Genomic DNA, 51,897 nt, shown 5'->3' with positions numbered 1-51,897 from the left:
AAGCGCCGCGATGTGGCGGGCGTGACGGCAGAGTTTGGCGTGCCACCCACGCTGATGGTGGACTACCAGGCCCTGGTGGGCGACACCGTGGACAACGTGCCCGGCGTGACCAAGGTAGGGCCCAAGACGGCTGCCAAGTGGCTGGAAGAATACGGCTCGCTCGACAACCTGATTGCCAATGCCCACGCCATCAAGGGCGTGGCAGGCAACAACCTGCGCGAGGCGATTGCCAGCGGCCAACTGGCGTTGAGCCGCCAGCTCGTCACCATGAAGACCGACTGCGCGCTGGCCGACTACATCCCCGGCCTGCCTGGGTTTGATGACATCACGCTCGACGCGCCAGACAACGCCGGCCTGCTGCCGTTTTACGAACAATACGGCTTCAAGGGCCTGGCCGCTGCCATCAAGGGTGCAGCCGCCCCAGCGGCTACAGCCCCCACCGTCGCCATGCCCGGCCAGAGCGGCGATCTGTTTGCCGACCACTCCGCCAGCACCGTGGCCGAAGAAGCCCAGCACCGCACCGTGGTGTACGACACCATCCTGAACTGGGCGGACTTTGACCAGTGGCTGGAGCGCCTGCACAAAGCCCCACTCGCGGCCATCGACACCGAGACCGACTCCCTCGACGAAATGCGTGCGCAAATCGTCGGCATCTCTTTCAGCGTACAGCCCGGCGAGGCCGCCTACATCCCCCTGCGCCACGAAGGCCCCGACGCGCCCGCGCAACTGCCGCTGGATGATGTGCTCGCCCGCCTCAAGCCCTGGTTGGAAAACCCCAAGCACCATAAGCTGGGTCAGCACATCAAGTACGACCGCCATGTGTTTGCCAACCACGGCATCGAGGTGCAGGGCTACGCGCACGACACCATGCTGCAAAGCTACGTGCTGGAAGTGCACAAGCCCCACAACCTGACCAGCCTGGCCGAGCGCCACACGGGCCGCAAAGGCATCACCTACGAAGACCTGTGCGGCAAAGGCGCGCACCAGATCCCGTTTGCCCAGGTGCCGGTGGACAAGGCCGCCGCCTACTCGTGCGAAGACTCCGACCAGACCCTGGACGTGCACAACGCCCTGTGGCCGCTGCTGCAGGCGGATGACAAGCTGCGCTTCATCTACGAGCTGGAGATTGCGAGCAGCGAGGCCCTGTACCGCATCGAACGCAACGGCGTGCTGATCGACGCGCCCACCCTGGCCGCCCAAAGCCACGAGCTGGGCCAGCGCATCTTGCAGCTCGAAACCGAGGCGTATGAGATTGCGGGCCAGCCCTTCAACCTGAGCAGCCCCAAGCAACTGGGCGAAATCTTCTTCGACAAGCTGGGCATGCCCGTGGTGAAGAAGACCGCCACCGGTGCCCGCAGCACCGACGAAGAAGTGCTGGAAAAGCTGGCCGAGGACTACCCCCTGCCTGCCAAGCTGCTGGAGCACCGGGGCCTCGTCAAGCTCAAAGGCACCTACACCGACAAGCTGGCGCAACTGGCCCTGCCACGCACCGGCCGCGTGCACACGCACTACGCGCAGGCTGTGGCCGTCACGGGCCGCTTGTCCAGCAACGACCCCAACCTGCAGAACATCCCCATCCGCACCCCCGAAGGCCGCCGCGTGCGCGAAGCCTTTGTGGCCCCCGCAGGCCGGGTGATTGCGAGTGCCGACTACTCGCAGATCGAGCTGCGCATCATGGCCCACCTGAGTGGCGACCACTCGCTGCTGCACGCCTTCCACGCAGGGCTGGACGTGCACCGCGCTACCGCTGCCGAAGTGTTTGGGGTGGAGGTGGATCAGGTCACCAGCGAGCAACGCCGCTATGCCAAGGTCATCAACTTTGGCCTCATCTACGGCATGAGCAGCTTTGGCCTGGCCAAGAATTTAGGCATCGAGACCAAGGCCGCAGCCGCCTACATCGACAAATACTTTCAGCGCTACCCCGGCGTGAAGCACTACATGGACGAGACCAAGGCTTCAGCCAAATCCATGGGCTATGTGGAGACTGTGTTCGGCCGACGCCTGTACCTGCCCGAAATCAACTCCCCCAACGGCCCCCGCCGCGCCGGCGCCGAGCGCGCTGCCATCAACGCGCCCATGCAGGGCACGGCGGCAGACCTCATCAAGCTGGCCATGGTGGCGGTGCAAAAAGAGCTGGACGCCCACAAGCCGGACATCAAGATGATCATGCAGGTGCACGACGAACTGGTGTTCGAGCTACCCGAGAGCGAGGTGGACTGGCTCAAGACTCACATCCCGCGCTTGATGGCGGAAGTGGCTGCGCTGAAGGTGCCGCTGTTGGCGGAGGTCGGTGTAGGGTTGAACTGGGATAAGGCGCACTGAACCAAAGACAGGCGGGCTGGAGACCAGAATTTATGGTGTTTTGGCATCTAGCGCTTACTAGGTAAGCGCTGTAAGCTATAAAATTTGTAGCAATCGGCCATGTTGCCCCTGCGCGGCTGCACGGCGCCAGGCACCGCCATAGCTGGTGCTATGGCAAGCGGCGTCTCCTCGGCGCGTCTTCTCCAAATTCCTGCTGCAACACAAGCGACAGCACGGCCGACTTTCGGTATTGGGCTGTCCTTTTTCCGGTAGAAGCCGTGGCAGCTTCTGCCGACACTGAGTGCTCCGCGATTCACAACTTCGACACTCAGGAGACAAGATGATCCACCCTCAATCGACTCGCAGAGGCTTTTTGGCACTTGGTAGCAGCTTGGTTGCAACATCGGCAGGCCTGGTCGCCGGCTGTGGGTCCGCTGAAGCCGCGGCCTCTTCATGGAACACCGCGCTGCCGCTCAAGCAAGTCAGCCTCTCCAATGGCGCGCTGGTCAGCGGTTACGTGAGTGATCGATTCATGCCGGTTTTTGATGAGTTTGTCCGCAACTTTGAGCAACGCGGAGAAATTGGCGCATCTCTGGCAATGACCCACAAGGGCCTGCCAGCGCTCGAAGCCTGGGGGGGCTTTGCCGACACGCTCTCCGCCAAGCCAAGTCGGCCCTGGCAGCGCGATCAACTATCGCTCGTGTTTTCCTGCACCAAGGCCGCGACCGCGTTGTGCGCACACATCCTCATTGCCGAGGGAGTACTGGATCTGAACCGTCCCATCGCGCACTATTGGCCCGAATTTGCGGCCCAGGGCAAAGGGGCGGCCACGGTACGGATGGCCTTGCATCACTCCGCAGGAGTCCCCGCAATTCCGTTTGCAACCCCTGTTCCTGACCAGGCCTGGGCCGATGTGGACTACATGACCAAAGCCATCGCACAGATGAGCCCCTGGTGGGAGCCGGGCACCATGCAGGGCTACCATGCCCTTACCTTTGGCTGGTTGATAGGGGAACTGATACGCCGTGTTTCCGGTGTCTCTCTCGGAAAGTTCTTTCATGATCGTGTCGCAAATCCATTGGGAATGGACTTCTGGATTGGGTTGCCGTCGGAGCATCTGGAACGCGTGGCTCCGATGCTTGGCACCAATGAAACGCTTCCAGGGGATCCCTTCATGTCCAGGATCGGGCTTGATCCCACAGGTTTGCAAGCGGCGGTCTTCTTCAACGCGGGGGGGTGGTTTGGTACGCCTCCCAGTACCCCGCCGGCCTACAACTCTCGGCTGTCGCTTCAGTCAGAAATAGGCGCAGCAGGCGGCGTGACCAACGGAAGAGGCCTTGCGACCATGTATGCGGCGTTGGTGAATGCCGGTGGTTTTAATGGCGTTCGGCTCCTTCCCGACGACTACGCGGCGCAGCTCGGTACGATTCACGCTGCCACCGCAATAGATCAAACGTTTCGCATGTCCAGCCGCTTCGGGCTGGGCTTCCACGGCGCGATGGACAACCGGCAGCACGTTGCCAATGCCTCCATTGCCCTCGGAACTACCGCCTACGGCCACGCCGGTTTTGGCGGAAGTATCGGGTTTGGTGATCCGGCAGAGCAGATGTCCTTCGGATATCACATGACACGCATGGCCCCTGGTGCGGCATTGAATGAACGCGGCCAATCGCTGGTCGACGCTGCCTATGCGGCGCTAGGCTATCGCTCCAAGCGCAACGGGTTTTGGGTGTAGGCCCCGTTGTCTCAGTACCATCCCTGATAGAGAAACGGGCGGTTCGGAGACACAGTTGGGCATGTCCTCCGAGTTCATTCCCTTAGACGGTGCGCCTGGCGGTTGGCCCGCAACCACCCGATGGCGCACCGTGTTGGAGACCCAAACCGCTGACCGCGCAATGGAACTTCTCCAGAGTGTTTACACCCCCCACGCGCTCAACATCCCGCGCGACAAGCGTGTTCGATTCAGCTACCGTGAGTTTGAACTTGGCGCATTGCATTGCGGCTCGGTCGAATACGGCTGCGACGTGTCGTTCGCGACGACAGTGCCGACTGACTATTTGAATCTCAGCATGCTGTGCCGGGGGTATGCAAAGACGGATGACCGTGTCTTCAGCGCTGGCGATGCCGCAGCGATCAATATCGGCGACCAGCCTGCCATGCGCCTTTCTGCGGACTCGCGAATCGTCAACTTGAAGATACCCGCCTCCGATTTGATGAAGACTTGCAAGATGCTATACGGGCATTCTTGGGACGGAGACACACCGAGGTTCAAAACCTGGATGGATGCCCAATCCCCTGAATCACGCTGGCTGCAATCTGCGGTAGCTTGCTTGGCCCAGGTGCCGCATACGGGGCATAGCTCCGATGTGGACCTTGCAAGCAGAGTGAGTGAAGGGCTCCTGATGCAGCTTGTGCTGACCTGGCCAACTGACAACCATCCGTACAAGTCGCAGGACCTGGCGACGGCATCGATTGTGAAACGAGCAATGGACTACATTGAAAGTTCGTTGGACCAGGCCCCTCGGCTGGAGGACCTCGCCCAGGTGACGGGTGTAGGGATACGTACCCTGCACCGCGCTTTTTCAAACCATGTCGGCATATCGCCGATACGCTACGCACTCAAAAGACGGCTGGAAAAAGCCCATCTCATGCTGACCACGTCGCCTTGCTCGCTCACCGTGGCAGAAGTCGCCACAGCAGCGGGGTTTCACAACTTCGGAGACTTCTCCGCGAGTTATCGCCAGCATTTTGGCGAACTGCCCAGTGCCGCGCGAAAGCGACGGAAGCCGCGGTAGGTGCAGACTTTACGGACACCCGTGGCGCTTGCCGGAATCGCGCGTGCACAGGCGCGCATCGACTGGTGGTGCTGGGGTCGACCGCCTTTTTCAGCGTTTTTCAGCCCTGCCGTGGCGCGGCAGGCTTGGGGTAGGCGTATCACGTCACGGATGAGCCTACGGTCTATGATTTCGCTGCGTGTCAAACGACACAGTTTTGGCCGTGAGCCGGAGCACTATTGAGTCGACACCAACCCATTTGAAGCCGTTCACTGAGCGTAGTCAAAGCGCCGCGCAAGGCTTCGACAGGCTCAGCCCGAAGGGTTGTTTCAAGTTCAATGATGCCGACTCAATAACGCTTCCGGCAAAGGCCATTCCGCTCTTCATCCACATCATTTGCTTGGAGCCCCTCCGCATGTCTGATCCCACCCCCTACACCCCACCCGCCATCTGGCAATGGAACAAAGAAAACGGCGGCCAGTTCGCCAGCATCAACCGGCCGATTGCCGGAGCCACACACGACAAAGAGCTGCCCGTAGGCCGCCACCCGCTGCAGCTGTATTCGCTGGGCACGCCCAATGGCGTCAAAGTCACGGTGATGCTGGAAGAGCTGCTGGCCCAAGGCCACAGCGGGGCGGAGTACGACGCGTGGCTGATTCGCATCAACGAGGGCGAGCAGTTCGGCAGCGGGTTCGTGTCTGTCAACCCCAACTCCAAGATCCCGGCGCTGCTGGACCGTACCGACCCGGCCAACCCGGTGCGGGTGTTCGAGTCCGGCGCCATCCTGATGTACCTGGCCGAGAAGTTTGGTAGCGCCTTTTTGCCCAAAGACGGCGCGGCGCGGGCCGAATGCCTGTCTTGGCTGTTCTGGCAAATGGGCAGTGCACCTTTCGTGGGCGGCGGGTTTGGTCATTTTTATGCCTATGCGCCGGTCAAGATCGAGTATGCGATTGACCGCTATGCGATGGAGGCCAAGCGCCAGCTGGATGTGCTGAACCAGCGCCTGGCCGTGACTGAATACGTGGCGGGCGATGAGTACACGGTGGCGGACATCGCGATCTGGCCCTGGTACGGCCTCTTGGTGAAAGGGCAGGCCTACAACGCAGGCGAGTTTTTGCAGGTGCACGAGTACACGCATGTGGTGCGCTGGGCCGAGCAGGTGGCCAAGCGCCCGGCGGTGCAGCGTGGCCGCAAGGTCAACCGCGTCAACGGCGACCTGGCCAGCCAGTTGCGCGAGCGGCATGAAGCCAGCGACTTTGACACCAAGACGCAGGACAAGATCGAGGCGGCGGCAGCGGCAGCTTCTTCACCCGCACGCTGAGTGTTTTTGCAAGGCGTCACCATGATCACTTTGTACGACTGCGCCACCGCGCCCAGCCCGCGCCGCGCGCGCATCCTGCTGGCAGAAAAGGGTGTGGCCCACGACACCGTGCAGGTGGACCTGCGCAATGGCGAGCAACTGGGCGATGCCTACCGCCAGATCAACCCGCAGTGCACGGTGCCCGCGCTGCGCACCGAAGAGGGTTTGCTGCTGACCGACAACGCGGCCATCACCGCGTATGTCGAGGCGCGCTACCCGCAGCCTGCATTGCTGGGCGAAACGCCCGCAGAAAAGGCCGAGATCGCCAGCTGGAACTGGCGCATGGAGTTCGAGGGCCTGTTGGCCATTGCCGAGGCGTTGCGCAACAGCGCACCCGCCATGGCCAACCGGGCATTGCCGGGCGCGGTGGACTACCCGCAAATCCCGGCCCTGGCCGAGCGCGGGCTGGTGCGCGTGGGGCAGTTTTTTGCCCTGCTCAACGAGCGCCTGGCAGACCGCGACTTCATTGCCACCGACCGTTTCAGCGTGGCCGACATCACGGCGGTGGTAGCGGTGGACTTTGCGCGTGTGGTCAAGCACAAGCCGGGCGAGCAGCAACCGCACCTGCTGCGCTGGCGCGCGGCCATGGCGGCGCGCCCGTCGATGTCGTTGTAGCGGTGTCAGCGCATGGCCGGATGTGCCATGCGGTGCAGCTGACGGTTGCTGCCGCGCTGCTCTGAATGCTATAAATGCTATCGATTGGATAGCTGTTAGCGCTTTACGGATAAGCGCTACAGGGCGTTTTTGCTTGAAATTTTGGCGCGAAGAAGCTCGGCCTTCTGCCGCGCGTTGCGTTCGTCACCTCAGCGCCAGGCGCTGGCCACCAGCTGGCTGTAGTGCACGCCTTTGCGCCCCAGCAACTGCTCGAAAACGGCCGGATTGCCCACGTTGTCGCTGCCCAGCATGCTCAGGGTTTCGGTGCACCAGGGTACGCCGGGCACGGCGTCGCCCATGCGGGCGCTCAGGTGGGTCAGCGGGTCGGGAAGGCGCAGTACATGGGCCTTGCCATGGCCCAGTTGCTGGCGCAGGCTGGCAATGAAGTCGCCCATGGTCAGGGCCTCGGGTCCGGCGCACTCGACGATCCCTTGGGTGGCGATGGCGGGCCCCAGAAGTGCAACGATGGCGGCGGCCAGGTCGTGCACCGACACCGGCTGCACCCGCGCCGTGAGCATGGGGCCGGGGAACAGTGCCACCGGCAGGCGTGCCAGGTTCATGAACAGCGCGCTGCTGTCGCCGCCTTTGCCAAACACCACGCTGGGCCGCAGGATGGCGGGGTGCAATGCCCCTTGACCAGCCAACGCCAGCAGGTGGTTGTCTGCAGCGCGTTTGGTGGTGGCGTAGCGGGTGGCGCTGCCTTCAATGCCCAATGCCGAGATGTGCACGACACGCCGCACGCCCGCCTGGGCGCAGGCATCAAACAGGGCCATGGGCGTGTGCTGGTGCACGGCGTCGATGGGGCGGGCCCGGCTGTCGCGCAGCACCCCTACGGCGTTGACCACGGCATCGATGCCTGCCAGACGGGGTAGCCAGGCTTGGGCGGTGGTGTCGCGTGCAAAGTCCATGGGCACCTGCAGGGCGCCGGGCAACCGGTGCCGGGGAGAGACGCCACCATGCACCTGGTGCCCCGCACGGGTAAGTGCTGCGGCCACGGTGCGGCCCACGAAACCGGTGGAGCCGGTGAGCAAAATGTTCATCAGCGTTGTCCTGCGAAGAATGCGAAGTGTGCAAAAAACGGAGAGGTCCTGCGCGGACCTCCTGAGGCCTTCGGCACACCCGCAGGCAACTGGGTCACTGCGGAGGTGTGAAGACCTCGAAGCGGTTGCGGCCTCCGTACTTGGCGCGGTACAGGGCTGCATCTGCCGCGTGCACGAGTGTGTCAGAACTGGTGCCGGGGCGTGGCACCAGGCTGGCAATGCCCATGCTGAGCGTGATGTAGGGCGCCGTGGGGGAGCGGGGGTGGGCCAAGGCCGCCTCGCGCAGGCTGGCCATGCAGCGCTCTGCCACCGTCACGGCCTCGGGCAGTGGCACGTCGGGCAGCAGCAGCACAAATTCTTCGCCGCCGTAGCGTGCGGCCACCTCGTCGGCCCGGCGGATGGTGCCCTGCAGCAGCTGCGCCACGCGGCGCAGGCATTCGTCGCCGGCCAGGTGGCCATAGTGATCGTTGTAGAGCTTGAAGTGGTCGATGTCGATCAGGATCACAGCCAGCGGCAGCTGGTGCCGCCCGCAGCGCATCCATTCGGTGGCCAGCCGTTCGTCAAAGCGCCGGCGGTTGCCAATGCCGGTCACACCGTCGGTGGTGGACAGCAGCGCCAGCTTGGCGTTGGCAGCGGCCAGTTCCTGCTCCTTGCGCACCAGTTGCGTCACGTCGGTGCGCACACCGGCGATGCCGCCCTGCGGCGTGCGCCGCTCGTCGGCCTGCAGCCAGCGGCCCTCGGGTAGGCGCTGCAGCACTGCGTGGTTGGCGGACCGGTGGTCGGTCATGCGCTGGGCCAGCCATGCGTCTTCGTTGCCGATGGCGTCGGGGTACTGTCCGCGCTCGGCGCCGTAGCGTGCGATCTGTTCAAACGTGTTGCCGGGCACGATCATGGGGGCCGCAATGGGGTAGAGGCACCGGTACTGTGCGTTGCACACCACCAGTTTGTCGTCGGCATCGAACAGGGCAAAACCTTCGGGCAGTGATTCCACGGCGTCTTGCAGCAGCTGGCGGGCCTGCTGGGCGGCCTGCTGGGCGGCCTCCAGGGCCTGGCGTTGCTCGATGAGGTTGGTGATGTCCAGCCGCACGGCCACCACGTAGTTCTCGGGGGTGCGGGTTTCGTAGATGTTGATCCAGCGGCCATCATTCAGGCGCTGCACCAGGGTGGAGGTGCTGCTGCCATGCTCTGACAGGCGCTCTGCGATCCAGGCCTCTTCGCGCCCCTGCGCCGACGGGATCAGCCCGCGCGAGACCGAATAACGCAGGATGTCCGCAAAGCCCTTGCCCAGGTGGTCCGCGTAGTTGATGTGCGGGTACATGCGCGACAACTGCTGGTTGTAGAGCACCAGCCGGTCCTGCTCGTCGAAGATTTCGATGCCCACGGGCAGGGCCTCCACCGCGCGCTCCAACAGCTGGCGCATGCGCTGGCTCTCCTGGCGGGCGGCCTCGACCTTCTGGCGTTGTTCGATCAGGTCGCTGATGTCCAGCCGCACGCACACGGTCATTCCTGACGGCGTGCGGCATTCGTGCATGTGCATCCACGTGCCGTTGGGGTAGTGGCGCACTTCGGGGCCGGGCCGGTGGCCCCGGATGGCCAGCTCATGCGCCAGCCAGAGTTCTTCCTGGCCCTTGGCCTCTTCGGGGATGCCGTAGCGCAGGCCTTCGCGCAGCAGTTCTTCGTAGGTCTTGCCCAGGGACTCGGCCACCGGCAGGTGGGAGCGCAGCCGGGCCATCTGGTCATTGCACAGCACCAGCCTGTCTTGCTCGTCGTAGATGTCCAGCCCGGCAGGCATGGCGTTGACTGCTTCGCGCAGGCTGCGCTCTGCGCGCTCGGCGTCGTGCAGGGCCTGTTTTAGCGCGCGCTCCTTGTGCACCGCGTCGGTGATGTCTGCGCGCAGCACCACCATGCCGCCCCCGTCTTGCAGCCGCTCGGTGATCAGCATCCAGCGGTCACCCTCGACCTCTTGCACCTCGGGGTGGCCGGGGGACCGGTGGCGGGCCATGCGGTCGGCCAGCCAGGCATGGGTGTCCTGCCGTGCGGCCACGATATGGCCCGATCCGGCAGCGCGGCGCAGCACGTCTTCAAAGCGGGTGCCGTAGTCCACCGCCATGGTGGCGCCAGGGCTCACCTCCCGGTACTGGGCATTGCACAGCACCAGGCGGTCGTCGGCGTCGTAGATGGCCAGGCCGTCGGGCAGGATGTCGAGCGTGGCGCACAGCTGGGCGGTAGCCCGCTGCGCGTCCTCCTGCGCAGCTTTGGCCGTTGCAAGCACCGCCTGCAGCCTGAGGCAGAGCCACCAGCACAGCGCAGCGCTGGCCACCAGCCCCAGCCCGGCCCCTACGCTGGCCAGGCGCATGGCGGGGTCCATGCTTTGGCGCGCCAGGGCCCATGTCAGCAACCCGAGTCCACCCGCGCCGCAAATTCCGGCCACCAGCCGGACCAGCAGCTGTCCGCGCAGGGGGAGTGGTGTGGGGAGAGGGGGCATGCGCTCGGGTCGGTGCGGGTAGTCTGCGGGATGTGGTCGGGCGGGTGGTTGAAAGAAAAAAGTTAAAAGAGGCAGGCAAGCAGACGTGTGCTCGGTGGCAGGCCAGCGGCTTGGCCCATAGCGACGGTGCTCACAGAAAGTCTAGCAGTGCTCCCCGTTTTCCGGTATCCGAGAATGCGGATGCCGTGCAAACCCCATAGACTCCAGGTCTGGCACTATCCACCCCGTGGCCTATCCCCCCTTTTTTTGGAGAAAACCGATGTTCAATGACGACCTCCATACCGACGCTCAGGCGCTGTTGCCCGGCCGCACCACTGAAGCGGGCGCTACGCGCCGCACTGCGCTGCAGGCAGCGTTGGGCCTGGGTTATGCGGCGGCGGCCACCCCCATCATGGCGCAGACAGCCATTGCCACGCCGGCAGACGGTCTTACGGTGGGGGAAGTGAGCTTCACGGTCAATGGTTTCAAGGTGCCTGCCTACCGCGCGGCACCGGCGGGCAAGACCGGCCTGCCCGTGGTGCTGGTGATCCAGGAAATTTTTGGCGTGCACGAGTACATCGCCGACACCTGCCGTCGCTTTGCCAAGGCGGGCTACCTGGCCATTGCCCCACAGCTGTACGCGCGCCAGGGCGACGCCACCACCTATACCGACATTGCCAAGCTGATGGCTGAAGTGGTGTCCAAGGTGCCCGATGCCCAGGTGATGGCCGACCTGGACGGCGCTGTGGCATGGGCCGCAGCCAACGGGGGCGATGGCGCCCGGGTGGGGATCACCGGCTTTTGCTGGGGTGGCCGCATCACCTGGCTGTATGCCGCACACGGCCCTGTCAAGGCCGGCGTGGCATGGTACGGGCGGCTGGTGGGGCAGGCGAGCGAGCTCACCCCCAAGCACCCCGTGGACCTGGCGCCCATCCTCAAGGCGCCAGTGCTGGGCCTGTATGGCGAAAAAGACACCGGCATCCCCCTTGACACGGTTGATAAGATGAAAGCGGCCTTGTCCAGTGGCTCGCCACAGGCCAAGGCGTCGGAATTTGTGGTGTACCCCGATGCACCGCATGCCTTCCATGCCGACTACCGCGCCAGCTACCGCAAGGATGCGGCCGAAGACGGCTGGAAGCGTGCGCTGGCCTGGTTCAAGACGCACGGTGTGGTTTGATTCACAAACCCCCGGCCCACCAGGCCACCCGCAGCCGCCCCATACCCGGGGCGGCTTTTTTCATCTTGCATCGGGCGTGCAGAGCTTGAACAGGTTCTTTGGCTTACAGATAAAGCGCAAAAAGCTATGACTTTGGTAGCAATCATCCTGGCCACGCTGGCCGCTGGTATCGGCAGTGTGTGGCTGGCCGCCTTGCTCATGCGGCTGGGCCTGGGTGGCCGGGCCGACAGTGTGGGCCCGCAGCATCTGCTCAGCCTGGCGGCGGGCGCCTTGCTGGCCACGGCCTTCATGCACCTGCTGCCCGAGGCGTTCGAGAGCCAGGCGGGCGCCCACGACCTGTTTGCAACCCTGTTGGTGGGTGTGGTGTTTTTCTTTTTGCTGGACAAGGCTGAGCTGTGGCACCACGGACATGAGCACAGCCATGCAGAGCCCGCCGCACACGGCCATGCCCATCACGATCACGCCCATGACCACGGCCATGCGCACCACCACCACGGCCCGCGTGCGGGCGGCTGGGCGGTGCTGACGGGCGACAGCGTGCATTGTTTTGGCGACGGCATCCTGATCGCCTCGGCCTTCATGGCCGATATCCGCCTGGGCGTGATCGCTGCCGTGTCGGTGCTGGCGCACGAGGTGCCGCACCACATGGGCGACCTGGTGGTGCTGCGCCAGACCAGCCCCAACCGCCGCATGGCGCTGGTCAAAGTGTCGTTGGCAGGTGCCGTGACGGCGCTGGGTGGGGTGGTGGGCTACTTCCTGGTGGGTCAGCTGCAAGACTTTCTGCCGTACTTCCTGGCCGTGGCCTCGAGCAGTTTTGTGTACGTGGCGCTGGCCGACTTGATTCCCCAGTTGCAAAAGCGCCTGACGGCGCGAGAAACCTTTGCGCAGATTGCATGGCTGATTGCGGGCATGGTGGTGGTCACGATGGTGAGTGGGGCAGCGCACAGCCACTGAGGCTGTTGAACGGGTTGGGCGGGCCGAAGGCTCAGCCTGTGCGCAGTGCCTGGGTCAGAAACGCCAGGCAGTCCTGCACCAGCGGGGGCCGGGTCTCCTTGGCGGCGTGCACCATGAGCGCCACCTTGCGCGAGATCACCGGGGCTTGCAGCGGGCACACCTTCACGGCGTCTTCGTGCAGGCTGTGGGTGTACAGCCGCGAGATCACCCCCACCGCCAGCCCGCAACGCACCAGGCTGTAGAGCGACTCGCTGTATAGCAGCTGGTCGGCACGTGCCAGGTCGGCCCCGTGCTGGCGCAAGGTGGCCATGGCCAGCTCGTAGGTGCTGCCGCGCGCAAACAGTGCCAGCCGCTCGCCCGCCAGGTCTTGCCAGGTCAGGCGTGCCCGGTGTGCCAGCCGGTGGCCCATGGGCAGCACCGCCACCAAGTCGTCTTGCGCCACGGCGATGGCTTCAATCTGTGGCGGCAAGTCCAGCGCCACCCCCAGCGCCAGGTCCACTTCACCGCGCTGCAGCGCGGCCAGCAGATCGTCGTTGAGCGGGTCGTACAGGCGCAGGTCCACATCGGGGTGCTGCGCCAGCCATTGACGCAGAGGCTCGGCCAGCAGGTGCATGGCCGAGGGCAGGGCGGCCACGCGCAGGACGCGCTTGCCATCGTGCAGCGTGCGAAACAGCCCATCCACCCCTTGCTCATAGCCATTGATAAGGCGCTCGACCTGCGGCAACAGCAGGGCGCCCTGCGGGGTGAGGCGCACATGGTGCGTGCTGCGCTCCAGCACCGGGGCGCCCAGCACGGTCTCCAGCTCGCGGATGGAGGCCGACAGCGCGGGCTGCGTGAGCGACAGGGCCTCGGCCGCCTGCCGAAAGCTCATGGCCCTGGCCACCGCCTGAAAGCTGCGCAACTGGCGCAGCGTGGGGGTGCGGTGTGCTGGTGTGGGCTCTGCTGCGGGGGGTGTTGAAGGGGGTTTGCTCATCAATTGCTTTTATTGCGCCATCAAATTATATCACTTCCGTTATCACCCCGCGCTGCATAGCATGCGGCCATGCCCACCTTCGCCGCGCCCGCAGACCCGCTGTACACCTTTCTCCACGCCCTGCCCAAGGTCGAGCTGCACTGCCATTTGCTGGGCACCGTGCGGCGCGATACGTTCACCCACCTGGTGCGCCGGGCGGGCGCGGCCATCAGCGATGCCGAGATCGAGGCCTTCTACACCCGGGGCGAAAAGCCCGTCGGCGTGCTGCGGGTGCTGCGTGCGCTGGACGCTGAACTGATCCGCACCCCCGACGACCTGCACCGCCTGACCTACGAATACCTGCAGGATGCCGCTGCGCACCAGGTGCGCTATGCCGAGTTCTTCTGGAACCCCACGGGCACCGCCCAGCAGTCGGGCCTGGCCTACCCGCAGGCGCTGGGCGGCATCTTGCGCGCCATTGCCGATGCCGAAGCCGATTTCGGCATCACCGGCCGTTTGATTGCAGCGATTGACCGCGAGGCCCCGCCCGCAGCCGCCACCGAGATGGTCGAATGGGTGCTGGCCCACCGGCGCGAAGAGGTGATTGGCATTGGCATTGATTACCGCGAGGTAGACCACCCGCCCGAGTGGTTTGCGCCAGCCTATGCACTGGCGCGCCGGGGCGGGCTCAAGACCACAGCCCATGCCGGCGAGTTCGGCATGCCCTGGAACAACGTGCGTACGGCCATCGATGTGTTGCAGGTGGACCGCATCGACCACGGCTACACGGTGCTCGACAACCCGGCCCTGGTGCGCGAATGCGCAGACCGGGGCATCGTCTTTACCGTGGTGCCCACCAACTCGTATTACCTGCGCACCCTGGCCCCCGAGCGCTGGGCGCTGGACCACCCCATTCGCCACATGCCAGCAGCGGGCCTGCGCATCCACCCCAACACCGATGACCCGACGCTGCACCACGTGAACCCCACACAGGCCTGGGCCATGATGGTGCGCGACTTTGGTTTTGGCGCGGCCGACCTGCGCAGCTTTCTGGTCAACGGCCTGGATGCCGCCTGGATCGACGATGGCACGCGCCGTGCATGGCATGCGCAGTGGTTGGCCGCGTTTGACCAGCAACTGGCGCAGACCTCTGCTTTTTCTGCCGCACCGCTCTGAAGGAGTTTCTTGATGTCTTCCCGTTTGTCGCGCCTATCGGCACTGTCTTCGTCGCAATCTGCCGTGCCTTCCCGCACCCGGCGCCTAACGGTGCACCTCGCCGCAGCCTTGCTGGCGGGCGGCTGCGGCGTGGCCGTGCAGGCGCAGCCCGCCTGGCCTGCCGCCAAGCCCATCACGCTCATCGTGCCGTTCAGCGCTGGGGGCAATGTGGATGTGACGGCGCGGCTGATTGCCCAGAAGCTGGGTGAGCGCCTCAAGCAGAGCGTGGTGATTGAGAACGTGGCGGGGGCTGGGGGCGTGATCGGCATGGAGAAGGCCGTCAAGGCCGCGCCGGACGGCTACACCTTCGTCCTGGGGGCCGACAGTCCTGTCGCCATTGCGCGGCTGGTGAACCCGGTGGCGGTGCGCTACGACACCCTCAAGGACCTGGCCCCGGTGGGCTTGGTGACCACGGCCCCCATGGTGATCGTGGCGCGCCCCGGCCTGCCTGCCAACAACCTGGCCGACGTGATCCGCCTGGCGCGCGAAAAGCCGGGGCAGCTGAGCTATGCCACGTCGGGCGTGGGCACGGTGCTGCACCTGGCCATGGAGCGCGTCAAGGGCCAGAGCAAGACCTTCATGGTGCATGTGCCGTACCGGGGCGGCGCCCAGATCGTGACCGATGTGATCGGCAACCAGGTGGACCTGGCCGTGCTCATCAGCGTGACGGCAGCGCCGCACATCCACAGCAAGAAGCTCAAGGCCATTGCCCTGACGGACGGCCAGCGCCTGCCTTCGCTGCCCGACGTGCCGACCGTGGCCGAAACCGCAGGCTTCAAAGGGTTTGAGATGGTCTCGTGGACGGGCCTGTTTGCCCCCGCGCAGACGCCCCCTGCCGTGGTGGAACGCCTGAACCGCGAGCTGGGCGAAGTGCTGCGCCTGGACGACGTGCGTGCCAAGCTGGCCGACGGCGGGGCCGTGGCGGGCAAGGGCAGCGCGGCCGAGTTTGCGCGGTTTGTGCAGGCCGAAAGCGCTCGTTACGCCGCGATCGTGAAGGCGGCGAATATCAAGGAATGACTTGCCAGCGGGGTGGTGCCTGCTGTGCCGCTCCGTACCATCCTGGTTCTTGATGCAGGTCAATGGGCTGGTGGGTGTGGGAGCCCTCGGTGTGATGGCCACCAGACAAAAGGTGGGTGCATGTGCCATGCTGATTGCATGAACATTGCTGCACCTGCCCCGCCCCATTCCGCCGTGGTTCGTCTGGGCCTGCTGGCCCAGCCCACGCGTTTCCTGTTCTTCACCGGCAAGGGCGGGGTGGGCAAGACGTCGTTGTCCACTGCGGCGGCCATTGCCCTGGCGGATGCGGGCCGGCAGGTGTTGCTGGTCAGCACCGATGCGGCCTCCAACCTCGATGAAATGCTCGGCGTCCCGCTGTCCAACCGGCCCGTGGCCGTGCCAGGGGTGCCGGGGCTGCACATGCTCAACATCGACCCCGATACCGCCGCCGAGGCCTACCGCCAGCGGGTGCTGGCGCAGCTGGAAGCCACGGCCACCAGCGACGAGCGCGCGACAGTGCGCGAGCAACTCTCGGGCGCCTGCACCACCGAGATCGCTGCGTTCGACGAATTTGCCGCGCTGCTGGCCAGCGAGGGCAGTGACATCGGCCATGTGTTCGACCACGTGGTGTTCGACACGGCGCCCACCGGCCACACGCTGCGTCTGCTGAGCCTGCCCAAGGCCTGGACCGGGTTCCTCGCGGGCAACGACCGAGGCGCCTCGTGCCTGGGCCCGCATTCGGGCCTGAAGATGCAGGAGGCGCGCTTCAACGCCGCCTTGGCCGCGCTGAGCGACCCGGCCCTGACCACCGTGGTGCTGGTCACCCGCCCCGACCCCCGCCCCATGCAAGAGGCCGCCCGCACCGCGCTGGAACTGCGTGCCCTGGGTCTGGCCAACCAGCGCCTGGCGATCAACGGCGTGTTCCATGCCAGTCGGCCGGGGCAAGACGCCGTGGCCGACGCCATCGAGGCACTGGGCCGTCAAGCCATGGACCAGATGCCCGATGCGCTGGCCCAGCTGCCGCGCGACGAGGTGCCGCTGCGTGCTTTTGACACCGTGGGCCTGGCGGCGCTGCGGGGCCTGCTGAGTGGGGGCGATGTGCCGTTGGGTGCACCCGCCGCTGTTGCGGGTGTTTCGCTGCAGGCCGAGCCGCTGTCGGTTATGGCCGACGCTTTGGCCGCCAAAGGGCATGGCCTCATCATGGTGATGGGCAAAGGCGGCGTGGGCAAGACGACCATTGCCGCCGCGCTGGCCGTGGGCCTGGTGCAGCGCGGGCACAGCGTGCACCTCACCACCACCGACCCGGCAGCCCATGTGCAAAGCCAGTTGGGCGGCAGCCTGCAGGGGCTGAAGGTGGGGCGCATTGATCCGCACGCCGAAACCCAGGCCTACATCGACAAGATCATGGCCACGCGCGGCAAGGCGCTGGACGACGCGGGCCGCGCCCTGCTGCTGGAAGACCTGCAGTCGCCCTGCACCGAAGAGGTGGCCGTGTTCCACGCCTTCAGCCGAGTGGTGAACGAGGCCCGTAGCGCCTTTGTGGTGCTGGACACGGCGCCCACCGGCCACAGCCTGCTGCTGATGGACGCCACCGGCGCCTACCACCGGCAGATGACGCAGCAGTACGAAGGCAGCGCAAACTCCAAACACATCATCACCCCGCTCATGCGCCTGCAGGATGCGGACATGACCCATGTGGTCATCGTCACGCTGCCCGAGGTCACGCCCGTGAGCCAGGCCGCAGCGCTGCAAGACGACCTGCGCCGCGCCCACATTGAGCCCTGGGCCTGGGTCATCAACAAAAGCGTGGCGGCCACGGGAACCAGCGACCCGCTGCTGCAGGCCCGCCTGGTGGGTGAACAGCGGCAGGCCGCACGCATTGCCAACGGCCTGGCGCAGCGTACCTACGTGTTGCCCTGGTTGGCACAGCCGCCTGTGGGCGTGGAGGCATTGGGGCGGCTGGTGGCCGTACCTCCTGCAGTCACAGGAGATCTGCTATCTCATTGATAGCTGTTCAGGCATGTCGATCTAGCGCTAGCGGCCAAAAAGACCAAAAACTGCTTGAAAACGCCCTCAAGGGCCTGCGAGGGCCTGTTTCTAGCGAGCCAGCTCCTCGCGCACGGCCGCCACCTGCCGCCGCGACACTGCCAGCAGTTCGGTCGAGCCCTGCAGCCGCACGGCCCAGCCTTCGCCTTCCTCGGGGTCATAGTGTTTTTCCAGCGCGCGCACGGCGCGGCGCGCCACCAGCGCGTTGCGGTGGATGCGCAGGAAGCGCGGCGCAAACTTGGCTTCGAGCTCGCTCAGCGAGCCGTCCATGATGTAGCTGCGCGTGGTGGTGCGCACGGTCACGTACTTCTGCTCGGCCTTGAAGTACAGCACCTCGGCCAGGGGCAGGCGTTCGGTGCGGCCCCGGTCCTGGATCAGCAGGGTTTCGCCCTCGGGCAGGCTGGGCACGGCACTGGGCCCTGCGGAGCGGCTGGTGCGCTGCACCTTGGCCAGGGCCTGCTGCAGGCGCTCGCGGCGCACGGGTTTGGTCAGGTAGTCCACGGCATCCAGCTCGAACGCGCTCACCGCGTGGTCTGCATGGGCGGTCACAAACACCACGGCCGGGGGCTGGGGCAGGGCCTGCAGCGCATGGGCCAGCGCCAGGCCGTCCTGGCCGGGCATGTGGATGTCCAGCAGCACCAGGTCGTACGCACGTCCCCCCGTGGGGCCCAGCAGCGCCATGGTCTCGGCGGCGTTAGAGGCCTCGGCCACGGTGCAGCGCTGGATGTCCGAGCAGTCGGACAGCAGGGTGCGCAAGCGGCTGCGCGCCAGGGCTTCGTCGTCAACGATCAGGATGTTCATGGGGTTTGGAGGGGGTAGGTTCGGTCGGGGCCACCGCGCCACGGCGGTAACCGCCCCGCAGGTCGCCGCGCCCGCGCAAGGGCGTGCGCGGGCGGGCGGCAGGGGTGGGGTCGGCTGCGGGCAGGGTGATGCGCACCTGGTACAGCCCGTCCTGCACGCCAGCGGTGAACTCGCCCTGCACATCGTGCAGCAAGGCCAGCCGCGCACGCACATTGGCCAGCGCGATGCCATGGCCCCGGGTGCTGGGTTCGTCGTGCCTGCCGGTTTTGCCCTCTTTGGGGGGCAGGGTGTTGGTGATGCGCACCACCACGCGGGTGCCGCGCAGCTCGGTCAGCACGCGCAGCTTGCCACCCCGTGCGCTGGGCTCCACGCCATGTTTGACGGCGTTTTCCACCAGCGGCTGCAGCAGCAGCGGGGGCAGGCGCGCGCTGTCGGTGCGCGGGTCCAGGTTCCATTGCACCTGCAGGCGTTTGCCAAAGCGCACCTGCTCAATGCCCAGATAGCGGCGCGCCAGCGTGATCTCTTCGGCCAGTGTGGTGGATTCGCCTTGCTCGACGAGTGCCACGCGAAACAGGTCCGACAGGTCCTCGAGCAGCGACTCAGCCTTGGCCGGCTCCTCACGCACCAGCGCAATGGCGCTGTTGAGTGTGTTGAACAAAAAGTGCGGGCGGATGCGCGACTGCAGCTCCGTCAGGCGCGCCGTGGTGGCGGCCGGGGTGCGGCCCCGGGCACGCAGCACCAGCGCGGCCACCAGCATGGCCGCCAGCAACGCGCCCGTGGCGGCACTGGCCAGCCAGGGGGGCGATGCAGACAGGCCCACCAGCGCCAGCATGGCGCAGGCGTAGGCACCGGCCACGGCCCCCAGCAGCACCCCGGCGGCATATTGCTGCGCGGTGGACAGGCGCTGCAGCACCGTCTTGAGGCTGCAGGCCGTGATCAGCCACACCAGCGTGGCCGGCAGCGCGCCGCCGGTCAGCAGCGCCAGGCTGGCCAGCCATTCGACGGGGCTGCTGGCGCCATACATGGCACCCACGCCCACCACCACCTCCACAAACAGCACGGCCCGCAGCACCACACCGACCTGGCAGGCATCAAACACCAGGGCTCGCCCGCGTGGCGGCTGCCCGCCCGGCCCGGCGCCCGCAGCGGCCCGCACGCTGCGCGCTGGCCTGTCTGGCAGGGCGGAATCCGGCGGCGGGGGCTGGGTCGATAAAATTTGGGTGTTTTGCATTGCGGCATCCGGGCAGTCCGGGTGTCTGAACCACCGGATTATTGCCCTCCTTATGTCCAAAGCCCAAGCCACCAGCGCCGACTCTGCGCCGTCCCACAACCAGCTCGACACCAAGGCCCAGGCCTGGTCTGCGTTGTTTTCTGAGCCCATGAGCGACCTGGTCAAGCGCTACACCTCCAGCGTTTTCTTCGACAAGCGCCTGTGGCAGGCCGATATTGCGGGCAGCTTGGCGCACGCTGAAATGCTCGCCGCGCAGGGCATCATCAGTGCCGAAGACCACGCCTCCATCCAGCGCGGCATGGCGCAGATCACGTCGGAAATCGAGTCCGGCGCCTTCGAGTGGAAGCTGGACCTGGAAGACGTGCACCTGAACATCGAAGCCCGCCTGACGCAGCTGGTGGGCGACGCAGGCAAGCGCCTGCACACCGGCCGCAGCCGCAACGACCAAGTGGCCACCGACGTGCGCCTGTGGCTGCGCGGCGAGATCGACCTGATCGGCGACCTGCTGAAAGAACTGCAGGTGTCGCTGGTCGATGTGGCCGAGCAGAACGTCGAGGTGATCCTGCCTGGCTTCACCCACCTGCAGGTGGCCCAGCCTGTGAGCTTTGGCCACCACATGCTGGCCTATGTGGAAATGTTCAAGCGCGATGCCGAGCGCATGGCCGACGTGCGCCGCCGCACCAACGTGCTGCCACTGGGCAGCGCGGCCCTGGCCGGCACCACCTACCCGCTGGACCGCGAGCGCGTGGCCAAGACGCTGGGCATGGTGGATGCGAACGGGTCCCCAGTGGTGTGCCAGAACAGCCTGGACGCCGTGAGCGACCGCGACTTCGCCATCGAGTTCACCGCCGCGGCCAGCTTGTGCATGGTGCACGTGAGCCGCCTGTCCGAGGAACTCATCATCTGGATGAGCCAGAACTTCGGCTTCATCAAGATCGCCGACCGCTTCACCACCGGCTCGTCGATCATGCCGCAGAAGAAAAACCCCGACGTGCCCGAACTCGCGCGCGGCAAGACCGGCCGTGTGGTCGGCCACCTGATGGGCCTCATCACGCTGATGAAGGGCCAGCCCCTGGCCTACAACAAGGACAACCAGGAAGACAAGGAGCCGCTGTTCGACACCGTGGACACGCTCAAGGACACGCTGCGCATCTTCGCCGAGATGGTGGGCGGCCAGTTGAACCCCGCCACGGGCAAGAAAGAGGGCGGCATCACCGTCAACGCCCAGGCCATGGAGCAGGCTGCGCTCAAGGGCTACGCCACCGCGACCGATCTGGCCGACTACCTGGTCAAAAAGGGCCTGCCCTTCCGCGATGCGCACGAAACCGTGGCCCACGCCGTCAAGGCGGCCACCACCCATGCGTGTGACCTGTCGGAGCTGCCCCTGACCGTGCTGCAGGGCTTTCACCCCGCCGTCGAGAAGGACGTGTACGAGTGCCTGAGCCTGCGCGGCTCGCTCAACGCCCGCAACACCCTGGGCGGCACGGCCCCCGCGCAGGTGCGTGCCCAGCTGGCGCGCCACCGCGCCCGCCTGGCCTGATCTTTACACCGCCTCTTGACCCTCTACCCTGGAGCTTTTTCATGACAACTTCCCGCCGCAGCCTGCTGTCCCGCCTTGTGCGCACGGGTGCCTTTGTAGGGGCCGCACTGGCCGTGGGCCTGGCGTCCGCCCAGCAGGCCAAGCCCATCCGTCTGCTTGTGGGTTTTCCTCCCGGTGGTGGCACGGATGCCATCGCGCGCACGCTGTCCGAGAAGCTCAAGGATGAGCTGGGCCAGCCCGTGGTGGTCGAAAACCGCCCTGGCGCGGGCGGCCAGATCGCCGCGCAGGCACTCAAGGCCTCGGCGCCCGACGGCACCACGCTGTTCCTCACGCACGACCACACCATCTCCATCCTGCCCCAGGTGGTGAAGAACCCCGGCTACGAACCCGCGCGCGACTTTGTGGCGGTGGGCGGTTTTGCCACGTTTGTGAACGCGTTTGCCGTGTCGGGCGGCACGCCGGCCAAGTCGTTCACCGAGTACGTGCAGTGGGTCAAGACGGCCGGTGGCGGCAAGGGCGCGGTGGGTATCCCTGCACCAGCTTCCACGCCAGAGTTTCTGGTCAAGCTGATCGGGCAGAAGTACCAGCTGGACCTGGTCTCGGCACCGTACCGGGGCAGCGCCCCCATGATGGCTGACATGCTGGGCAACCAGATCAGCGCGGGCGTGGCTTCGGTGCAGGACTTCATGGAGAACCACAAGGCGGGCAAGGTGCGCGTGGTGGGCGTGCTGGGCACCAAGCGCCAGGCCTCCATGCCCGACGTGCCCACGTTCGACGAGATGGGTCTCAAGGGCTTTGAAGACCTGCCGTACTACGGCATCTACGCACCCACCGGCACGCCGCAAAAGTTCATCACCGATTTCTCTAACGCGCTGGCCAAGGTGGTGGCCCAGCCCGATGTGCGCGAGCACCTGACCGCCATGGGCCTGACGGTGGGCTACATGTCGCCCCAGCAGCTGGCCACGCGCGAGAAGGCCTACACCGAGGCCTGGACGCGCATCATCAAGACCAGCGGGTTTGTGGCGCAGTAAGGGCCGTCGAGCGGGCGGCGGGTCATACACCTGACCGCCGCCCGGATTCGCAGCGCGGGCGGTGCGTCCCCTGAGGGGCCTACGTGAGGCCCTTGCACTGACCGACCTGGATGCCATCCCAGCGGCCAGCCCCAGCGCATTCGGTGCTGGCCGGTCTGCACAGACCATGGCACCATCCGGCACCCATCCCGGACCTCATTCATGCCCACCAGCCGCCTCCCTTCGAACTGGATCCATCACCGGTACCTGCCTCTCGCGGTGGGTGTTTGCAGCAGCACACTGGCCGCATTGCTGGCCTGGGTGGTCATCGATATCTCTCACACCAAGGCACGCGCAGAGATTGCTGCGCAGGCGCAAAGCCATCTGCTGCAGATTCGCGACCGCCTGGACAGGCAATTGCAGAGCACGCTCTCTGTGCCCGAAACGGTGTCCGCCTTCATTGCCGCACAAGGCAGCATGTCGCCCGACATCTTTGCCACCGTGGTGGGCCGTCTGCTGGAGCACCAGCGCAATATCCGCAACCTGGCCCTGGCGCCCGACAACGTCATCAGCGATGTGTACCCGCGCGTGGGCAATGAGCGAGCGATTGGCCTGCGGTACCTGGACAACCCGCAGCAGCGTGGTGCGGTGGAGCGGGCCATCCAGACCCGCCGCACCGTCGTTGCGGGGCCCATTCCGCTGGTGCAAGGGGGGCTCGGCATCATCAGCCGCACGCCGGTTTTTCTGGCCCACCCGCCGGGGCGCGCACCTGTGGGCGGGCCCCGTTACTGGGGCATTGTGTCGCTCACCGTCAATGCCGACACCCTGTTCGCCGACGTGGGCCTGAACTCCGACCAAATGGGTTTTCAGGTGGCGGCACGTGGCCTGGACGCCATGGGTGCGCAGGGCGCGGTGTTCATCGGCCGCCCCCAGTTGTTCGACGAGGAGCCGGCCACGCTCGATGTGCCCTTGCCGGGTGGCGGCAGCTGGATCCTGGGCGCGGTCCCCACCGGTGGCTGGGGGGCAGCAGGCCGTGCACCCGCGCTGGTGGTGATGCTGGCCTACGCGTTCGCGCTGGTGCTGGGGCTGTTGAGCGCTCGGCTGGTGCGCGCCCACCAGCAGGTGCTGGCGCTGGCCAGCCATGACCGCCTGACGGGGCTGCCCAACCGGCGCCTGTTTGAAGACCGCTTGTCGCAGGCGGTGCTGACGGCCTACCGTGACCACCGTGCGGGCGCATTGCTGCTGGTGGACCTGGATGGTTTCAAGGCGGTCAATGACAGTCTGGGGCACGGCAGTGGCGATCAGGTGCTGGTGCGTGTGGCGCAGCGTCTGGCCGGGCTGGCCCGTGCCAATGACACCGCCGCCCGCCTGGGCGGCGACGAATTTGCATTGGTGCTGAACGCTGTGGCGTCCCCGGAGGCCGCCATGGAACTGGCCCACAAGGTGCTGGCAGCGCTGGTGGCGCCCATCGGACTCGACAGTGGCCAACACGTGCTGACTGGCGCAAGCGTTGGGGTCGCTTTGTTCCAGGGCCCTGCTGTGGAATCCATGCCCGCGCTCATGGACCGGGCGGACCGGGCGCTGTACACCAGCAAGCGCAGCGGCAAAGGGCTGGCCACATTGGCCGAAGCCCCTGGATCTTCAGAGTTGCCGCAAGAGACCCCATCGCCATTGGCGTGAGAAGCGTGTTTTGCATGGAAATCAAGCAAAAATAGCTGCAGGCACTAGTACATAAAGCGCTGGCAGCTATATTTTTAGGAGCGTTTGCTGCCACGGGGTCTGTCGTGCAGCCCCGCAACCCGGTCACAGCATGGCCGTGCGCTGCTGCTCGGCGCGCGATGCGCCAATGGCGGTCTCCACGTTCTTGACCTCCTCGGGCGGGGGCAACACGGCGGGCATGCCCAGGGCCTGGATGGCGAGCTCGCGGCACCAGCCCTTGGTATGGTACAGGTGGTGGTCCTCGTCTTTTTCCACGGCCTTGTGCGCCACCTTGAGGGTGTGGCCCACGTCGCCTGTGGCCACCTTGGCGACCTGGCCCAGCAGCTCCCAATTGGCGTGGTCCTTGGTCTCCGCGTGCACCACACATTCGCAGGCCACCAGCTGTGCGGCGTCGGGGCTGCCAGACTTTTTGGCCAGTTGCATGGCCTGCACCAGGGACGTGCCAATGTGCTTGACCACGGCCCGCGTGGGCGACTGCGTATCAGGGTCCAGGCCCAGCGCATCGCAGATGCCGCGCACCACGTTCTGGTGTGCCAGCGTTTCTTCCAGGTAGCCTTCCCATTCCTTCTTCAGGTCGGGGTTGATGGCGCAGGTGAGGGCAGTGCGGTACACCTGCTCGCCGCCGAGTTCAGTCTCCATCATCTGCAGGACCAGGTCGTCGAGTTGATGGCTGTCGTAGTGGCTTTTGGGCATGGGGGTCCTTGGGTGTTTGGTGGGGGTGAGGGGAATGTGCGCAGGCGTTCATGCAAGGGTGCGCACCTTGGGTTCGCGCTCCCACTGGCGGGTCTGGGCGGCGGCGATGAAGCCTGGGGCGTCTGCCGGGTCCACCACACCTGCGTCGGGCTCGATGCCACCCGCTCGCAGGATGGCCTGGGTGCCCTTGCAGGCGGCAATCGCCTTGAGGTGGCCGAACGCGTCGCGGAACCAGTCCACAGCCGCCGCCTCTTTGGCCAGTAGTGCGCCCATGTCGGGCGACAGGATGGAGGCCACGGCGTCAAACACCACCGATGGCGTGCCCGCCAGCTGGCCGTCGGCGGGCAGCAGAGTGCCATCTTTCAGCACGGCACCGCCCACCTTGGGCGCCACGATCTTCACGGTGGCGCCAACCTTTTCCAGCGCCTTGCGCAGGTTGGCCACCGAGGCACCGTTGGACCCATCGGCCACCAGAATGCCGATAGAGCGGCCCTGCAGTGTGGGCTTCATGCGGTCGATGATGCGCAGGGCGGGCGACAGGGGCAGATCCTGCACGGGCTCGGTGGTCGCAGGGGCGGAGGGTAGCGTGTGCAGACCCAGGCCATCGGCCACGCGCTGGGCAAGTTCTGGGTCCACATGCAGCAGGTGGCCCACCACGGCTTCGCGCACATGCGGGGTACCCACCTTGGACAGCTCGAACACCAGCGCCGATGCCATGTGGGCTTGCTCCAGAGGGCTCTGGCTGCGGTAGAACATGCGGGCCTGGCTGTAGTGGTCTGCAAAACTCTCGGCGCGCACGCGGCCCTTCACGCCATCGTCGGCCTGCGCGAAGTGGCGAAAGCCTTGTGCCAGCGATGCGCGTGGCGTGTCGCCCTGCAGGCTGCTGGGTTCGTAGTTGACGCGGCCCTTGGGCACCTGCATCTGCATATGGCCGTCGCGCTGCATGTTGTGGAACGGGCACTTGGGTGCGTTGATGGGGATCTGCGCAAAGTTGGGCCCGCCCAGGCGCGACAGCTGCGTGTCCAGATATGAGAACAGGCGGCCCTGCAGCAGTGGGTCGTTGCTGAAGTCGATGCCCGGTGGCACGTTGGCGGGGCAAAAGGCCACCTGCTCGGTCTCGGCAAAAAAGTTGTCGGGCCAGCGGTTGAGCACCATGCGGCCAATCGGCTGCAGGGGCACCAGTTCTTCGGGGATGAGCTTGGTAGGGTCGAGGTGATCGAACGGGAAGCTTTCAGCATCCTGCTCGGTGAACAGCTGCACCGAAAGCTCCCACTCGGGAAAGTCCCCCGCCTCGATGGCTTCGAACAGGTCGCGCCGGTGGTAGTCGTTGTCGGCCGATTGCAGCTTCACCGCCTCGTCCCACACGGTGGACTGGATGCCCAGCTTGGGCCGCCAGTGGAACTTCACAAAAGTGCTCTCTCCCGCCGCGTTGAGCAGGCGAAAGCTGTGCACGCCAAACCCTTCCATCATGCGCAGGCTGCGCGGGATGGTGCGGTCGCTCATGGCCCACATGATCATGTGCAGGGTTTCAGGCATCAGCGAGACAAAGTCCCAGAAGGTGTCGTGCGCGCTACCTGCTTGCGGAAAGCCCCGGTCCGGCTCCATCTTCACGGCGTGTACCAGGTCCGGGAACTTCATCGCATCCTGAATGAAGAACACGGGGATGTTGTTACCCACCAGGTCCCAGTTGCCCTCGGGCGTGTAGAACTTGACGGCAAAGCCGCGCACGTCGCGCGGTGTATCTACCGAACCCGCCCCACCGGCTACGGTGGAAAAGCGCGTGAACACCGGGATTTGCACACCGATGTCGGTCAACACCTTGGCGGTGGTGTATTTTTTGAGCGAGTGCGTCAGCTCAAAAAAGCCATGGGCTGCCGTCCCTCGTGCATGCACGATGCGCTCGGGGATGCGTTCATGGTCAAAGTGCGTGATCTTCTCGCGCAGGATGAAGTCTTCCAGCAACGTGGGGCCGCGCGGCGCAGTGCGTAGCGAATTCTGGTTGTCGGCGACCGGGATGCCCTGCTGGGTGGTCAGCACCGGGTGTTTGCCGCCCGCCTGCTGCTGCAGCTCGCCCGCGTTGCCGCGAAAGTTGTCGGACTGGGTGGATGAGGGCAGGGCGGACGGCGACTTGTGGGCCGCGCTGCGCGAGTTAGGGGGTCGTGCCATGGGCGCTCCTGGGTGGTGCGTGGGATAAAACGAAGCCACCATCTTTGGTCGCCCAGCGAGCGCAGCGGGTAGGACATGGCCCCATCGGCGCGTCGTCGGGTGCGGGTGATGGCGGGTCCCGCGGCCGATACGTAAGTGCTTGCAACACACACCCGGCCGACATGGCACTTTGTTACGCTTGCCGGTTCCTTCGGAGGGGATAGCGTGGACGCAAAAAAATGGATGTTGGCCGCCAGCCTGACTCTGGTGGCCTGGGGGGCCCAGGCCCTGCAGATCACCAGCTTCTCGCCCCAGGGCGAGGTGGCGCGTGTGCGCCAGGTGGTGGCCAAGTTCGATACTGCTGCGGTCAATTTTGGTGACCCCAAGGCGCCCGCGCCCCTGAGCCTGAACTGCAGCGATGCCAGCGTCACCAAGGGCACGGGACGCTGGACCGGCGAGCGCGAGTGGGTGTTTGACTTTGAGCGCGACCTGCCGCCGGGCGTGCGTTGCACGGCCAGCGTCAAACAGGGCTTTAAATCGGCCGCTGGCGTAGAACTGACGGGCGCCAAAAGCTATCAGTTCAATAGCGGCGGACCGTTTGTGCAGAACCTCCGCCCCAGCACCTACGATCAGATCGACGAGGAGCAGTTTTTTGTGCTGTTTCTCAATGGCGCTGCCACCACAGCCAGCGTGCAGAGCAACGTGTGGTGTACGGCCGAAGGCGTGGGCGAGCGCATCCCCGTGCGTTTGATCGAGGGCGCCCAGCGTGCCGAAATCCTCAAGGGCCTGGGCCTGGAGAAAGACGCCGCACGCGAGCCTCTGGCTTTTGCCACGCTGGCCTGCAACCGCCGCTTCACCTCGGGTTCGCGCATGCAGATCGTGTTCGGCAAGGGGGTAGCCACCCCCAGCGGCGTCGCCAACACGGTGGAAAAACGTTTCGACTTCAAGGTGCGTGAGCCGTTCTCGGCGGAGTTCAGCTGCGAGCGCGAAAACGCCCAGGCGGCCTGTCTGCCGATCCGCCCCATGATGTTGTCCTTCAATGCGCCCGTGCCGCGCAATCTGGCGGCGGCCATCCGCTTGAAATCTGGCAAGGAAACCCTCAAGCCCCAGATCGATGGCGGCGCAGAGGGCGCCCAGGCCGATGCCCTGGTCAACAGCCTGCAGTTCAACGCGCCGTTGTCCGAAAACACGGCCTTCACCATCGAGCTGCCCAAGGACTTCAAGGACGCCTCGGGGCGCCCGCTGCGCAATGCCGACAACTTCCCGCTCAAGGTGTCTACCGGCGGCATGCCGCCGCTGGCCAAGTTTGCGGCCGCGCCCTTTGGCATCGTGGAACGGTTTGCAGAAGGCCCCGCGTCGGACAACCCGCCTGCGTTGCTGCCCGTGACGCTGCGCAACGTGGAGGCTGCCCTGCGCGTGCAGGGGCTGCAAGCGGGTGTGGCGACAGCCACCGTACCGGCTGGCAAGGTGAGCACACTCAAGCCCCGCACCGACGCAGACATCATTGCCTGGTTCCGCAAGGTGCAGCGCTATGACAGCTATGTGGTGGATCGCAAGCAGGCGCGCCAGGACGTGACCGGCCCTCTGCCCAAGGTGCTCGACAACGACAAGGACTACGTGCAGTCACGCATGCTGTCGCTGCTGGCAGGCAAGGGCGGTGTCAAGACGCTGGACCTGCCCAAGCCCGCGAGCAACGACCCGCGCCCGTTCGAGGTGGTGGGCATTCCCCTCACACCCGGCTTCCATGTGGTGGAGATCGCGTCGCAAAAGCTCGGTGCCTCGCTGCTGGACGACCGCCATGGCGAAGGCCGCATGATGTACGTGCGCACCTCGGCGCTGGTGACCAACCTGGGAGTGCATTTCAAGCTGGGCCGAGAAAACGCGATGGCCTGGGTCACCACGCTGGACAAGGGCCAGCCCGTGCAGGGCGCCACGGTGCGCGTGTCGGACTGCAGGGGCAATGAGCTGGCGCAGGCCGTGACCGACGCACAGGGTATTGCCCGTGTGGAGGGCCTTTCGTCCGAACCCCCCGGCTGCAATTCCAATTCTGAGGACGAGGTCGGCCAGTCGTACTTTGTGAGCGCACGCCACAAGGGCGCGGATGGCGTGGAGGACATGGCCTTCACCTGGAGCGACTGGCAGCGCGGCATCGAGCCCTGGCGCTTCAACGTGCCCGCCAGCCGGGCTCCCGCGCCTGACGAACGTGCCCACACCATCTTCGACCGCACGCTGTTCCGCGCTGGCGAAACCGTGTCGATGAAGCACGTGCTGCGCGCCGAAACGCGCCAGGGATTTGCTCTCTCAGCCTCGCGCCCCGACACCCTCGTCATCACCCACCTGGGCAGCGGCCAGCAGTTCACCCAGCCCCTGGTGTGGCGCGGCACGGCCACGGGGGGGCTCAGTGCGCAAAGCACCTTTGCCATCCCGCCCGCCGCCAAGCTGGGCGTGTACCAGGTCGAGCTGGGAGGCAACGGCACGGTGAACGGCAGCCTGGCGTCGGGCTCGTTCCGCGTGGAGGAGTTCCGCCTGCCGGTGCTGGAAGGGCGCATTGCCCCGGTCGAGAAAAAGGCGCTGGTGCGCGTGCGCTCTGTGCCCACCGACGTGCAGATCAACTACGTGGCCGGCGGTGGCGCCGCCAACCTGCCGGTGCGCGTGTCGGCCCTGGTGCGCGGCAAGTCCCTGCAGTTCAGCGACTACGACACGTTCAGCTTCAACCCGCCCCGCAAGCGTGAGCAGAGCAACGCCGGCAGCGACGACGAAGAAGCCACCGCCAGCCAGGATGCGCGCGTGATCGCCGACAAGCTGCCACTCACCCTCGACAAGAACGGTGCAGGCAAGGTCACCATCGACAACGTGCCCCAGGCACGCCAGCCGCAGGAGCTGCTGCTGGAGGCCACTTACGCCGACCCCAATGGCGAGGTGCAGACCATCCGCAGCACACAAGCGCTGTGGCCTGCCGGTGTGGTGGCGGGCATCAAGACCGAGGGCTGGGTGTCTGCGCGTCAGAAGATCCGCTTCCAGGCCCTGGCGCTGCAGCACAACGGCAAGCCCGCGGCCGACACTTCGCTGCAGGTGCAAGCCATGGCCCGCATCACCACCACCACGCGCAAGCGCATGGTGGGTGGCTTTTACAGCTACGACAACCAGACCGACACCAAGGATCTGGGCACGCTGTGCAGCGGCAAGAGCGACGCGCGCGGCCTGCTGCTGTGCGAATCCAAGCTCGACGAAGCGGGCGAGGTGGAGCTGGTGGTCACCGCCACCGACAAGGACGGCAACACCAGCGTGGCTGCCTCGTCGGTGTGGGTCACGCGCCAGGGCGAGCTGTGGTTTGGCGGTGAAGACCACGACCGCATCGACCTGCTGCCCGAAAAGAAGAGCTACCAGCCTGGCGAGACCGCCAAGTTCCAGGTGCGCATGCCGTTCCGTTTTGCCACCGCGCTGGTGGCTGTGGAGCGCGAAGGCATCATCGAAACCCAGGTGGTGCAGCTGAACGGCCAGGACCCCACGGTGAGCCTGAAGGTGCAGCCCGACTGGGGGCCGAACGTGTACGTGAGTGTGCTGGCCCTGCGCGGCCGCCTGCGCGAGGTGCCGTGGTACAGCTTCTTCACCTGGGGTTTCAAGGCGCCGCGTGAGTGGTGGGCCTCGTTCTGGTACGAAGGCAAGGAATACCAGGCGCCTACGGCGCTGGTGGATTTGTCCAAGCCCGCGTTCCGCCTGGGCCTGGCCGAGATCCGCGTGGGCACAGCGGCCCATCAGATCGACGTGAAAGTCACCACCGACAAGGAAAGCTACGCCGTGCGTGGCAAGGCCCAGGTCACCATCACCGCCACGTTGCCCGGTGGCAAGCCCGCGGCCAATGCCGAGGTGGCACTGGCCGCGGTGGACCAGGCCCTGCTGGAGCTGATGCCCAACACCAGCTGGAACCTGCTCGAAGCCATGCTGCAGCGGCGCAGCTGGGGCGTGGAGACGTCGACGGCGCAGATGGAAATCATCGGCCGACGCCACTACGGCAAGAAGGCCGTGCCCGCTGGCGGTGGTGGGGGCAAGTCGCCCACACGTGAGTTGCTGGACACCCTGCTGCTGTGGGAGCCCGCGCTCAAGCTCGACGCCAACGGCCAGGCCAAGGTCACGGTGCCGCTCAACGATGCATTGACCACCTTCAAGATCGTGGCGGTGGCTGACGCATCTACGGGCCTGTTCGGCACCGGCAGCACCAGCATTCGCGCCACGCAAGACCTGCAGATCATCAGCGGCCTGCCGCCGCTGGTGCGCGAGGACGACCAGTTCCGCGCGCAGATCACGCTGCGCAACACCACCAAGGCCGCCATGAAGGTCGAGGTGGCACCGCGCGCCACACTGCTGGACCTGAAGCCACAAACCATCGACATCCCGCCTGGAGAGGCGCGCGAAGTGGCCTGGGACGTGACGGCCCCCGCGCAGCTGGCGCAAACCCGCGCTGAGGCCATCCTGTGGGAGATTGAAGCCAAGGACCAGGTCAGCGGCGCCCGCGACGCCCTCAAGGCCCGCCAGCGCATCGTGCAGGCGGTGCCGCTCACGGTGCAGCAGGCCACGCTGGTGCAGGTGGACGGTAGCTACAGCCTGGACGTGAACCCACCCGCCGATGCATTGCCCGGCCGGGGCGGCCTCAAGATGTCGCTGCAGCCCAAGCTGGCCGAAGGCCTGCCTGGCGTGCGCGACTGGTGGGCTCGCTACCCGTTTGCCTGCCTGGAGCAAAAGACCAGCAAGGCCGTGGGCCTGCGCGACGGAGCGTTGTGGCAGACGGTGGTGGCGCAGTTGCCCACCTACCTCGACAGCGATGGTCTGGCCAACTACTTCCCGCCGCGTGATGGCGACGGGAACCGGGGCAGCGACACCCTCACGGCCTATGTACTGGCCGCCACGCACGAAGCCGCCAGCATCAACCCCGCGTTTGCCTTGCCCGATGAAGCCCGTGCGCCCATGGAGCGTGGCCTGATCGCGTTTGTGGAGGGCCGCATCCAGCGCAACTTCTGGAGCCCGCGCAAGGACCTGGACATGCGCAAGGTGGCCGCGCTGGAGGCGCTGTCGCGCTACGGCAAGGCCCAGGGTCGGATGGTGAGCAGCATCACCATCGCGCCCAACCAGTGGCCCACGCACACGGTGATCGACTGGGTCAACATCTTGAAGCGCGTGGCAGATGTGCCCGAGCGCGACAAGCGCCTGGCCGAGGCCATGCAGATCCTGCGCAGCCGCCTGTCGTTCCAGGGCACCAAGCTCATCTTCAGCAACGAGCAGGACGACTACTGGTGGTGGCTGATGCAAAACGGCGACGTGAACACCGCGCGCCTGATGCTCGCCGTGATGGACGACCCGGCGTGGAAGGACGATATGGGTCGCCTGGCCAACGGCTTCATCAGCCGCCAGCAGGCGGGAGCCTGGCACACCACCACCGCCAACTTGTGGGGTGGGCTGGCGTTGGAGAAGTTCAGCGCCAAGTTCGAGGCTGTGCCGGTCTCAGGCTCCACCAAGGCCAGCATGGGTGGCAACACCGCCAGCGTGGACTGGAGCAAGGTCGAGCGCGTGAAGGCATCGGACGCCACCGGCGCCCCCAACCAGATCACCTGGTTTGGTGCACCCGCATCGCCCGGCAACCTCAAGAACAACGGCATGTTCCTGCCCTGGGCATCCGGCGCGGGTCGGGCGGGTGGCAAGGAGCAGCTGGCCGTCACGCACCAGGGCCCAGGCAAGCCCTGGCTCACGCTGCAGTCGGTGGCGGCCATCGATCTCAAGGCGCCGTTCGCAGCGGGTTATGCGATCAAGAAGACCATCACCCCCGTGGAGCAGGCCAACAAGTCGCTGCCCGCCGGCCAGTACACGCGGGGCGACGTGCTGCGCGTGACGCTGGAGGTCAACGCCAGCGCCGACATGACGTGGGTGGCCATCACCGACCCCATCCCGGGCGGGGCCACCATCCTGGGCAGCGGCCTGGGCCGCGATTCCGAGATCGCCACGCAGGGCGAAAAGAAGAGCGGCGCAGGCTGGCCCGCGTTCGAGGAGCGCAGTTTTGAGTCCTTCCGCAGCTACTACGAGTACTTGCCCAAGGGCACGGTCAAGATGGAGTACACCGTGCGCCTGAACAATGCGGGCGACTTTGCACTGCCACCGAGCCGGGTCGAGGCCATGTATGCGCCCGAGATGTTTGGCGAGTCGCCCAACGCACGGGTGAAGGTGCAGGTGGCCAAATAAGCCCCAACGCCCCAACGCCCCAACGCCCCAACGCCCCAACGTCGCCATGCACCGCCTCGCCCATCGTCCGCTCCAGGCCTGCACGCCATGAGTCTCAGCGTCTTTCTGGAGCTGCGGTTCTGGCTGCTGGTCGGCTTCTCGCTGGTGCTGCCGGTGGGCATCTATGCGCTGCTGCTTGTCACGCGGTCGATCTCCCGCTGGGCGGTGCTGGGGTTTGGCGTGGCGCTGGTGCTGGTCGCGGGGGTGGATGTGTACCTGCTGCAGTCCATGGCGGCGCAGGCCAAAAGCACGCCTTCTCTGGCCGACGATGCGTGGTTCAGTTCCGAGCTGACGATTGCGCTGTACCTCCTGCCGGTGGTGTTTGGCGGTATAGGCGTCAATCTGATCTCGCATGTGCTGCTGCGCCACCTGACCGAGGCCGAGGGGCGTTTTGACCGTGAGCACTCCGATCGCTGAGTCGTCTGGGGTTTACGATGCTCCGATCCCTTCGATTTCAGAAAGTCAACCCGCCATGATCCTGGGTCTCGCTGCCAACCGCTTGCACCACCACACCGAAGATGCGGCGCTCTTTTCCTGGCTGCGCGCATGCGAGGCCGGTATCCGGGAACTGCAGCTGGGGTTGCACGCCGTGGGCCGCACGCACGATGCCATCGCCGCTGCGGGCATGCTGCAGGGGTACCACCCGCTGGTGCGTTACCCCTACGGACGCGAAGGTGGATTGATGAAAGTGGTGGCAGAGGTGGTGGGTATGGGGGAAGGGCGCACGCTCGATGGAGCGATTTACTTCACCGACCCTGTGGACCCTTCTTCCATCTTCCCCGAGGCGCTGGCCCTCAAGCGGCAGTGTGTGATCCATGGCAAGCCGTTTCTCTCCACCGTTGCCAGCGCACGCGACTGGATCGAGATGGAGCGTATCCACGCCGGGCTGCCGCCCGATCCGAAGGCCGACCGGTTTTATGACCATGGCACCCAGACGCTGGCCCTGATTGCGCACGACGCGTGCAAGCAGGCCATGCTCGACTTCGCCGATCGCAACTTTGATGTGCTGTCGCAGTTTCGCCACCGGGTGGCAACCGGCACCACGGGCCAGCGCCTGAACGCCCTGGCCTGGAGCAAGGGCTGGCCCGACGGGCAGCCCTGGGTGCAGCGCTTTAACAGCGGGCCGCTGGGTGGCGACGCGCAGATCGCCGACCTGGTGCTGGAGCGCCGTTGTCACCGCGCCGTTTTTTTTGAGGACCCGCATGTGGCGCGCCAGCACGAGGCCGACATCCAGCTGCTGGAGCGCGCCGTGACCACCGCCACGCACGACGCGGTGTGTGTCACCGTGCCGGGCGTGGCGCAGCGCTGGTGCGATGCCGTGCGCCTGCGCGCAGCGCGCTGATGGCGCTTTCATTTCTGTGCGTTTGTGTTCCTTCCCTTCGCTTTCTTCTTCACCTTGCGCATGCGCACACAGGCCGCCGCTTTGGTGCTGGCGGCCTGCGCCTCGGGCGCCTGTGCCATTCCCGCGTTTGACGAGGTGCGCGCGGACTTCAAGCCCTCCGACACCCTGATCCTCTCGCGCGAAGGCGAGGTGCTGCAGCGCCTGCGCACCGACGCCACCGTGCGGCGCGGCCAGTGGGTGCCGCTGGCCGATGTCTCGCCCGCGCTGCGCCAGGCGCTCGTGCTCAGCGAGGACAAGCGGTTTTTTGAACACAGCGGCGTGGACTGGCGCGCGGCCTCGTCTGCCGCCTGGGGCAACCTGTGGAACCAGCGCACGCGCGGGGCCAGCACCATCACCATGCAGCTCGCGGGTTTGCTGGATGGGGATTGGCGCCAAGGCCCCGGGGGGCGCACCGTGGTGCAGAAGGTCGGCCAGACCGTGGCGGCCCAGGTGCTGGACCGGCGCTGGCGCAAGGACCAGATCCTGGAGGCGTACCTCAACCTCGTGCCGTTTCGCAGTGAGCTGGTGGGTATCGACGCGCTGAGCCGCACCCTGTTTGGCAAGGCAGCCCATGGCCTGGATGACCGCGAGGCAGCGGTGGCGGCGGCCCTGGTGCGTGCGCCCAATGCCCGGCCTGCACTGGTGGCGCAGCGCGCCTGCGGGGTTCTGCGCGAGATGCAGCAGCGCGCTGGTGCCGGGGCGCTGCGTGTGAACTGCAATGCGCTGGACCTGTTCACCACGGCCGCATTGCAACGCCGTGCCTTCGATGCCAGCGAGGGTGTGGCACCACACTTTGCGCGCTACCTGCTGCGCCAGCGGGATAAGGACAGCGTTGTGCCCGAGCGGGTGGCCAGCACGCTGCGCGCGCCGTTGCAACGGTTTGCCATGCAGAGCCTGCAGCAGCACCTGCGCGAGTTGCGCGGGCGCCATGTGGAGGACGGCGCGGTGCTGGTGCTGGACAACGCCACGGGCGCTGTGCTGGCATGGGTCGGCTCGTCCGGCCAGCTCAGCCAGGCCAGCGAGGTCGATGGGGTGCTGGCGTTGCGCCAGCCGGGCTCCACGCTCAAGCCGTTCTTGTATGCCCAGGCGATTGCAGAACGGCGGCTCACGGCGGCCTCGCTGGTAGAGGATTCGCCCGCGCAGATCACCACGGCCGCGGGGCTCTACATTCCGCAGAACTACGACCGACAGTTCAAGGGCTGGGTGTCAGTGCGCACGGCGCTGGCAGCGTCGCTCAACGTGCCCGCCGTGCGCACGCTGGTCATGGTCACGCCCGACGCGTTCCACCGCCAGCTCGGGGCGGTGGGTTTGCCGCTGCGCGAAAGCGGCGATTATTTTGGCTACAGCCTGGCGCTGGGCAGCCCCGAGGTGCCGCTGCTGCACCTGACCAATGCCTACCGCACGCTCGCCAACGGCGGGCGGGCCAGTCCTGTTGCAGTCACGCTCGCCAACGGCGGGCGGCTGACCGCTGTGGCGCTGGCCGATGCCAAGCCCCGCTTCACGCCCGCCATGGATGCGAACGCTGCCTTTATCGTGGGAGACATCCTGTCCGACGGCAATGCACGAGCCCGCACCTTTGGCACCGACAGCGTGCTGGCCACGCGGTTCTGGACGGCGGTGAAAACCGGCACCAGCAAGGACATGCGCGACAACTGGGCAGTGGGCTGGTCCGAGCGCTACACCGTGGGCGTATGGGTGGGCAATGCCAGCGGCGCTGCGATGCATGAGGTCAGCGGCACCAGCGGTGCTGCGCCCATCTGGGCGGCGGTGATGGGTTTCCTGCATGCCCGCGAGCCCAGCCGGGCGCCCAAGGCCCCTCAGGGCTTGGTGCGGGCGGCAGTGCGGTTTGGCCCGGGGCAGCCGCCGTCTGCAGGTGTCCCCCAGCCGTTGGAAGCCGCGCGCGACGAATGGTTTGTGCCTGGCACGCAGCAGTCTTTATTTGCTATTGATTCAATAGCTTCAGAGCCATATTCCACTAGCGCATTTGGCCAAAAATTCTCTAAAAACACTGCCCCCACCCCTACGGCGCCTCCTGCGGGTGCCTCTGCCCGCATCACCGCCCCGGCGTCCGGCACGGTGATCGCGCTGGACCCGGACATCCCGCCCATGCGCCAGCGCCTGCAGTTCACCGCCACGGGCGATGCGGTGCAGTGGCGGCTGGACGGCAAAACTCTGGGCCGTGGGCCTCGGTTGGCCTGGTTGCCCTGGCCCGGGCGGCATGTGGTGCAACTCACCGACGGGCAGGGTAAGGTGCTGGACGAGGTCCGGCTGGAGGTGCGTGGCGCAGGTGTGGTGGCCGCAACTCTCCGGGCAGGTGCGCATTGACGCTATCAATTCCGAGGAATACGGTGTGACTTGGCGGTGCTGTACCGTTCAGGTCGCTGTTTAAAATAGTTACAAACTATCTGTATGTTCTCGTTCCGCCAGTTTTTCTCTCACCGCCTGATCTGGCTGGCTTTGCTGGTGGCCTTGGGCATCGGTGCGTTGTTTGCCCGCACCATCTGGACCATTCGCAACGACGAGTGGACCTACGCGGAGCAGACCAGTACCAACCTGGCCCGCACCTTGGAGCAGGGGCTGGCTTGGTCGCTGGACTCGTTCGACAAATCCCTCGAGGGCGTGGCCCGCGAGGTGGCGCAGCCCGAGGTGTGGGCGCTGCCGCCTGACCTGCGCTCGCGGGTAGTGTTTGACAACTCGCTGCGTGCGCGCGGCGCGGGCGATGTGCTGGTGCTGGACGCTCAGGGCAACGTCATTCTGGACTCAGGCTCCCTGACTCCCCGCCGCGCCAACCTGGGCGACCGCGACTACTTTCTGGCTTTTCGCGACCAGGGCCAGCGCGGGTTATTTGTTGGCAAGCCTGTGCCTTCACGGGTGACCGGCCTGAACATCCTGCCCATCTCGCGCGCTTACTACCATGCAGACGGCAGCTTTGCGGGGGTCGTAGTGGGCGCCCTCCGCCTGAGCTATTTCAACGAACTTTTTGGCTCGGTGAACCTGGGTCCCAGCAGCGGCATCAACATGTTCCGACAGGACGGGGTGGTGATCTCCCGCTTTCCGTATGGCGATGCTGATGTAGGAAAGAACCTTGCGGGCACGCCCAATATGGTGCGCATGCAGCAAGAGGGCTCTGGCTCGTTTGTTGGCGTAGCCGCGCTGGATGGAGTGGAGCGCCTGTATTCGTTCCGGCCAGTGGGCAACTACCCCTTGATCCTGAACGTGGCCCAGTCCACCGAAACCATCCTGGCCAAGTGGCGGAGCAGCGCCTGGGTGCTGGGCGGATTTGCCGCGCTGCTCATGCTGGGTTGCCTGGGACTGGCCCTGCTTTTCGTGCGGGAACTGGTGCTGCGCCAGCAGGTGTCGGTGCGTCTGGCCGAGGCCGAGCACGACCTGCGTACCACCCTCGACAACGTGCCTTCGATGATTGCGTATTGGGATTCCAGCATGCACAACCGGTTTGCCAACCGTGCTGCACTGGAGGAGTTCGGTGCCTACCCGGTGCCCGTGCGCGGCCGACACATCAGCGAGCTGCTCAGCCCAACCCGCTATGCGGCCAGCAAGCCCTACTACGACTATGCATTGGCCGGCGCGCCGCAGCGTTTTGAGCGCACGGACGAGGATCCCCAGGGCCAGCCGCGGCACAGTATCGTCTCCTACCTGCCCGACGCAGACGCGCACGGCGTGGTCACCGGTCTCTTTGTGCAAGTGACGGACATCACCGAGCGCAAGCGCATGGAGAACGAGCTGTTCGACGAGAAAGAGCGCGTGCGCCTGACGCTGCAAGCCATTGGTGATGCCGTGGTCTGCTCGGACGCGAAGGGCATGGTGACCTATCTCAACCCCGTGGCCGAACGTCTCACGGGTTGGCAAGCGTTCGACGCAGCAGGCCACACCGTGGACGAGGTGGTGAGCCTGCGCAGCCCCGACAACGATGAGCCTCTGGCGACCACGCTGCGTGCGGCCATCCAGCGCGGCGTAGCGACGTACCCCGTGCGGGGCGTTCTGTTGCACCGTACCAATGGTCGGCGCTTCCAGGTGGAAGAAACCGCCAGCCCCATCACCGACCGCCATGGCACCGTGACCGGCGCGGTGGCCGTGTTGCGCGACGTGACCGAGGCCGTGGCCATGGCCGAGCGCATGTCCCACCTTGCACAGTACGACGCGCTGACCGACTTGCCCAACCGTGTGCTGCTGCAGGACCGCGCCCAGTTGGCCATGGCCCAGGCGCGGCGCGATGGCAAGTCGCTGGCGGTGATGTACCTGGACCTCGATGGCTTCAAGGAGGTCAACGACCGCCTGGGCCATGATGTGGGCGATGTCCTGCTGGTGCAGTTTGCCCAGCGCCTGCAGGCGGCGGTGCGCGCGTCCGACACCGTGTGCCGGCAGGGGGGCGACGAGTTTGTGGTGCTGCTGCCCGGGCTGGACGGGTTGGAGCCCGCCTGCCTGGTGGCGCGCAAGATCCTGGCGGCCTGCGACGCTGCGTTTGACCTGGCCGGGCAGCCGGTGCGGGTGGGTGTGAGTGGCGGTATTGCGTTGTTTCCGCAGCATGGCAGCACGTTCGATGAGCTGTCGCGCCATGCCGACGGTGCCATGTATGCGGCCAAGCGAGGCGGGCGCATGCGCTTCATGCTCTACCAGGGCCCGGATGCCGATCCCGAGGTGGTGTTGCCCGAGCCCGCTTTGGTGGCCACGGCCCAGTAGTCCACGTGCTAGCGCCCGGCGTCTGGATGGCATGGCACCGCCCGGCACTGGAAATTTGTTGCACGCAGTCGAAAAAATTTTGATGGCTGGCTCTGGCGCCACCGCCTACCATTCGGCGCATTCGCCATTCTGGAGAGCCCGCGTGCCCAACCTGTCCAAAATCACCTGCATCGAAGACCTGCGTGTCATTGCCCAGCGCCGCGTGCCGCGCATGTTCTATGACTACGCCGATTCGGGCTCGTACACCGAGGGCACCTACCGCGCCAACGAAAGCGACTTCCAGCGCATCAAGCTGCGCCAGCGCGTGGCCGTGAACATGGAAGGCCGCACTACCCGCACCACCATGGTGGGTCAGGACGTGGCCATGCCCGTGGCCATTGCGCCCACCGGCCTCACCGGCATGCAGCATGCCGACGGCGAGATCCTGGGCGCCAAGGCGGCAAAAGCGTTCGGCATTCCGTTCACGCTCTCGACCATGAGCATCTGCTCCATCGAGGACGTGGCCGAACACACGGGCCGCCACCCGTTCTGGTTCCAGGTGTATGTCATGCGCGATCGCGACTTCATCGAACGCCTGATCGACCGCGCCAAGGCGGCCAATTGTTCGGCGCTGCAGCTCACGCTGGACCTGCAGATCCTGGGCCAGCGCCACAAGGACATCAAGAACGGCCTCTCGGCCCCGCCCAAGCCCACCATCGCCAACCTCATCAACCTGGCCACCAAGCCGCGCTGGTGCCTGGGCATGCTGGGCACCCAGCGCCGCAGTTTTGGCAACATCGTGGGCCACGCCAAGGGCGTGGGCGACCTGTCGTCGCTGTCGTCATGGACGGCAGAGCAGTTCGACCCGCAGCTCAACTGGGGAGATGTGGAATGGATCAAGAAGCGCTGGGGCGGCAAGCTGGTCCTCAAAGGCATCATGGACGCTGAGGACGCCCGCCTGGCCGTCAACAGCGGTGCCGATGCGCTCATCGTCAGCAACCATGGTGGCCGCCAGCTCGACGGCGCGCCGTCCTCCATCGCCGCGCTGCCCGGCATTGCTTCAGCGGTGGGCAAAGGCATCGAGGTGTGGATGGACGGCGGCATCCGCAGCGGGCAAGACGTGCTCAAGGCCCGCGCTTTGGGCGCTCAGGGCACGCTGATTGGTCGCAGCTTCTTGTACGGCCTGGGCGCCTATGGTGAGGCGGGCGTGACGCGCGCACTGCAGATCATCCAGAAAGAGCTGGACATCACCATGGCGTTCTGCGGCCACACCAACATCAACAACGTAGATTCCTCGATTCTGCTGCCGGGTACCTTTCCCACCGTCTGAGTCCAGGCCTGGCCTTCACCTGGCGGCCGTTGCTGTTGCCGGTGCCGGCAGGCGTTTGAGTGTGGCCAGATAGGCCACCACGTCCTCGCGGTCGCGCGCATCGTCGAGCTGGTAGTCCATGCCTTGGCCGGGGATCAGCGCCTCGGGGTCGGTCAGCCAGGCCTTGAGCGTGGCACGCGTCCACAGCAGCTTGCTTGCGCGCAGCGCGGGCGAGTAGTCAAAGTCCTTCAGCGCCCCCGCGCGGCGCCCCACCACGCCCCGGTGTGCAGGGCCGTCTCCATGCTGGTCCGGGCTGTGGCAACTGCTGCAGTGTGCGGCGTACAGTGCCGCGCCGCGCTCTACCGACTGGGCTGCTGCGGGGCTGTAGGCCCCCCACACCAAGGTGGCCGCAACGGCAACCCAATGAACAGGTGACAGTGGGCGAGGCAGAGGCATGGCGGGCAGCATGGGGTGGAAAGTGCGAGCGTTGTGGGCAGAGGGGACTCTGGCAGTACGGACAATCCCGCTGTCTGGATTCATGCCCGTCGCGGTTGGGGTGCCCGACACCTCAGCTACACCAATTTACGGAGCCGGGGCACCGTTTTTGTGCCCGGCTACATCCAAAGTGCCTGCTGTGGCGTATTCACCTACAGCAAAGCCCCGCAGGGCCTGCCAACCCGATCAATCCAAGACAATGGGCGCATGAGCACCCTCCACCCAGACAGTGAACTGATGGACCTCCTTGACCGCATCGCCGCGCAGGACGATTCCGCGCTGAAAAGACTGTACGAGCGCACCTCGTCGCAGCTTTTTGGCTTGGCCTTGCGCATCGTCCGTAACCGCGACGCGGCGGAGGATGTGCTTCAGGAGGCGTTTTTGACCATCTGGCGCGGCGCGGGCAACTATCGCGCATCGCTGAGTCCGCCCATGGCGTGGATGGGTTTGATCGTGCGCAGCCGGGCGCTGGACGCCCTGCGCAAGCGCTCCACCGACCGGGCCGATCTCATGAATGAGCTGGATGACGAGATGGCGCAGACGCTGGAGGGAGATACGCCCAACCCCATGGACGCCGCCGATGCCAGCGAGCAGGCCTTTGCACTGCACCACTGCCTGGGCAAGCTCGATCACAAGCAGCGCGAAGTGGTGAGCCTGGCCTACCTGCGCGACCAGAGCCACGGCGAGCTGGCCGAGCAACTCAAGCTGCCGCTGGGCACCGTCAAGACCTGGATTCGCCGGGGCCTGGAACAGCTGCGCACCTGCATGGCGCGTTTTGCGTGAGGTTGCCATGAACATTACCCAACACCCCGAACTGCTCGACCGTCTGGCTGCCAGCTATGCCCTGGGCACGCTGCGTGGCGGCGCCCGCCGCCGATTTGAAAGCTTGGCACGCGAACACGCCACCGTGCGCGCTGCCGCCCTGGTCTGGCAGACCCGCTGGTCCGGCCTGACCGAGTTGCAGCCCGCCATCCACCCCGCGCCCGCCGTGTGGACGCGCATCGACAACCTGGTGCAGGCCGACCGGGCTGCGGCAGCCATGCTGGCTGCCCGTGTTCCACAGGCCGCTGAGGCACGAGGAGGTTGGTGGCGCAACCTGCTGGTGTGGCGCGGTGCGGCGGCTGCGGGCGCCATCGCCACCCTGGCGGCTGTGGTGGTGGGGGTGCAGGTCAATGGAGGCCTGCGTGCCACCACGGGCGCGCAGATCGCCACGCTGCAACAACAACTGCAAGCCACGCCCCAGATCCAGTACGTGGCCGTGCTGGCAGATGACAAGGCCGATGCGTCGATGTTGGTGACTTTCGACCCCAAGAACAACCAGCTGGTGCTGCAGCGCGTGGGCGGCTTTCAGGAGGGTACGGACAAGTCCCTCCAACTGTGGGCGCTGCCGCCCGCTGGCGGCCCGCGCTCATTGGGCGTGCTGGGGCAGGACAAGTTGCTCAAGCTGGTGGCCCAGGAGGGCGATGTGAAAGAAGTGCCCACGCTGGCCATCAGCCTGGAGCCACGCGGCGGCGTGCCCAGCGCTACCGGCCCCACCGGCCCGGTGCTGTTCAAGGGCGCACTCATCCGCAAGGCGACCTGATCGCCTGCGCTGATGCAGCACTACGCTGCCACAGGCCCCGTGCTGTGCCGCTCATCGGCCGCACGGGGCCTTTTTGATGGGCCCTGCCTTTTGGCTGGCAGGGCGGGTGCCGATGGGGCAACCTCCGGGGCAGCGTTGGCGCCCTGGGGTTTCACGGTCTGCCGACCTGTGCGGCGCTATCCAGGCACGGATGCATGAAGCTATTTTGGGCGCCGCAGGCACGCCCCGCTACGCGCGCCCGTCAAGTAGGCAGCATTCAATAAAAAAATGATAATTGTGATGTAAATACTATTGCATTTCTATTTTTGCTGTTTAAAAATGATTTCCGGGGGTTTGAATCCAGCGGCGCCGCCTCGGCGTATTGAGGGTGGGGCGCTCGCTCCCCACCACCATCTACGAGGAGATTTCCATGCCATTGAAAAAACTCAGTCTGGCCGTGCTGGCCATGCTGGCCGCAGGTACCGCCGGTGTCAGCCTGGCTTCCAGTCACCGCGAGGCGCCGTTCATCACAACCCAGCCCAAGGTTGACGGCAGTGACTTTTACCTGTTCAACAGCTACGAACCGGGTCGAGCGGGCTTTGTCACCATGATCGCCAACTACCTGCCCCTGCAGGATGCCTATGGCGGCCCCAATTACTTCAGCCTGGACTCGAATGCGCTGTACGAGATCCACATCGACAACAACGGCGACGCGGCGGAGGACATCACCTTTCAGTTCCGTTTCAAGAACACGCTGAACAACGGTGGCAATGGCATCACCCTCGATATCGGCCCTGACGGTGCCCGCAAGAAGGTGGCGATCCCGCTGCGCAATGCCGGTGGCATCAGCGGCGCGGCGGGCGACCCGCTGGCCTACCGCGAAGAGTATGAGATGTTCATCGTGCGCGGTGACCGCCGTACCGGCAAGCGCGAGCAGATCACCATGGCCGGTGGGGGCGCTACCTTCACCAAGCCCATCGACTACATCGGAGAAAAATCGCTGGGCAATGCGGCCGCCTACGACGCCTATGCCGGCAAGTATGTGTATGGCATCAACATCCCCGGCTGCTCCACCCCCGGCAAGGTGTTTGTGGGCCAGCGGCAGGACCCGTTCCCGGTGTCGCTGGGCACCATCTTTGACCTGGTGAATGCGCCTGCCGCCGTCATCACCAGCGAGTCGAATGCTGCGGCCTTCGGCGCTGGCCAGATCGCCAACAAGAACGTGACTTCGCTCGCGGTGGAAGTGCCCACCAATTGCCTCACGGCAGCGTCGGGCGAGAAGGTCATTGGCGGCTGGACCACTGCCAGCCTGCGCCAGGCCCGCTTGCTCAATGGCAAGCCCGAATCGGGCCTGCAAGCCAGCGAAAAGGCCGGTGGCGCATGGACGCAGGTCTCGCGCCTGGGCATGCCGCTGGTCAACGAGGTGGTGATTGGTCTCAAGGACAAGGACAAGTTCAACGCGTCCAAGCCCAAGGATGATGCTGCCAACTTTGCGGACTATGTGACGCACCCCACGCTGCCCGCGCTGGTCGAGACGCTGTTTGGCGCCAAGGCCCCCACCAACTTCCCGCGCACCGACCTGATGACGGCGTTCCTTACCGGGCTGCCCACCGTCAACCGCCCCGGCAACATCACCGGCCTGGGTGCAGGCGGCCCCCTGGCCGAAATGCTGCGCCTGAACACAGGCATTGCCGCCACGGCTGCACCTGCGCAGAACCCGCTGGGGGTGGTGGCAGGGGACGCGGCAGGCTTCCCCAACGGGCGCCGCCTGGGTGACGATGTGGTGGACGTATCGCTGCGCGTGGCTATGGGCGCGCTGTGCACGGTGACGGGTGCCACGGACACGCTCAAGGTGGGCTGCAAGCCCGGTGATGCCCCTGCGGGAGGCGTAGCGTTTGTGGACGGCTCGCGCACCAAGGCCACCGACTACCGTACAGCTTTCCCTTATGTGAATCCACCGCTGCCCGGTGCCAAGAACTTCTGACCCGAAGGAGACACACCATGCAAAAGAACCTTCGGATTCAGCGCCTTGCCCTTGCTTCGGTGGCGGCATTGGCCATCACCGGTTGCGGCGGGGGCGGTAGCGGCGACAACACGGCAGACCCTGGCAATGGGGGCCCCGTGATGGTGAATGCGTTCGCGTATGTGCAGCCCATTGTGGCCAGCGGTGCGTCGGACACCACCGAGCCTCAGGCGGTGGACCAGCTGGTGCTGTCCAGCACCGAGACTGAAGAGCCCGATTCGCGGCTCTGACCCTAGCGCGATGACCTGGCTGCGCCCTGAATGGGCGCGGCCAGGAACATCCGTGTGTGAGTGCGTCTACCCCGATATCCGTTGTTGTCACGAGCCCATGAAGAAATCTCCTCACTGTTTGTGCGCGGCCTTGTGCCTGGTGTTCTGGGCGGGCACGGCCATGGCTGCCTTGCCGCAGGACTTGACCCCCGGCCTGGATGCCGAGGTGGTCGAGCGCCTGCCCGAGCGTGTGAGCGCAGCTCCCGCCACACCCCAGGCCGCCGCCACCACGGCGCGGCGATGGATCACGTTGTCACGTGAGACGGCTGACCCGCGATACCTGGGCCGGGCACAGGCGGCGCTGGCAAGCTGGTGGGGCCAGGCGGACGCCCCGGCCGATCTGCTGGTGTTGCAGGCCACCGTGGAGCAAGGGCGCCATGAATTTTCAGCAGCGCGCGCAACGCTGGAGCGTGCCTTGCAAACCAACCCGGCACAGGTGCAGGGCTGGCTCACGCTGGCCACGCTGGAGCGTGTGGCCGCGCGCTATGAGGCCGCCGAGGCCGCTTGCCGCAACGTAGCTCGCTATGGTGCCGCGCTGTATGCCACCGCCTGCCTGCTCGAAACCCGCTCACTGCAAGGCCAGCATGATGCCGCGCGCAATGGCTTCACCGCGCTGCGGCAGCAGGTTGCGGGGGATGCTGCCCAGCGGGCCTGGATTGGGTCGCTGCTGGCCGAGAGCGAAGAGCGCGCTGGGCGCGATGATGCCGCCGACGCTGCCTACCGCCGCAGCCTGGCCGATGCCCCTGACGGCTACACCGCGCTGGCCTATGCCGACCAGCTCCTGCGCCGCAACCGTGCGAGCGCCGCGCTGGAGGTGCTCAGGCACCAGCCTGACAGCGACTCCGTGCTGCTGCGCCGTGCACAGGCCCTGCGGCTGATGGTGGACGCCGCGTGGCAGCCCCTGGTGCGCGACCTGGAAGCGCGTTTTGCCGCCATCGCGGCGCGCGGAGAGGGGCTGGACGCCCACGCCCGGGAACGGGCCTTGCTGGCGCTGTGGTTGCAGGGGCAACCCGCCGCCGCATGGAAGGCGGCCCGCACCAACCTTGCCCTGCAAAAAGAGCCACTCGACTGGTGGCTTGCACTGCAGACCTCTGAGCAGTCGGGCGACGCTGCTGCCCACCAGGCCGTGCGGCAGGCCCTGCAGCAAGCAGGGCTGCAGGACATGCGCCTGGCGCGCTGGCAGACCCGGGGAGGCCAATGATGCACTGCAGGCACTGGATATCGGGTGCCCTGCGGGCCGCGGCGGCTGCGGTGTTGGCCTGTTTGGTGCTGGCGCCCAGCGCCTGGGCCCACAAGGCCAGCGACGCCTATCTGCGGGTGGCGGATGCACCGGCCCCCCAGGGCACTGCAGGGGCGGGCGCATCGATAGGCCTTGTGTTGTCGGTGGCATTGAAGGATGTGGATGCCGCGCTGGAGCAGCTCGATGCTGATGGCGACCGCCAGCTCACATGGGGCGAGGTGCGACAGTCCATGCCCGCCATCGTCCAGTGGGTGGGCCAGGGCATGTTGTGGCAGTGCGACGGAACGGCGACGGTGCCTGACTGGCGATTTGAAGCGCTGGAGCAGCGCACCGATGGGCGTTACGCGCGACTGGCTGCCACGCTGCCCTGTGCGCCAGCCCAGGCGGTCACCCTGCGCTACGGCCTGATGCAGGGCCTCGACCCCACACACCGCCTGCTGGTGGGCGGCGCGTTGAGCGGCCGGACGCTGGCGGCCGTGCTGGCCCCTGACGGGCGCTCCGGCACCGACCTGCGCTCTGCGGGCAGCCGCGCCGGACAAGCGGGGGCAGACGGTGCGGAAGGGGCTCAAGGCGCGGACGCAACAGAGCCCGGCGCCCCGCGCGGCGGGTTGGCAACGCTGCTGCACTTTGTGACCGAGGGGGTGCACCACATCCTGGCTGGCTACGACCACCTGGCCTTTTTGCTGGCGCTGTTGCTGCCGATCTCCCTGTCGCGGCCGCAGTCTCGTCGCCATCGCGATCTGCCTTCGCATACGGAGTCCGGCACAACGCCAACCGCTGAAACCCCGCCTTCCGGCGCCAGCGACCGCCTTGCCGGGATCAAGGCGCTGCTCATCACGGTGACCTGTTTCACGGTGGGCCACTCCATCACGCTGGCACTGGCGGGCCTGGGCTGGGTCACCGTGTCGGGCAACTGGGTGGAGCCCGCCATTGCCATCAGCATCGGCATCTCGGCGTTGCTGAACCTGTTTCCTGTCAACGGCCTTCGCGGTAGCTGGCTTGCTCTGGGATTTGGGCTGGTGCACGGGCTGGGTTTTTCCGGGGTACTGGTGGAAGCTGGCGTGTCGGGGGCTTCGCTGTTGTGGGCCTTGGCAGGGTTCAACCTGGGGGTCGAAATGGGCCAACTCTTGGTCGTAGCCCTGTGGTGCGCTGTCTCGGTGGTTCTGGCGCGCTGGGCCTGGTATCGCTCGGTGGTGGTGCGTGGCGGCTCGATTGCGCTGCTGGTGCTGTCGCTGTACTGGACCGTGCAGCGCTTGGCCTTCGCTGGCTGAAGACACCGGTGGTCGGTCCAGCGGGTTGGCCAGACCCTGTTGATGCGCCAAAGACCCTGCGCGGCACTCTGGGATTCGCATCCAGATGCTGCCTGTGTGCGTAATGAAGCTGTCGTAGCATTTATTTACAAACACAAGGAGCGTCCCATGAAGAGTCCCCTTTCCATTGCCGCGTTGGCGGGCGTTGCGCTGGCCTGCGGGGCGGCCCAGGCCGACACCGGCAAGCTGCTGCTCACCGGCGGTGTCAGCACCATTGCCGGGTCGGCGGGCGGCGGTTTGACCCCCTGGGCGGTGATTGGCAGCAACGCCACCGAGGGCGAGGTGGGCGTCAGCGCCCACGCCACCCGCGCGGCCACGCAGGACTACAGCCTGAACGGCTATGGCGTGGCACTGGGCCTGCACGACCGCCTGGAGCTGTCGCTGGCACGCCAGGACTTTGATGCCTCGCCCTCCATCGCGCTCAATGGCATTGCCCCCTTTGGTGTCACGCCCGGCCAGCACATCAAGATGGACGTGCTGGGTATCAAGCTCAAAGTGGCGGGCGACGCGGTGCTCAACAGCGACAGCTGGATGCCCCAGATTGCGGTGGGGCTGGAGCACAAGCGGGTGCACCCGGGCTCCATCGGCTCGGTGCTGGATTTTCTGGGCACCAAAACCAGCGGCACCGATGTGTACGTGAGTGCTACCAAGCTGCTGCTGGCGCAAAGCCTGCTGGTCAACGGCACGCTGCGCTACACCAATGCCAACCAGAACGGCCTGCTGGGTTTTGGCTCGGCCGCACCCGGCAAGAACAGCCGCAGCCTGCAGCCCGAGTTCTCGGTGGCGTACCTGATCAACAAGAACCTGGCGGTGGGTGCCGAATACCGCTTCAAGCCCAACAACCTGCAGGCGCTGGGCGCTGCGGCAGGCCTGGGCACTGCCCTGCGCGAAGACGACTGGAAGGACATCTTTGTGGCCTGGGCGCCCAGCAAGAACGTGTCGCTCACGCTGGCCTATGTGGACCTGGGCCGCATCGTGCCCGGCATCACCAACAACCGCCGCCAGACCGGTTACTACCTGTCGGCCCAAGTCGCTTTCTGAGGAGATTGTCATGACGCACCCCAAAACCCTCATGGCACTGGCCATCGCTCTGAGCGGTTTGCTTGCTGCCCCGGCCTTTGCGCAGACTGCTGCGGCTCCAGCGGCGACCACCACCACCACCACCCCTGCCGGCCTGTACCAGGCCCTGGGTGAAAAGCCCGGAATCACCCGCCTGGTGGACGATTTCGTGAACCGTCTGGTGAAGGACCCACGCATCGGCAGCCACTTCAAGGACACCAAACCAGCCGCCCTGAAGGAAAGCCTGACCGACCAGTTCTGCCAGTTGAGCGGCGGCCCTTGCAAATATGAAGGCGCTGACATGAAATCGGCCCATGCCGACATGGACATCAACAAGGGCCACTTCAACGCCCTGGTGGAGGTGCTGCAAAGCGCCATGGATGCCCAGGGCATACCGTTCGCTCAACAAAACCGCCTGCTGGCCTTGTTGGCGCCCATGCACCGTGATGTGATCACCAAGCGGTAAGACAATGAAAAACGCTATTTTTTTCATAGCGGCTGGCGCAATATTCACTAGCGCTTCCGCCGGAAATGTCCAGATCCAGGTGCTGGACCGCGATGGCAAGCCCGTGCCCGACGCGGTGGTGGTGGTCTACCCCAGTGCCACTGCGGGCGCGGCCCCCAGCCTGTTGCAGCCCAGCCCCACCATCGAGCAGGAGCGCATGCGTTTTGTGCCCGCGGTCACGGTGGTGATGCCGGGCTCCACCGTGCGGTTTACCAACCAGGACCGGTGGGACCACCACGTGCGCGGCAACCCCACTGGTGCGTCCGCCGCAGCAGCACCGGCTGCAGCGACTTCCAATTTTGAGCTGCGCCTCGCGGGCAAGGCCGATGGCAAGCCCGCCAACTTTGCGGACGTCAAACTCGACACCCCTGGCGTGGTGCTGCTGGGCTGCCACCTGCACGGTTCCATGCGCGGCCACGTGTTTGTGACCGATTCGGCCTGGACACTCAAGACCGACAACGATGGCATTGCCCGATTTGCCAGCGTGCCGGATGGCGCCGCACAGGTGCGCGTGTGGCACGCCGAGCAACTGGTGGACCTGCCGCGCAAGGCGCTGAATGTGGTGCCCGGCCCGGTGCTGGATACCGTGCAGCTCAGCGTGGTGCCGCGGGTGCGCCGTGCACCGCCAGCCGCGCCCGCAGGCCCTGGCAACAGTCCCGGTGGACCCATGGGGTCGTACAGCCTGGCGCCCGTCTCGCCTCCCCAGGCACATCAGCACCCTGGCAGCTGACCCGCCACCACAGCGGGTGGTCCAAGGGAGGGGGGTCAGCAGGGCAGCGATTTTTTGGGGCTTGGTCCTTCGCCCGCTCTTTCGTCTGAGTGTCTGCGGGCGTCCCCCTGCGGGGTCGTCCACAGGCTCTCAGGTCAGCCCGGCAGCTTGAGCCCGCCCGGTCCGGAGGGCACGGTGTTGGCGCTGCTCTTTTGGCTGCCGGCCGTTGCACTGCCCACGTCCTGCTTCACGCTGCCAGGGGGTGCGTTCAGGTACAGGTACAGCGCTTGCGCATCCACGTCGCTGAGTTGCCCGAGCGACTCGAAGGGCATCACCTGGATCGGTGTGCCGTCAGGCCGCTTGCCCGTGCGCAGCATGGCCACAAAGCTTGCGGCGTTGGGGTAGCGTGCCAGGGCGCTGTCGGCACTGTGTGTGCCAGGGCGGATGTCTGCTGCCGCAGGCCAGTCAGGCGGGCCGCCGGGGATTTTGCCGCCCGACAGGTCGGCACCATGGCAGCCGATGCACATGTTGGCCACGTACTGGCCGTTGGCCAGCGTCACTCCGGCAGCCGTCGGCCGTGAGGGGGCCAGCTGGTGGTCAATGCGCGAGGCCGCGTCGGGAATGGCACCCAGCCCATACAGCACCCAGGCAGGGTGCGGCAGATCGATCACGGCCTGCGTGCCCTCCTTGGGGGGGAACTGGCGCACATACGACACCAGGGCGTTCAGGTCTTCGTTGGTGAAGCGGTTGTAGTCCTCGCTGGGCATGACCAGCACCGGGCGGCCATTGGGCTTGACGCCGTGGCGGATCACGCTGTTCCAGTCCTCGGGCTGGTAGCGCGCCACCACGCCAGCCGGTGTGATGTTAGGCCCTACGATGCGCGTGCCCTTGCCATCGTTGACGAACTCGCGGCCTGTGCCTTGTGCGCCATGGCAGTCGGTGCAGCCACGCGATGCATACAGATAGCGCCCACGTTCGATGGTCTGCGCATCGGTGGTGTAGGCCACGGGGCGGGGTTTGATGTCGATGTAGCGGTTGCGTTTTTGCTCGGCCAGGTACAGGCCGCTGGCGGCGGTGGCGACAACGATCACGCCCAGCAGCAGCGCGCTGCCTGCGGTCCATTTGATCCAGCGTTTCATGGTGGTATCCCTCTTCTTCGAATGGTGGCGGACGGGCTGAACGAATCAGCATGCCCAGGCGCCGGATTCTGAAGTCGAAGAAGCGGTTTGTGGCACCCCACCACCGCAGGGTATGGCGGGGCCGGTGACATTTGTCACAAACGGCCCGCCAGTGTGAGCAGGTGTAGCCTGTTCACACGCGCTCCATATCCTCTCAGCGCTCGATGGTCTTGTTCCAGCGCGCGTTCCACGCAGGGCGGTTGGCGTTCACGCTGTCCCAGTCCAGCGTCACGGCGTTTTTCATCCACTGGCTGATCTGCGCGACCTGGGCGGCACCTTCACCCACGGCAGGCGCCTTGGGGTTGGTGGGAATCTGCGCGCCAAACTGCAGCACGTTGGCCTGTGCCAGCGGGCTCAGCAGAAACTCGGCCAGCTTTTGCGCCAGTTCGGGCTCGCTGTTCTTGGCGATCACGCATTGGCCGGTCATCAGCACCACCGAGCCCTCCTTGGGCTGTGCGTATTCCACCGGAATGCCCTTGGCTTTCAAGGCCGCCACACTGGTCGGCGTGAGCGGGAAGATCGCCGCTTCGCCCGTCTGCACCATCTCCGAAATCTTGGCCGAGCTGGGGATGTACTCCAGCACGTTGGGGCCGATGGTCTTGGCCCAGTTGTTGAAGCCAGGCTCCACGTTCTTGTCGTTGCCACCCTGGATGCGGTTGAACATCAAAAAGCCGTGCAGCCCGAACGACGACGACGGCATGGACTGGAACACCACCTTGCCCTTGTACTTGGGGTCGGCAAAGTCCATCCACGACGTAGGCGCGGCCCAGCCCTTTTCGGCAAACATCTTGGTGTTGTAGGCGATGCCGGTCATGCCCAGGCTCACGCCGCTGGCCAGGTCG

38 protein-coding genes are annotated in these 51,897 nt (G+C 66.0%); 28 read left to right on the top strand and 10 right to left on the bottom strand.

Annotated elements, in window-relative coordinates:
* From polA to ISS20_RS06070, 5 genes are all read left to right on the top strand, one after another.
* On the top strand, window positions 1–2,322 hold a 2,322-nt coding region (polA, locus tag ISS20_RS06090), incomplete at its 5' end, for a DNA polymerase I (protein WP_291434731.1).
* A gap of 319 nt (window positions 2,323–2,641) precedes the next feature.
* Window positions 2,642–4,036 (top strand): serine hydrolase domain-containing protein, encoded by a 1,395-nt coding sequence (locus ISS20_RS06085; protein ID WP_291434729.1) that lies wholly within the window; start codon window positions 2,642–2,644, stop codon window positions 4,034–4,036.
* A 160-nt stretch (window positions 4,037–4,196) separates the two neighbouring features.
* Window positions 4,197–5,096 carry a helix-turn-helix domain-containing protein gene (locus ISS20_RS06080; protein WP_291434727.1) on the top strand — a complete coding sequence of 300 codons (900 nt, stop codon included), beginning with the start codon at window positions 4,197–4,199 and terminating at the stop codon, window positions 5,094–5,096.
* Window positions 5,097–5,490: 394 nt separating this feature from the next.
* Window positions 5,491–6,396: a glutathione-dependent disulfide-bond oxidoreductase gene (gene yghU, locus ISS20_RS06075; protein ID WP_291434725.1), complete on the top strand. Its 906-nt coding sequence runs from the start codon at window positions 5,491–5,493 to the stop codon at window positions 6,394–6,396.
* A 21-nt stretch (window positions 6,397–6,417) separates the two neighbouring features.
* The gene (locus ISS20_RS06070; protein WP_291434723.1) at window positions 6,418–7,050 is read left to right on the top strand and encodes a glutathione S-transferase; all 633 of its coding nucleotides are present in this window, start codon (window positions 6,418–6,420) and stop codon (window positions 7,048–7,050) included.
* Between the two features lie 188 nt (window positions 7,051–7,238).
* Here ISS20_RS06070 and ISS20_RS06065 read toward each other — a convergent pair whose 3' ends face one another.
* On the bottom strand, window positions 7,239–8,129 hold the full coding sequence (locus ISS20_RS06065) for an NAD-dependent epimerase/dehydratase family protein (protein ID WP_291434721.1): 891 nt from the start codon (window positions 8,127–8,129) through the stop codon (window positions 7,239–7,241).
* Between the two features lie 94 nt (window positions 8,130–8,223).
* A complete protein-coding gene (locus ISS20_RS06060; RefSeq protein ID WP_291434720.1) occupies window positions 8,224–10,614 on the bottom strand; it encodes a GGDEF domain-containing protein in 2,391 nt (796 codons plus the stop codon).
* 259 nt (window positions 10,615–10,873) lie between these two features.
* Here ISS20_RS06060 and ISS20_RS06055 point away from each other — a divergent pair, with 259 nt between their 5' ends.
* Both ISS20_RS06055 and ISS20_RS06050 read left to right on the top strand, forming a co-directional pair.
* Window positions 10,874–11,770, top strand: a complete 897-nt coding sequence (locus tag ISS20_RS06055; RefSeq protein WP_291434718.1) for a dienelactone hydrolase family protein — start codon at window positions 10,874–10,876, stop codon at window positions 11,768–11,770.
* Between the two features lie 126 nt (window positions 11,771–11,896).
* The gene (locus tag ISS20_RS06050) at window positions 11,897–12,724 is read left to right on the top strand and encodes a ZIP family metal transporter (RefSeq protein WP_291434716.1); all 828 of its coding nucleotides are present in this window, start codon (window positions 11,897–11,899) and stop codon (window positions 12,722–12,724) included.
* Window positions 12,725–12,755: 31 nt separating this feature from the next.
* On the opposite strand, the gene ISS20_RS06045 is transcribed toward ISS20_RS06050, so the two are convergent.
* Complete coding sequence (locus tag ISS20_RS06045; protein ID WP_291434714.1) at window positions 12,756–13,697, bottom strand: LysR family transcriptional regulator; 942 nt, start codon at window positions 13,695–13,697, stop codon at window positions 12,756–12,758.
* Between the two features lie 69 nt (window positions 13,698–13,766).
* On the opposite strand from ISS20_RS06045, the gene add reads away from it, so the two are divergent.
* The 3 genes from add (at window position 13,767) to arsA (ending at window position 17,894) form a co-directional block, all read left to right on the top strand.
* Window positions 13,767–14,852: an adenosine deaminase gene (gene add / locus ISS20_RS06040; protein WP_291434711.1), complete on the top strand. Its 1,086-nt coding sequence runs from the start codon at window positions 13,767–13,769 to the stop codon at window positions 14,850–14,852.
* A gap of 12 nt (window positions 14,853–14,864) precedes the next feature.
* Window positions 14,865–15,908 (top strand): tripartite tricarboxylate transporter substrate binding protein, encoded by a 1,044-nt coding sequence (locus tag ISS20_RS06035; RefSeq protein ID WP_291434709.1) that lies wholly within the window; start codon window positions 14,865–14,867, stop codon window positions 15,906–15,908.
* 138 nt (window positions 15,909–16,046) lie between these two features.
* Window positions 16,047–17,894, top strand: coding sequence for an arsenical pump-driving ATPase (arsA, locus tag ISS20_RS06030; protein WP_291434707.1), 1,848 nt, complete (start codon window positions 16,047–16,049; stop codon window positions 17,892–17,894).
* A 90-nt stretch (window positions 17,895–17,984) separates the two neighbouring features.
* Here the strand turns inward: arsA and ISS20_RS06025 are convergent, their stop codons facing one another.
* Window positions 17,985–18,734, bottom strand: a complete 750-nt coding sequence (locus tag ISS20_RS06025; protein WP_291434706.1) for a LytTR family DNA-binding domain-containing protein — start codon at window positions 18,732–18,734, stop codon at window positions 17,985–17,987.
* Window positions 18,715–19,965, bottom strand: coding sequence for a histidine kinase (locus tag ISS20_RS06020; protein WP_291434704.1), 1,251 nt, complete (start codon window positions 19,963–19,965; stop codon window positions 18,715–18,717). The genes ISS20_RS06025 and ISS20_RS06020 overlap by 20 nt, the downstream gene beginning before the upstream one ends.
* A gap of 52 nt (window positions 19,966–20,017) precedes the next feature.
* Here ISS20_RS06020 and argH point away from each other — a divergent pair, with 52 nt between their 5' ends.
* The 3 genes from argH (at window position 20,018) to ISS20_RS06005 (ending at window position 24,195) form a co-directional block, all read left to right on the top strand.
* Window positions 20,018–21,505: an argininosuccinate lyase gene (argH, locus tag ISS20_RS06015; protein ID WP_291434702.1), complete on the top strand. Its 1,488-nt coding sequence runs from the start codon at window positions 20,018–20,020 to the stop codon at window positions 21,503–21,505.
* Between the two features lie 41 nt (window positions 21,506–21,546).
* Window positions 21,547–22,536 (top strand): Bug family tripartite tricarboxylate transporter substrate binding protein, encoded by a 990-nt coding sequence (locus tag ISS20_RS06010; RefSeq protein WP_291434700.1) that lies wholly within the window; start codon window positions 21,547–21,549, stop codon window positions 22,534–22,536.
* A 201-nt stretch (window positions 22,537–22,737) separates the two neighbouring features.
* Window positions 22,738–24,195, top strand: coding sequence for a diguanylate cyclase (locus ISS20_RS06005; RefSeq protein WP_291434698.1), 1,458 nt, complete (start codon window positions 22,738–22,740; stop codon window positions 24,193–24,195).
* A gap of 123 nt (window positions 24,196–24,318) precedes the next feature.
* On the opposite strand, the gene ISS20_RS06000 is transcribed toward ISS20_RS06005, so the two are convergent.
* Together ISS20_RS06000 and ISS20_RS05995 are read right to left on the bottom strand one after the other, a co-directional pair.
* Window positions 24,319–24,927 (bottom strand): hypothetical protein, encoded by a 609-nt coding sequence (locus ISS20_RS06000; protein ID WP_291434696.1) that lies wholly within the window; start codon window positions 24,925–24,927, stop codon window positions 24,319–24,321.
* A gap of 48 nt (window positions 24,928–24,975) precedes the next feature.
* The gene (locus tag ISS20_RS05995) at window positions 24,976–27,093 is read right to left on the bottom strand and encodes a catalase (RefSeq protein WP_291434694.1); all 2,118 of its coding nucleotides are present in this window, start codon (window positions 27,091–27,093) and stop codon (window positions 24,976–24,978) included.
* 222 nt (window positions 27,094–27,315) lie between these two features.
* Between ISS20_RS05995 and ISS20_RS05990 the strand changes: the two genes are divergently transcribed.
* The 6 genes from ISS20_RS05990 (at window position 27,316) to ISS20_RS05965 (ending at window position 40,727) form a co-directional block, all read left to right on the top strand.
* A complete protein-coding gene (locus ISS20_RS05990) occupies window positions 27,316–33,300 on the top strand; it encodes an MG2 domain-containing protein (protein ID WP_291434734.1) in 5,985 nt (1,994 codons plus the stop codon).
* Window positions 33,301–33,387: 87 nt separating this feature from the next.
* Window positions 33,388–33,756 (top strand): hypothetical protein, encoded by a 369-nt coding sequence (locus ISS20_RS05985; RefSeq protein WP_291434692.1) that lies wholly within the window; start codon window positions 33,388–33,390, stop codon window positions 33,754–33,756.
* Between the two features lie 55 nt (window positions 33,757–33,811).
* A complete protein-coding gene (locus ISS20_RS05980) occupies window positions 33,812–34,681 on the top strand; it encodes a methylglyoxal synthase (RefSeq protein ID WP_291434690.1) in 870 nt (289 codons plus the stop codon).
* Between the two features lie 60 nt (window positions 34,682–34,741).
* The gene (gene pbpC / locus ISS20_RS05975) at window positions 34,742–37,045 is read left to right on the top strand and encodes a penicillin-binding protein 1C (protein WP_291434732.1); all 2,304 of its coding nucleotides are present in this window, start codon (window positions 34,742–34,744) and stop codon (window positions 37,043–37,045) included.
* An 84-nt stretch (window positions 37,046–37,129) separates the two neighbouring features.
* The gene (locus tag ISS20_RS05970) at window positions 37,130–39,418 is read left to right on the top strand and encodes a diguanylate cyclase (protein WP_291434688.1); all 2,289 of its coding nucleotides are present in this window, start codon (window positions 37,130–37,132) and stop codon (window positions 39,416–39,418) included.
* 142 nt (window positions 39,419–39,560) lie between these two features.
* Window positions 39,561–40,727, top strand: coding sequence for an alpha-hydroxy acid oxidase (locus ISS20_RS05965; protein WP_291434686.1), 1,167 nt, complete (start codon window positions 39,561–39,563; stop codon window positions 40,725–40,727).
* 15 nt (window positions 40,728–40,742) lie between these two features.
* On the opposite strand, the gene ISS20_RS05960 is transcribed toward ISS20_RS05965, so the two are convergent.
* The gene (locus ISS20_RS05960; protein WP_291434684.1) at window positions 40,743–41,162 is read right to left on the bottom strand and encodes a c-type cytochrome; all 420 of its coding nucleotides are present in this window, start codon (window positions 41,160–41,162) and stop codon (window positions 40,743–40,745) included.
* Window positions 41,163–41,408: 246 nt separating this feature from the next.
* Between ISS20_RS05960 and ISS20_RS05955 the strand changes: the two genes are divergently transcribed.
* The 9 genes from ISS20_RS05955 (at window position 41,409) to ISS20_RS05915 (ending at window position 49,898) form a co-directional block, all read left to right on the top strand.
* Window positions 41,409–41,984 (top strand): sigma-70 family RNA polymerase sigma factor, encoded by a 576-nt coding sequence (locus ISS20_RS05955; RefSeq protein WP_291434682.1) that lies wholly within the window; start codon window positions 41,409–41,411, stop codon window positions 41,982–41,984.
* Between the two features lie 7 nt (window positions 41,985–41,991).
* Entirely contained in the window at window positions 41,992–42,783 is a 792-nt protein-coding gene (locus ISS20_RS05950; protein ID WP_291434680.1) for an anti-sigma factor, read from the top strand.
* Between the two features lie 409 nt (window positions 42,784–43,192).
* Window positions 43,193–44,746: a DUF4331 domain-containing protein gene (locus ISS20_RS05945; RefSeq protein WP_291434678.1), complete on the top strand. Its 1,554-nt coding sequence runs from the start codon at window positions 43,193–43,195 to the stop codon at window positions 44,744–44,746.
* Between the two features lie 17 nt (window positions 44,747–44,763).
* Window positions 44,764–45,015: a hypothetical protein gene (locus tag ISS20_RS05940; protein WP_291434677.1), complete on the top strand. Its 252-nt coding sequence runs from the start codon at window positions 44,764–44,766 to the stop codon at window positions 45,013–45,015.
* A gap of 97 nt (window positions 45,016–45,112) precedes the next feature.
* Window positions 45,113–46,255, top strand: a complete 1,143-nt coding sequence (locus tag ISS20_RS05935) for a hypothetical protein (RefSeq protein ID WP_291434675.1) — start codon at window positions 45,113–45,115, stop codon at window positions 46,253–46,255.
* Window positions 46,255–47,565 (top strand): HupE/UreJ family protein, encoded by a 1,311-nt coding sequence (locus ISS20_RS05930; protein ID WP_291434673.1) that lies wholly within the window; start codon window positions 46,255–46,257, stop codon window positions 47,563–47,565. The genes ISS20_RS05935 and ISS20_RS05930 overlap by 1 nt, the downstream gene beginning before the upstream one ends.
* 147 nt (window positions 47,566–47,712) lie before the next feature.
* Window positions 47,713–48,645, top strand: a complete 933-nt coding sequence (locus ISS20_RS05925) for a DUF3034 family protein (protein ID WP_291434671.1) — start codon at window positions 47,713–47,715, stop codon at window positions 48,643–48,645.
* Window positions 48,646–48,655: 10 nt separating this feature from the next.
* Window positions 48,656–49,129 carry a group 1 truncated hemoglobin gene (locus ISS20_RS05920; RefSeq protein ID WP_291434669.1) on the top strand — a complete coding sequence of 158 codons (474 nt, stop codon included), beginning with the start codon at window positions 48,656–48,658 and terminating at the stop codon, window positions 49,127–49,129.
* 4 nt (window positions 49,130–49,133) lie between these two features.
* Window positions 49,134–49,898, top strand: coding sequence for a plastocyanin (locus ISS20_RS05915; protein ID WP_291434667.1), 765 nt, complete (start codon window positions 49,134–49,136; stop codon window positions 49,896–49,898).
* Window positions 49,899–50,032: 134 nt separating this feature from the next.
* On the opposite strand, the gene ISS20_RS05910 is transcribed toward ISS20_RS05915, so the two are convergent.
* Complete coding sequence (locus ISS20_RS05910) at window positions 50,033–51,016, bottom strand: cytochrome c (protein WP_291434665.1); 984 nt, start codon at window positions 51,014–51,016, stop codon at window positions 50,033–50,035.
* Window positions 51,017–51,209: 193 nt separating this feature from the next.
* A partial coding sequence (locus ISS20_RS05905; protein ID WP_291434663.1) for an extracellular solute-binding protein occupies window positions 51,210–51,897 on the bottom strand: 688 nt, incomplete at its 5' end.

It is taken from the genome of Acidovorax sp. (assembly GCF_016783915.1).
Classification (GTDB): domain Bacteria; phylum Pseudomonadota; class Gammaproteobacteria; order Burkholderiales; family Burkholderiaceae_C; genus Acidovorax.
Note: the sequence above shows the minus strand (reverse complement) of the source record. Positions and strands in the feature narration are given on the sequence as shown.

Bases quoted from the DNA above. Each gene is read 5' to 3' on its own strand.
- ISS20_RS06085 (WP_291434729.1), top strand. From the start codon at position 2,642: ATGATCCACCCTCAATCGACTCGCAGAGGCTTTTTGGCACTTGGTAGC.
- ISS20_RS06080 (WP_291434727.1), top strand. From the start codon at position 4,197: ATGGAACTTCTCCAGAGTGTTTACACCCCCCACGCGCTCAACATCCCG.
- yghU (WP_291434725.1), top strand. From the start codon at position 5,491: ATGTCTGATCCCACCCCCTACACCCCACCCGCCATCTGGCAATGGAAC.
- ISS20_RS06070 (WP_291434723.1), top strand. From the start codon at position 6,418: ATGATCACTTTGTACGACTGCGCCACCGCGCCCAGCCCGCGCCGCGCG.
- ISS20_RS06065 (WP_291434721.1), bottom strand. From the start codon at position 8,129: ATGAACATTTTGCTCACCGGCTCCACCGGTTTCGTGGGCCGCACCGTG.
- ISS20_RS06060 (WP_291434720.1), bottom strand. From the start codon at position 10,614: ATGCCCCCTCTCCCCACACCACTCCCCCTGCGCGGACAGCTGCTGGTC.
- ISS20_RS06055 (WP_291434718.1), top strand. From the start codon at position 10,874: ATGTTCAATGACGACCTCCATACCGACGCTCAGGCGCTGTTGCCCGGC.
- ISS20_RS06050 (WP_291434716.1), top strand. From the start codon at position 11,897: ATGACTTTGGTAGCAATCATCCTGGCCACGCTGGCCGCTGGTATCGGC.
- ISS20_RS06045 (WP_291434714.1), bottom strand. From the start codon at position 13,697: ATGAGCAAACCCCCTTCAACACCCCCCGCAGCAGAGCCCACACCAGCA.
- add (WP_291434711.1), top strand. From the start codon at position 13,767: ATGCCCACCTTCGCCGCGCCCGCAGACCCGCTGTACACCTTTCTCCAC.
- ISS20_RS06035 (WP_291434709.1), top strand. From the start codon at position 14,865: ATGTCTTCCCGTTTGTCGCGCCTATCGGCACTGTCTTCGTCGCAATCT.
- arsA (WP_291434707.1), top strand. From the start codon at position 16,047: ATGAACATTGCTGCACCTGCCCCGCCCCATTCCGCCGTGGTTCGTCTG.
- ISS20_RS06025 (WP_291434706.1), bottom strand. From the start codon at position 18,734: ATGAACATCCTGATCGTTGACGACGAAGCCCTGGCGCGCAGCCGCTTG.
- ISS20_RS06020 (WP_291434704.1), bottom strand. From the start codon at position 19,965: ATGCAAAACACCCAAATTTTATCGACCCAGCCCCCGCCGCCGGATTCC.
- argH (WP_291434702.1), top strand. From the start codon at position 20,018: ATGTCCAAAGCCCAAGCCACCAGCGCCGACTCTGCGCCGTCCCACAAC.
- ISS20_RS06010 (WP_291434700.1), top strand. From the start codon at position 21,547: ATGACAACTTCCCGCCGCAGCCTGCTGTCCCGCCTTGTGCGCACGGGT.
- ISS20_RS06005 (WP_291434698.1), top strand. From the start codon at position 22,738: ATGCCCACCAGCCGCCTCCCTTCGAACTGGATCCATCACCGGTACCTG.
- ISS20_RS06000 (WP_291434696.1), bottom strand. From the start codon at position 24,927: ATGCCCAAAAGCCACTACGACAGCCATCAACTCGACGACCTGGTCCTG.
- ISS20_RS05995 (WP_291434694.1), bottom strand. From the start codon at position 27,093: ATGGCACGACCCCCTAACTCGCGCAGCGCGGCCCACAAGTCGCCGTCC.
- ISS20_RS05990 (WP_291434734.1), top strand. From the start codon at position 27,316: ATGTTGGCCGCCAGCCTGACTCTGGTGGCCTGGGGGGCCCAGGCCCTG.
- ISS20_RS05985 (WP_291434692.1), top strand. From the start codon at position 33,388: ATGAGTCTCAGCGTCTTTCTGGAGCTGCGGTTCTGGCTGCTGGTCGGC.
- ISS20_RS05980 (WP_291434690.1), top strand. From the start codon at position 33,812: ATGATCCTGGGTCTCGCTGCCAACCGCTTGCACCACCACACCGAAGAT.
- pbpC (WP_291434732.1), top strand. From the start codon at position 34,742: ATGCGCACACAGGCCGCCGCTTTGGTGCTGGCGGCCTGCGCCTCGGGC.
- ISS20_RS05970 (WP_291434688.1), top strand. From the start codon at position 37,130: ATGTTCTCGTTCCGCCAGTTTTTCTCTCACCGCCTGATCTGGCTGGCT.
- ISS20_RS05960 (WP_291434684.1), bottom strand. From the start codon at position 41,162: ATGCCTCTGCCTCGCCCACTGTCACCTGTTCATTGGGTTGCCGTTGCG.
- ISS20_RS05955 (WP_291434682.1), top strand. From the start codon at position 41,409: ATGAGCACCCTCCACCCAGACAGTGAACTGATGGACCTCCTTGACCGC.
- ISS20_RS05950 (WP_291434680.1), top strand. From the start codon at position 41,992: ATGAACATTACCCAACACCCCGAACTGCTCGACCGTCTGGCTGCCAGC.
- ISS20_RS05945 (WP_291434678.1), top strand. From the start codon at position 43,193: ATGCCATTGAAAAAACTCAGTCTGGCCGTGCTGGCCATGCTGGCCGCA.
- ISS20_RS05940 (WP_291434677.1), top strand. From the start codon at position 44,764: ATGCAAAAGAACCTTCGGATTCAGCGCCTTGCCCTTGCTTCGGTGGCG.
- ISS20_RS05935 (WP_291434675.1), top strand. From the start codon at position 45,113: ATGAAGAAATCTCCTCACTGTTTGTGCGCGGCCTTGTGCCTGGTGTTC.
- ISS20_RS05930 (WP_291434673.1), top strand. From the start codon at position 46,255: ATGCACTGCAGGCACTGGATATCGGGTGCCCTGCGGGCCGCGGCGGCT.
- ISS20_RS05925 (WP_291434671.1), top strand. From the start codon at position 47,713: ATGAAGAGTCCCCTTTCCATTGCCGCGTTGGCGGGCGTTGCGCTGGCC.
- ISS20_RS05920 (WP_291434669.1), top strand. From the start codon at position 48,656: ATGACGCACCCCAAAACCCTCATGGCACTGGCCATCGCTCTGAGCGGT.
- ISS20_RS05915 (WP_291434667.1), top strand. From the start codon at position 49,134: ATGAAAAACGCTATTTTTTTCATAGCGGCTGGCGCAATATTCACTAGC.
- ISS20_RS05910 (WP_291434665.1), bottom strand. From the start codon at position 51,016: ATGAAACGCTGGATCAAATGGACCGCAGGCAGCGCGCTGCTGCTGGGC.